Origin of the sequence: Flavobacterium sp. (assembly GCF_027484205.1) — a bacterium.
Taxonomy (GTDB): Bacteria; Bacteroidota; Bacteroidia; order Flavobacteriales; family Flavobacteriaceae; genus Flavobacterium.
Map to the genome: position 1 here is coordinate 115,344 of NZ_JAIXUB010000019.1, position 56,837 is coordinate 172,180.

Sequence of the window (56,837 nt, forward strand, 5' to 3'; positions counted from 1 at the left end):
CTTCAAGTTTTTTGTCAGCACCAGTAATGATTATCCATTCTTCATTATCTAATTTGTAGGATGTCTGTAATGGTTTTTCGAGCTGATTAATTTTTTCTTCTACTTTTTCAATATTAAAAAGTTGTTTTTCGTTTGGACTAAGAATAGTATTGTTCTTTAGTTGAACATTTTTTAAATTTAAATATTCAGTATATTCTTTGTCAACTATAGAGTAATATTGTTCCCATGATTTTCTCAATTCACCACTAGGCGATACAATGGATAAGTATTTTGAAAGTTGCCATCTTTCATAAACACCATCAGCCTTTTTTATGTCTGTTACATACTTATCAAAATATTCAAGTTCTTTAATATCTTGATCTCTTTCCTTAAATAAATTTGAGACAACTAAAGTTACCGTTGCTATGCAAGTTGAGACAATAGTGTATTTAAACAATTCAATCATCTTATCTAATTTTTCAGATGAGATAATATCTTTTTTCATGTAAATGAAAGCTAGTATCATAGCAATAATTGAAATTAACATGAAAAAACCATAAAGAATAAATGATGCGGTACCTGTGTTTGTTAACATGATATATGATTTTAAAATTATATTCCAAAACTACTTTGCACTACTAACTTCCTGCTTATGGATATCACTAAAAAAGCAATAGGTTTTTACCTAATAAGTTGAAATACTACAAATTATATGGTTTAAGTGAAATAAATTGTTATTTTAGCAAGAGAATAGGCGTGTAGGGAAAACACCTAAACAAATAGGGTTTTACCTAATAGAAGTTAGAAGTAATAAATGGCATCTTTGCTACAGTTATTAACCCTTAAAACTATAAATTATGAAGAAATTATTTTTAACTTTTATTGTTGTCTTGAGTGTATTCGGAAATGTTAAAGCTCAAAACTGTTCAGAAAACATTATTTATGTAAAGAAAAGGTTAGTAGGAAACCAATCAGTTTGGGAGGAAACTAATAGAAACTATATTTGTGAAAATCAACCTGAGGATTTTACTGTTGATTTGAATAAAATGGAAAAGTTAGAAATTCCAAATTGGTTGAAAGCTAATTCTTTTTGTATAAATTTTGATAAGTCTTTTGAATTAATTCATAATACACATCAATTAGATATAAATAATGATGTTCATAAAAGATATATTATTGCTGCGGATTATGAGATTATTGTAAAAAAGAATTTTTATGGAATAGTATTTCAAGATTTAAAAATTGGACTAAATGATGTTGATATTACAAGAATTGATCAATCAAAATATTACAGCAATTATAAAAGAGCAATTGATAAAAATATTTTTCATGGAGTAAAACTTAAAAGTACAGATGGATTTATTTTGGGAAGTCATAATTTTTCAGCTCCACTTTTGTTGAGTATCATTGAAAAAATTGAGAAACAAACCAATGAAGAAGCATTGGATGAAAAAATATGTTTTTTTCAATTTACTTTTATTGAAGAGGATACTAAAGCAGTTATGAAAGTTACATATAAAAATCAAACACTTTACTATGATTTTTCAGATGAACCAGGTAGAAAATCTTTGAAAACAATTAAAAATGTTTCAAAGAATGAAATAATAAAAAACAGCTTATAAATTTAATAATGATACAATTCTTAAACCCAATTAAAATTATTGTTTTACTAACTTTTTTAGTTGGGTTACTTTTTTTGAATTACAAAAATAGCACTCATTTTAAATTGCTTTGTATTTTATTTATTTGTTTTATTAATGAGTATGTTGCTCTGATATTAAAATATAAAGACTTATCTATTGATAATTTATTTAATGTAAATATTTTAATTCATAATTCGTTGTGGATTTTTATTATCGGTTCATTTTTTAGTAAAAAGTATTCAAATAGCGTTTTAGTTGTACACTTAATTTTTTGTGTTATAAATATGTTCTTCTTTGAAGGCTATTCTAAATTTGACTACTATAGTTTTGTTTTTGGCGCGTTATTGTATACCGTTCTATTTATTTATCTAAGCTTTATTAAGTTGAAGAATGATGACTTATTTTTTTTTCAATCTAATATTTATATATTGATGTTTGCACCTGTATTGTTTTTTTTAGGATTGAGTTTTATGTTTAGTTTTAAATCAAAAGAACTTACATCAACTGAAGTTTTTTTTGGAATTAAGTTGTATAAATTTATTAATTACTTCGTAAACATTTTTTATTATTTTTTCATAAACTTATACATTTTTAAAGAAAAAAAGAAAGCTTATGTATGATATTGCTATAGGAATTATAATTGGCTTTTTACTTGTATGTATAGTTGTAATTTTTTGTGCGATAACAATAAAACTCTACATAAAAAAAGTAAAAGAACACAACCAAAAAGAAATAGCTTTTCAAAAGTCACTTAACGAAACTATTCTTGAAACTCAAGAACAAGTTTTAAACAATATCTCGCAAGATTTACATGACGATGCAGGACAACAATTAACCTACATTAACTTTCAATTAGAAAACCTAAAACTTGATTCACCAGAGTTGCAATCGTTATTGGAACCAGTTTCGCAATCGGTTAGTAACTTGTCTAGTTCTATTAGAAGTATTAGTCATTCTTTGAACAATCAGTTGTTGTTGCAGCAAGACTTGTTTAAAGCCATCGAAAATGAAGTAGAACGTTTGCAAAAAAATCCTAAAGTGACGATTACTTTTAAGCAAGAAAGTGACTCAAAAAAAGTATTTTCTGCCAATGAAAAGATTGTAATTTATCGTATTTTTCAGGAAGTCATCAATAATGCTTTTAAACATGCTAAAGCCAAAAAGATTTCGATTATACTAAAAACAACACCTCAATTCTCAATGACGATTATTGATAATGGTAAGGGTTTTGACAAGGAAAAACTCAACAATAAAGCCACTCTTGGATTGCAAAATATGATTAATCGTGCCACCATTATTGGCTATAACTTAACGGTGCAATCAGAAGTAGGAGTTGGCACCACCATAATAGTAAACGAAACCCAAAATTGATTATGGAAAAAATTAAACTTTGCCTCATTGATGATCATGCTATTGTCCGACATGGACTTAAAGAATTGTTAGAAAAAATCAGTAATTTCGAAGTCATTCACGAGTTTGATAGTGGTGAAGAGTTTCTGGAAACCTTGCCACTGCAACCACTACCAGATATGTATATTCTAGATTATTCTATGCCTAATATGAATGGACTTGAAGTATTACAAGCATTGGAAGAGAAAGAAGAGGAATATAAAGTCATGTTGTTAACCCAACATTTTGACGAACAAATTATTAATGATGCGTATCATCATGGAGCAAGAGGTTTTTTGCATAAGAATTGTACGGCGCATGACTTGAAGTTTGCTATTGAAAATATAGTAACTATTGGGTATAATAATGTCACTGAGATTTTAAAAAGAATCAGAAATCATCAATCGAGTGATAAAGAAAGTAAAGAACCTATTGTGCTTTCAAAAAGAGAATTAGATTTTTTAACTTTAGTCTGCGATGAAAGAGAACTAACCTATGAGCAAATGGCTGACATCATGAATCTTTCTGTCAAATCAATTGAATCTTACAGAGCGGCTTTATTTGAAAGGTTCAATATCAAATCGAAAGTAGGATTGGTTTTGTTTTCATTTAAATATAAATTAACGGAACCTTTTTTGTAAAATCTCATCATAAAAAGTCAGCCAAAGAATTTTCGATTTATTTTCTCGCAAAGCTACAAAGACGCAAAGAAAATTTAAATAAGACTTTGTGATACTTTGTGTACAAAAAAATCCACCGCAAAGCCACAAAGGCGCGAAGAGAATTCTAAAAAAAACTTTGTGATGCTTTGTGTCAAACTTCGTGAAACTTTGTGTTAAAAAAAAAACGCCACAGATTCACAGATTTATTTTCTCGCAAAGACACAAAGGCGCAAAGGAAATTCTAAAAACAACTTTGTGATACTTTGTGTCAAACTCCGTGTAACTTTGTGAAACTAAAAAAAACGCCACAGATTCACATATTTATTTTCTCGCAAAGGCATAAAGGCGCAAAGAGAATTCTAAAAATAACTTTGTGAAACGAAAAAAACACTGCAAATTATTCTATGCAATCTATCCAGAGCAAAGCGACTTTATGTTCAAAGAAAATCTATGCTTCGTAGCCTGCACTGAGCTAGTCGAAGTGTGGTTAAAAAACCTCGTGATACTTTGTGTACCAAAAAAATCCATCACAAATCCTCAGGTTTTTGTATTTAATCATTGAAAAAAGACGGTATATTGAAAAACAAATTTCAACTACTATGAGTATTTTTTTTATATTTGAAAAAATTAAGATAAAAAAGAACTAAACTTTAATAACATGGAAAACAATCAAATCATTCGCACACTAGATACTAACGGAGATAAAGAAACAAATCTAAAAAATGTAGCTACTACTTTAATGACCAAACTTAAAAATCAATTTGGAAGTACGCATACTGTTTCTGCTGGAGAATTTGGGGTTTTTGATAAAGATTGGACGCATGAAATCAAAATTAGAAAAGGCGATAAAATTGGAGCTGAGGTTACATTAAAATGGGAGGAAACTAAACCAACGGTTCTTACAATAGATGTTGATCAATCTTCAAAAATGGGTTCGATGATTACTTATGGCGTTTTGTTTCCTTTTGCAATTGTTGGAGCTTATTTAGGGTACAATGATATGGCACCTTTAGCATTTTTACCTGGACAGAAAATCGCAGGAGGTTTAGGAGGATTAATCGCACTTATTCCAGGATTATTGGTTGTATATGTTTTAAAATCATTATTATTAAAGAACGAAAAAGAAGAAAACAAGCAATTGGTGAGCGATGTTGTAAATGCTTGCAAAAATGAATAAGTTTTTTAAAATTGGTTGTTTAGTTGTTGTCGTTTTTGTTGTAATAGCTATTATAGGTGTTACAATAGAAAAATGGAATGATGCACCAACGCAATCTATTGCTTTTTTAAATTCTAGCACCGTGACAAGATCGGTAACATTGGAACGAATTGGTAAAGATGGAAAACTTTCTGATATGTACACGGTTGATAGTACTGTTGAACCAAATCAGACTTTAATTGAAAAAGTACCAGAAGGCAATTATAAAATTAGTGTTTGGAATCTTGACAAAAACTTATACAAATCAACGGAGTGTACAATTACTCTTAAAAATCCGAAAGAATCAAACTATCAACTTTATCGGTTTGATCTTGCCATGGATAAGATTTATACAATCGTTAATCTTAATGCCTTGTATGAAGGAAATTCATTTGCCGATTACATGTCGAAAGCTGTAGGAACGAAACATGAAAAACTTAAAATTGAAAAATTTTATGATGGTAGTTCTCTATTCTTTGTTCCTGAGACGTACACTTTTCGAACATTTGTTGATTTGGAAGACAAAATTCCAACTAAAGTTAAATATGGCGAAGTAGTTTATGGATTATTTGAATTTCCAAAAACGCTACCCGAAGATCAAATTCAAGAGACACTTTTCGATAAGATTAGTAAAAAGATAGAATAAGATTTTTACAAATTTATATCAATGAAAACAGATCAATATATTTACGTTGCACAACATTCCGATGGAATAAAAAAAGCGTTGCGAAATATTGCAATACTTCTTGTAATTAGTGTTTTGGCTATGATAGTGGCTCAGTTTTTTTACGAAGGCAGAGTGCATGATGCTGTGGTGTATAAAAGAGGAATGCGATTGAATGTGGAAGTAGGATGGCCAGCAACAATAAATGCTATTGCTAGTTGGGGTTTAGTTATATCTTCGTTAGGATTAGTTTATCTATTTTTCAAGCAAGACTTAAAAAGACCACCATTAGCAGTTTCTAACGATGGGTTATTTATTAATCAACAAATTTTTCGCAATGCTTTTGTGCCATGGAATGAAATTGAAAGTGTAGAATTGCGAGGTCATATTTCTAGCCCAGTTATGCGTGTGTTTTTTAAAGATGCATCTACAGTTTTAAAAGGTCAATCTTTTATCTTAAAGTCAATAGCCAATGCCACATTAAAATCAAATCCAAGTATCGGAATTTCTAAAGATGAGGTTATAGGCGATTTGGTTGTTATGTTTGATTTTATTTCAGAAAAAGGTGTAACGACAAAAGAACAAATGGCAGGACGTTCAAAAAATAACAGTTAATAGATTGCTAATTAATTAAAAATAATTCTATAGTAAGTGTAAAGCTTTTTTTTGATTGGATTTTGCTGTGCAACATCCATCAAAGCTCCGCTTTGAAAATACTATATAAAAGAAAAAACGCTCAAGCAAGCTTAGCGTTTTTATGGTGATTGATTATTTTGTTTTAGTTTAATAATAACTTTCACGAATGGATTTTGCTACGCAACATCCATCAAAGCTCCGCTTTGAAAATACTATATAAAAGAAAAAACGCTCAAGCAAGCTTAGCGTTTTTTCTTTTATATAGTATTTATTCGTGACCTCGACTGGATTCAAACCAGTAACCTTCTGAGCCGTAATCAGATGCGCTATTCAGTTGCGCCACGAGGCCTTTTTTGTGGGTGCAAATATAAGTATATTTGTGTAACTTGCAAATCAAATTTACTTTAAAATTTAAAAATATGCCACTAAAAAAGTACATCCGTGATATTCAGGATTTTCCAAAACCAGGAATTGGATTCAAAGACATTACTCCGTTGCTTAATGACCCAATAGCAAGACAAGAAACTCTAGCGATATTACTTTCAAGTTTAAAAGATAAAAAAATTGATAAAGTAATTGGAGTAGAAAGTAGAGGTTTCTTTTTTGGAATTCTTCTCGCAGAAGCTTTACATGCAGGTTTTATACCTGTTCGTAAACCAAATAAACTGCCATTCGAAACGATTTCTGCTACTTACGATTTAGAGTATGGCACAGACACACTAGAAATTCATATCGATGCAATTGAAAAAGGTGATAAAGTATTGATTCACGATGATGTTTTAGCTACAGGTGGAACTGCAAAAGCTGTTTGCGAACTTGTAGAACGATTAGGCGGAGAAATAGTTCAATGTAATTTTCTAATGGAATTGTCTTTTTTAAATGGAAGAGACAAATTAGGAACTAACGAAATTTTTGCCGCAATGACTTATTAATCATTGGCACGACAAGTAACATAATAACGATAAGCAATAAGAGCCAATTGCCACTTTTTAGCTTTAGCCAAATCCAATTGCTGTTTGGTAAAACTTGGTAGTAATAACTTGTTGATTTTTGCTAAGACTTTGAACATCATTTTTTTGCAAAGATAGTTTTTTTATTTTTTTTAATTTAATTGGTTTATAAAATTCTATATTTCAAAAAAGTAACCGAGATTACGCAGATTACTTATTTCTCTCGCGAAGGCGCAAAGAAAATTCTAAAAAACAATTCTGTGAAACAAAAGAATCCACTTCAATTTCGCAAATTATTCTTTGTAATCTATCAAGAGCAAAGCGACTTTATGTTCGAAGAAAATCTATGCTTCGTAGCCTGCACTGAGCTAGTCGAAGTGTGGTTAAAAAAAACATTTTCAAACTTTGTGTCAAACTTCGCGAAACTTTGTGAAACAAAAAAACGTCACAGATTACTTATTTCTCTCGCAAAGGCGCAAAGGCGCAAAAGATTTAAGTATTGCGAAACTTTGTGAAAAAAAAACGTCACCGATTCTAATTTAAATCCGTAATAATATTTAATTTTTCTTTCCATAAAAAATGCCCCAAATAGTGTCTAACTTTTTGGGGCATTTTCAATTACGAATGATATTTAGTTTTTAAGTTTTTCTTATTTTAGTTGTCGCTTTCGCTTTTTCTAATTCTAATCTTGCTTTTTCAAGTTCTTCTTTGGCTTTAACCATTTCCTCTTTTGCTTTTTGCATTTCTTCTTTTGTTTTTTTTAAATCTCCATCTTCTTTAGAACTTCCAAAAGACGACTTCATTTCTTCCATTTGTTTTTTAAAGTTTTCTAACCCTTCATTACTGCGGAAATCAAATTGTTTTTCGCCTAAGTTATTTCCAAAACCATCAGAAAATTCAAATTTATTGTTCTTTTTGATTTCTTCAATTTCTTCAGTAGAATAATCGTCAGCACCTTCAATAACTACACCATCTTCTATTACTAAAGGTTTTCTTCCATCTTTTTGAATTTGGATGCGAGATTTAGATTTACTTAATCCATCACCATCATTAGGAAAAGTAAAACTATACGATTGAGAATTTTTGTCTCCACCAAAGTTGAAACGTTTCATAAGTTCATCTGCACCAGCAAAACCACCCATCATAGGATTTCCGGCAAAGAAGTCGTTCCCATTTGAAGGTTCACCAAAACCTACGGTATCACCTTGTTTAAAAAACTTGATTGTTGCAATTGGATTAGTGTTGTCCAATTCCATTTTGCCTTTATTTCCTTTTCTATCGGAATATTCTACTTTAATTGCCGTAATCTCCTCTTTACTATTGCGTTTTACACCTGAATATTTGATAGTAATCCCTTTTTCACCCAAAGCTTTAATATCATCTTTCATTTCGCTTTCAGGAGTATTCTTGTTCCAAGTCATTACAATGTCATCACTATTGGCTTGATTATTCCAAGAAAACGGATTTTGTTGTGCAAAAGTTGCGTTGTGAGTAAAAAGAAACGTAACTAAAACAGGAAGCACAAAAGCAAAGTTTCTAAATTGTGTTTTCATAAGATTTGTTATTTGATTTATTGATTGATAAAATTCTGAAACAAATTTATAAAGTTGACAATTTCAACGAATATAGATTTACAATTTTTTAACTTTTTTATGTAAGATTTAGCAAATTACTTAGTAGTAATTACAATTTTCTTGGTTTGTGATCCTGGAGTTTCTTTTCCATTTTCATCATAAACTCTCACTGATTTTACATTTTGTAAATTCATTTGATTCAAAGTTTCTAATGGATTCGATTTTTGTACTCCATTTACTGTAAGCACTAAACCTTCATCATTTAATCGAATTGATGGATAGCGAGGTAATTTTAAAATTTTTTCTGATGGAATGAAAACAATATCATCACCATTATCGTTTGAAAAAATTATTGTTTTTCTCTCAGACATTTCCTTCGAAATATTAATCTTCTCAAGTGTAGTAACGCCATCGAAAACCATTGCACCATCTTTAGCTTTTTCTCCAAATTTTTTAACGGCTTCTTCTTCATCATAATACGTAATGGAACCATCACATTTTAAAGTGTAGCCTTTTAATTCATTTTGAAAATATTCTTTACCGTTTATAATGTAAAATCTGTTTTTTTCTTCATTTATCTCAATTTTATTATAACTGATTTTTTTTCTTCCAACTGGTGGTGTTGGAGGTGGTGGTGGTGGAATTGGATAACCTTTTTGAGAAGTTATTTTTTTTACTTTAATTTCAGTTCCAAATTGTTTAGAAAGTTTTTCATCAACTTCGAATCCAGATAAATCGTTGGTATCAGAAAACCCAATTTTATCTTCATCAATTGTGAAATAGATAGGTTCAATAGGTTCGTATCCATCAGTTTCTGAAATTCCTTTATGACCTTTGTGATCGTCAAATTCAATTTTAATAGCCGTTATTTCACCTTTTGCATTTCGTTTGATTTTTGAAAAGGTATAGTCAATACCGTGTTGTTCTTTTAAAATTCGAGAATCTTCTTTCATTTCTGAGTCAGTGGCATCTTTGTCGGTCATAGTTTTTACAAGAATTGCTTTTACACTATCAATAACAGTGTTATTTAGTTCCTTTTTAGCTTTTACTTGTTTCTCTTGTGCGACAACTTTTATTTGAAATAAAAATACGAAAGCAGTAATTACTGGAAGAATTAACGCATACTTCCAAATGTTTCTTTTGTTGGATTGATTTTTGTTTAACATAACGATTCGTTTTTTGATTAATGATTGATAAAAATGATTGGTGATGGATAAGCAGTTTTGATGAGTAACTACCTTTAAAAGTGCCATTTGATAACACTTTTTGTCTTCTATATTTTGTATTGCTTTGCTATCGGCAATGTATTCTAGATTTTGAATAATAGCTTTTTGATATAACCAAACTAATGGATTGAACCAAAAAACAATGGTAAATAATTTTGACACCATAACATCAATAGAGTGCTTTTCTTTGCTGTGAATTGTCTCATGCAATAAGATACTTTTTAGTTCTTCTTGCGAGTATAGACTTGAATTAAACACAATATAATTAAAGAATGAGAAAGGCGCTATATCTTGATTTATGTTGATATAAGACAAGTCTTCTTGCTTCTGAATGTTTTGTTTTCTCAACAGTTTAGCAAGCGAAATCATATCAATAATGACTTTAATAATTAAGATTGTTGCGACAATACCGTAGACAATAAGCAAGATTTGAAGCCAATCAATACTTTCCGTTGGAATTGGTGTTGCTTTGTCAATAATTACAGGTAAGTCATTTTTTTTTGTTGCAACAGGTAAAGTAATTTTCGGACTTTCAACGTAAACAATTTTAGTAATAAAAAATAAAGGCAATAGGATGGAAGCAAATAATCCCGAAAGTAAAAACCAACGATTGCTTGTAAAGAATGTTTCTTTTCGCAACAAAAAGTAATAAGCAAGAAAGAAAGTAGCTAACAATCCGCTTGATTTTAATAAGTAAGTTACAATTTCTTCCATGATTTTTAATGTCAATTTCAATTTCAAAAAGCAATTTCAATATTAAAATTTCATCACTTTTTATGTAATTAAATGTATTAATCTAACTTCAATTCTCTTTTTTCTTTACTCTATTTTCTCTTTTCTATGATTTCTAAAATCTCACGCAATTCATCAGCAGAAATTTTTTCTTCTTCAGCAAAAAACGAAACCATATTTTTATAAGAATTATTGAAATAGTTTTCAATTGCCGTATTCATAAATTCTTTGCGATAGTCTTCAAGAGCAATAATTGGAAAATATTGATGTGTATTTCCATAAGCATTGTGACTTACATATCCTTTGTCTTCCAAATTTCTAATGATGGTAGATAGTGTATTGTAATGTGGTTGTTCGTCAGTTATTTCCGCCATGACTTCTTTTACAAAAGCTTTTTTTAGCTTCCATAAAATGTGCATGATTTCTTCTTCTTTATTGGTTAACTTTTGCATGATTTTTATTTTATAAGACAAACATATAACTATATTTTTAGTTACACAACTATTTTTATAGTTAATTAACTAAATTTAACGTTTGAATATTTAAAAATGATATAAAAAGGTCTTCGACAGGCTTAGAGTGACAATCGTTTTTTAATTGGACTTACTTTGATAATGCCTTTTTTTCAATATAATATTTATAACTTATTGTCACACTGAGCTTGTCGAAGTGATTTTTTACTCTAGATGCAAATAATAAATTAAATCAATCTATCAAATTCGTTTAATTTATGTGAAACAATAATTACTTACTTTTGTTCCAATAGAAAATAGTAATGCCAATTAAAACCTACAATAAAACCAATTTTCACAAATACACTTTTTGTATTTTCAAAGAAGTCGATTTTGATTCAATTAAAGATTTGAAATTAAATTTCAAAAGTAAATCGGGTAGTTGTTATTATTTTGTAGAAAATGGAGTCTATCGTTTGTCCAATCATTGGAGTAGAGTAGCCAATTGTAAATGGAGATTGGTTTCAAATTCTGTTGTCACACTGAGCGCAGTCGAAGTGCCAAATTCCAATAGAACCAAACTTGGTTATGCTAATTGGGTTGATTTTTATCACGATAATGATGTTGATAAGATTTACTTTCTTGAAGCCAATTATGAATCTAAATCTGTGAATTTTTATCACAAACAAAGTTCAAATTACACTTCCGATAAAGTTTTAAGATCATCTTCAGAAACTACCAAATTAATCAAACAAATAAGAACTTTATTCGAAGAAACTGCTTGGGCAAAATATCTAAATAAAGATAATATTGATGTTTTGCGACAAGAAATTATTGAGGAAATGATATCTACAAATCAGTCTTTTCAAGAAATAAGAAGGAGATTTTTGTAAAAATTACTAATTCTTAATTTTCCCTAATCTGTACTCCTTTATATTACCAATTATTAATGCCAAAATTCCCAATAAAAATCCTTTTCCAAAAATAATTAGTTCTCTATCAAAAGGTAAAAAAACATTTCTATCACCTTCATAATCTCTATGAATAGTGGTTGAATGAATTACAAAAGATTCGAATAACCAACCTAAATTCATAAATAATGCTATAAAAAAGACAAGAAATAACTTACTTCTAAATTTCTTAAATAATAAAAGTAATGGAAGAAATGAATGTGAAAAAAGCATTAAAATGTAGGTCAATTTGTAAATTCCTGTAGCTCGATTTATAAAAGAAGCATACAATTCAGAATCTACCTTAACTACTGAAATTAAAAAAAGATAAATAATTGATAACAAGCAATAAAAAATCATCAAGTAGCTTACTATTTCAAGGGCAGTTTTTGTTTTAATTGATTTTAAAAACTTTTTAAAAATGATTATCAAAAGAACACTAACGAAAATTCCATCAATAAAATGGTCATCTATAAACGAAAGTAATTCTATAAATGGTTCCATTTATTAATTTTTAATTCTCAATTTTTAATTTTTCCCTTTCTACTAGTTTCATTACCCAATAACCAGCAGCAGTTCCAATTAGCCCTAAAATTCCCATGAATAACCAATTCATTTGATATCCATAAGAAGCAACAATACTCATTCCTATTTTAGCACTCAAAATATGTGCAGCACTAAAACTCATAGTAAAAATTGCCATATAACGACCTTCATGACCTTTTGGCGCACGACTCATTGCAAATGAATTGGAAAATGGAAACGCAAACATTTCAGCAACAGTCATAAACAACATCATGATGATTAATATTCCAGCCCAAAAGTTGATTAAAAGTGAAAATAAACTCACAGTCATAAGTAAACAACCTATCGTTACTATTTTTACTTTGTTCAATTTGTTTCTTTCAATATAACTTACAATAGGCATTTCTAAAAAGAAAACTAATATACCATTTAATGTCAGTAATAAACCTGTTTGAAGTTCGTTTAAATCAAATTGTTTTTTATGATACAATGGAATGGTAGTAAACAATTGAAAGAATAAAACGCCAGTGATGACACACATAAATAAGAAAATCCAAAAAGGTCTGTCTTTAAAAACCGATTCTCTATTGGCTTCAAGAAGTGCTTTTGCTTCTTTCGATTCGGCAGGTTTTTTCTTTTCTTTTACTAATAACCAAAAGATGAAAATGGCTAGAATACAGGTTGCGCCATCTGCCCAAAAAAGTCCTTTGTAACCAATATTCATAATGATTAATCCGCCTAAAGCTGGTCCAGCGGCAAAACCAAGATTAATAGCGAGTCTTACTAATGTTAATGCTCGAGTTCTATTTTCGGGTTTAGCATAAGCGCCAAGTGACACAAACATGGCAGGACGAAACATATCGGCAACGACCATAATCAAAAAAACGGCAATGCAAAGCCCAATATAACTTGTGATATATTGTAAACCAAAAAACATTAATCCACTTACGAATAAGCTGAATATCATTATTTTATAAAATCCAATTTTGTCCGAAAGTTTTCCTCCAAGCCATGAACCCAACATAGAACCTAATCCGAAACAAACTAAAATATTTCCAATTTGTATTTCAGAAAAATGTAAATCTTCATACAAATATTTTGATAAAAAAGGCAAAACCATTGTTCCAGCACGATTGATAAAGGTCACTAAAGTAAGTATCCAAACTTCTCTTCTGAAACCTCTAAAATTGTCGATATATTTGCGGAAAGCGTTTTTAAACATGGATCATTGGTTATTTTGCAAAGGTATAAAACTTTGTGGCTTGGCAACTTTGTGGTATAACATCTTTTGAACTATTTTTGTAAAAAATATTCTGATGAAAAAGTTGTTCACTTTCCTTCTAATTTCATGTTTTTTAATTTCGAATGCACAAGATAAAACAGCCCAAACCGCTATAGAGTTTCAAGATAATCTTAATTTGGACTATGCCGATAAAGAGAAAAGTCCTTTGACAGATGAAGATTTAAAAAACTTTAAAGCTTTAGATTTTTTTCCAATTAGCGATAACTATATTGTTGAGGCAACTTTTGTTAGAACAAAGAAAGAGAAAGCTTTTAAAATGAAAACTTCAACAAATCGTTTACCATTGTATAAAAAATATGGAGAACTGTATTTTACAATTGATGGCGTTGCTTGCAAATTAAATGTTTATCAAAATATAGATTTAATTAAAAAACCGGGTTTTAATGATTATTTATTTTTACCCTTTTCAGATTTGACTTCGGGCAAAGAAAGCTACATTGGTGGTCGTTATGTAGATTTAAGAATTCAAGAAGGAAAACTTTGGAAAATTGATTTTAACAAAGCTTACAATCCGTATTGTGCTTATAATCATAAATATTCGTGCCCGATTGTTCCATTGGAGAACGATTTGAATGTCGAGATTTTAGCTGGAGTTAAGAAGTTTCATGACTAATGAAGTATTTCAATTTACATACTCACAAATTCACAAATTCTAATGAAATTTTAGAATTAGTCAATCAATATCCATGGGAATTTGATGCGACTATTCCTAACTATTCCATCGGAATTCATCCTTGGTACATTGATGTGAATCGTTTAGAAAATGATTTAAAAGTTATTGAAGAAAAACTGCAATTGGATGAATGTTTAGCTCTTGGTGAATGCGGATTAGACAAACGAATTGATATTCCATTAGCATTACAAATAGAAGTTTTTGAAAAGCAAATTGCCTTAGCAGAAAAATATCAAAAACCATTAGTTTTACATTTGGTTGCTGCTTTTGATGAATTGATTGCCATCAAAAAGCGATTGAAAATAAAAGTTCCGATTGTAATTCATGGGTTTTCTAAAAATGAACAGGTAGCAAAGCAATTGATAGACAACGGATTTTATCTTTCTTTTGGAAAATATTTGTTAAGAAATCCCGATTTGGAAACTGTTTTTAAATCGGTTTCAAATGATAGATTTTTCCTGGAAACAGATACTATTGAAGAAACCTTAGAAGAAGTTTATATTTTAGCAGCAAAATACAAAAACATAAAAATTGAAGATTTGATTGAAATTTTGAAAGTAAATTTTAATACGGTTTTCAAATAACTTTAAACTTTTAAACCTTAAACAATTTAAACTAAAAAAGAATGGCAAAGTGGCAAGAAAGAGCAGAATTACTATTCAAACCAGAAGGATTAAATAATTTAAAAAACGCCCATGTTTTGGTTGTCGGATTGGGTGGCGTTGGTTCGTTTGCAGCCGAGTTTTTAGCTCGTGCTGGTGTTGGAAGTCTTACTATTGTAGATGGTGATGTGGTCGATATTACCAACGTAAACAGACAATTACCAGCGTTACATTCTACTGAAGGAAAACCAAAAGTACATGTGGTTGGTGATCGATTAATGGATATAAATCCAGAGTTGAATTTGACAAGATTGCAAGAGTTTCTTTCACCAGAAAGAGCTTTTGAAATTGTAGAAGAAAAATATGATTACGTTTTAGATTGTATTGATAGCGTAACGCCAAAGCTAAATTTGATTGTTGGAGCCAAACGCAAACGAGTAAAAATAATATCTTCAATGGGCGCAGGAGGAAAAATGGAAGCTGCTAAAGTAAAAGTTTCAGACATTTCCAATACGGTAAATTGTATGTTTGCTAAAACCATCAGACGACGTTTGAAAGAACACAAAATAGATAAATTAAAAGTAGTTTTTTCTTCAGAAATTCAAGATGAAAGTAGCTTAAAAATGACCGATGGAAGTAACTATAAAAAATCATTTTACGGCACAAACAGTTATATGCCAGGTCTTTTTGGTTTGTATATGGCGGAAACCGTGATTCGATATTTGATAAAAAAAGAGTAATTAGTAATTAGTTTTAAAAAGACTTTGTGTCTTAGTGCCTTCGTGGCGAATATAAAATGATAAAAACAGTAATTTTCGATATGGATGGCGTAATTGTTGACACGGAACCAGTGCATCATTATGCTTATAACGAACATTTTAAGCAATTAAATATAGAAATCACACCAGAAATTTATGCGTCTTTTACGGGGAATTCAACTAAGAATATCTTTGAAAAATTGAAGGCGCATTTTAATTTGGAACAAGATGTTCAAACGCTAGTAGAAACCAAACGCAATCTTTTTAATGAAGCTTTCGATAAAAAGGAAGATTTATATTTATTAGATGGAGTGGAAGATTTGATTAAAGAGTTGTATCAAAATGGTATGCAATTGGTTTTAGCTTCTTCATCTGCAAAAGTTACGATTAATAGAATTTTCAATCGATTTGGTTTGCATCAATACTTTACTCATATCGTTTCTGGAGAGGATTTTCCTAAATCGAAACCACATCCTGCTATATTTGAGCATGCGGCTTTTTTATCTGAAACACCAAGAGAAAATTGTATCGTAATCGAAGATAGCACCAATGGAATTTTAGCTGCCAAAGCTGCTGGAATTTACTGTATTGGTTATGATAGCGTTAATTCAAAAATGCAAGATTATTCAAAAGCAGATGCAGTAATTAGTCATTTTAGTGAGTTGAGTTTTGAGAAGATTAAAATGATAGAAAAATAAATTATGAAGAAGATAATATTTTTGTTTTTAATATTGTATAGTGCCTCTTTTTCTCAAGTAAAGGAAAGAAGTGTTAGTATGCATAATGATGATACTATTATTGATTCAAGTGCAGTCTATTATGAAACTATGATTGGCAAAGTTGATACAAGAGATAGCAATTGTTTTTCAGAAATAGAGAGAGCAAAAAAAGATTTTTCAAATGGAAACATGACTTATTATGATTATAAAGGATATGGTTCTAGAACTAGAAATATTGATTTTTTTCAAAATGAAATTGAAAAACTTAAAATAAAATATGAACTAGTTTTAGTTGGATGTATGTCAGGAACAATTGTAACACATTCGTTTATACCTAGAGATAATTGCTATAGAAGTTGTATGGATAAATTAGTTAACGATAAATTTGGTAAAGATTTTTTCAAAAAGTTAGATAATAAGTCAGATAGTCTTTATGTGATAGAAAATATCAGAAAAGGATATGTTTTTAATTTTTCAGAATGTGATGATAATGTTATAAGATATAAAAAATCTTTGGGGAAAAAATATAATCAACAGTTTAAGGATATAGATAAAGAATTGGATTCATTAATTACTTATCCAAAAGATTTTAAATATAAAAATGAAAAATATTATTCTTGGTCTACATGTAGTTTCGTTATAAATGAAGATGGAAGTATTTCTAAACTTAAATTAGAAACAACATTTCAAAATAAATACAATTATAGATTCCAAAAATACTTCGAAGATAAAATTAAAAATTTTGTATTGAGTTCAAATTGGGTGCCAGCAATTTCTCATGGTATCGTGGTTAAAAGTGAGTGGGATGTGAATTTTCGATATAAATAAATGTCTAATGAAGAATCTTTATTATATTATTAATCTTCCTCTTTTGAAATTTCACAAGAAAAACCTTTTTATAAGGGAATTAATGATTTTGAAAACAAGATAGCATCAATAAGCTTAAAGATGGTGTTATTCATTTTTGTTGGAAGTTCTTACTTCAGACTTTGGAAAAAATGTAAAAAAAAATTGAATAATGATAACATTCTAAATAGAGCTTTTTTGCACATGAATTCCAAAGGATATGTAATTTAGGTTGATAAGTTGAAAAGTGTGATTAATAAATGAGTTTTAAGAATAAATAGTTTTATAAATTTTGAATAATGAACACTGAACACTGAACACTGAATAATGAACACTAATTTTACCCGACAGCTTCTTTATAAACTTTCAAGCATTTTTCACGAGCTTCTTTATGATCAACAATCGGACTAGGATAGTACTGAGTTTCTAGTTCAGGAATCCATTTTTTTATGTATTTTAAGTCTTTATCAAATTTTTTGATTTGCTCTGTTGGATTAAATATTCTAAAATAAGGTGCTGCATCAACGCCACTTCCAGCTGCCCATTGCCAATTGCCTACATTACTTGCTTGCTCATAATCTAAAAGTTTAGTTGCAAAGTAAGTTTCACCCCAACGCCAATCGATTAATAAGTGTTTGCATAGAAAACTAGCTACAATCATACGAACACGATTGTGCATGTGACCAGTTGCATTTAGCTCGCGCATTCCTGCATCTACAAAAGGATAACCCGTTTTTCCTTCGCACCATTTTTTAAATAAAACTTCGTTGTTTTCCCATTTTACTTTGTCGTATTTTGGACGGAAACTTGATTTGTTAGTGTGAGGAAAATGCCATAGAATTTGCATAAAAAATTCCCTCCAAATCAATTCTTTCAAAAAAGTTTCGTTTTTACTTTGCAAAGCTTTAGCTACCATTTTTCTGATTGAAACTGCTCCAAAACGGAGGTAAATTCCTAAATATGAAGTTTTATTTAATGCAGGAAAATTTCGGGTTGCTTCGTAATTATCGATTAAGTTATTTGAAATATCAAAAGAAGAAACTTTAATGGATGAAGTTTCAAAACCTATGTCAGATAAACTCAAAAACGGATAGGAGTGAAGTGTAGTTTTATTTAAGTAATCTTCTGAATTATAATTGATTAATTGGATTTTTTTGAAGTTTTCTTTCCACTTATTCGTATAAGGTGTGTAAACTACATAAGGAGTTCCATCATCTTTTACGACTTCACTTTTTTCAAAAATGACTTGGTCTTTACTCGTTTTAAAATCAATATTATTTTCTTTAAAAAGATGATACAAATCTAAATCGCGTTTTCGAGCGTAAGGTTCATAATCATTATTGGTATAAACCGATTTGATATTGTTTTCCGAAATCAATTTCTTATAAACTTCATGAGGTGTTCCATGAAATACAGCTAATGATTTACCAATATTTTTCAGTTGATTTTGGATATTTTCTAACTGTTGATGAATAAATGTTACCCGAGCATCATCTTTAGGAAGTTGTGAAAGTATGGATTCATCAAAAATAAAAATGGGAAGTACTTCTTCACCGCTATTTAAAGCATGAAAAAGTCCAACATTATCATCTAATCGTAAATCTCTTCGAAACCAGAATATGTTCATTATTTTGGTGATTTAAAATTGTTTAAAAGTTCAATTTAGTTTAAAGTTGTTTAAAAGTAAACCATATTAAACTTTTAAACCAAATTAAACCTTAAATTAGTAAAGTTGACATTCCGCCATCTACATGGAAGATTTGTCCAGAAATCCAACTGCTTTTTTCACTTAAAAGAAAACTTGCCATTTGAGCCATATCTTCTGAGGTTCCAACTCTTTTTAGAGGATGTCTTTCAGCTGATTTTTCTCTTTTAACATCGTTATTTAAAAATTTATCAGCCAATGGTGTGTCAGTTAATGATGGAGCAATTACGTTCACTCTAATTTTTGGAGCATATTCTGCCGCTAATGCTTTGGCAAAACCTTCAATAGCGCCTTTTGCAGCAGCAACACTCGTGTGAAAAGGCATTCCCATACTTGCGGCAACTGAGCTAAAAAGCACAATACTAGATTGATTGGAAGCAGTCAAATTTGGTAAAACAGATTGGATTACTTTTACCAAACTTATAAAATTTATTTGTAAATCACTTTCAAAAGCATCAGGTTTTAAACCTTTAAAAGGTCTCAGGTTGATACTTCCAGGACAATATACTAATCCGTCAATAGTTTCAGGCAATTTTGAGGTATCTAAAGTGTCAGTTGTGGCATCAAATGGAATATGAGTCACGTGCATTTCGGCTATTTCATCATTGGTTCTTGAAGCTACAAAAACCTTATTTTCATATTGTAATTCTTTTGCAATGGCTAATCCAATTCCGTATGAACCACCAATTAATAGTATGTTTTTCATTTTATGCTACATTTAGTAAACATCTCATGATGCTTATTTATTTTAAATTTCTTTATCATTTAAATTCACCGAACATTTCGATTAATTTTTTTCTTCTGTATTCAAATATTTCGTTAAGCTTTGGTTTCACTAAAAACGGATGTACTAATTGACCTAAAATTCCCATTGGAACTTTATAATCTACTATATCCTCCATTTCAACACCTCCAGGAATTTCTTTGATAAAATGTTTGTGATGCCACAAAGCATAAGGACCAAAACGTTGTTCGTCAACAAAATACTGTTTATCAATAACATGAGTGATTTCGGTTACCCATTTTGCAGGAATTCCTAAAACTGGTGTTACAATGTACTGGATTATCTGTCCGGGAAACATTGGTCTGTCAGCACCAGAAAGTATTTTAAACCCCATGTAATCGGGAGTTATTTTTTGTAAATTTTTTGGATCAGACAAAAGCGCCCACGCTTCATCTATTGATATTGGCAAATTTTGTTTGGTATGTAGTCTATAAATTTTCATCTAAATTATACGTTTAATTCGTGGTAAAGATAATAAATGTTTAACCATTTAAAATATTTGTTAAACAAAAAATAGTATCATTTAAGTTTAAATTAACATTTGAAGCCAATACAATTTGTAATTTTGGAATTCTAAAACAAATGACATGAAAAAAATATTTATTTTATTGGCAATTGCAATTGCGAATTTTGCTGTAGAAGCACAGGTGAAAACACCACAACCAAGTCCTAAATCAGTTTTAAATCAAGTAGTTGGTTTAACAGATGTTACTTTAGATTATTCACGACCAAGTGCAAAAGGAAGAGTAGTTTTTGGTGATTTAGTTCCTTTTGGTAAGTTATGGAGAACAGGAGCAAATGCTAATTCAACTGTTTCTTTTAGTGAAGATGTGGTGATTAACGGAACTACAGTAAAAAAAGGAAAGTATGCTATTTTTACGTTACCAAAAGCGGATATTTGGGAAGTTATTTTTTACACTACTACTGATAATTGGGGTTTACCAGAAAATTATGATGTGAATAAAGTAGCTGTAAGTTTGAATGTTGATCCAGTGATGCTAAACAATCATGTTGAAACATTTACTATGGCTATAAATAATATTACAAATGATAGTGCAACTTTAGATATTTCATGGGAGAAAACAATGGTTTCTGTGAAATTTGAAGTACCAACACAAAAAGCAGCTATGGCAAGTATTGCTAAAGTTTTAGCAGGACCAACTGCGGGTGATTATTTTTCTTCAGCTCAATATTATTTCCAATCAAATGGTGATTTGAACAAAGCTTTAGAATATGTAAATAAAGCAGTTACTATGGTAAAACCAGGTGAAGATGCACCTTATTGGCATTTACGTTTAAAATCATTAATTCAAGGAAAACTTGGTGATAAAAAAGGTGCAATTGAAACAGCAAAATTATCTTTAGCTGGTGCTGAAAAAGACGGTAATCAAGACTATGTTAAAATGAATAATGATAGTATAAAAGAATGGAGTAAAAAATAATTTGCTCATTATATAAATGAAAACGTCCCAAATTATTGGGACGTTTTTTTATGCGGTAATTTCGATTTTATCTTTTTCTTTGAAGAAGAATTGTCCTAAAATGGATAACATAATAGTCAATACGGCACCAATAAAATTGAGCCATAAGAAACTAACTGCATCCAAATAATAAATGTAAAAAATAGTTAATTGGCTGATTAAAGCACTCCAAAAAATAGCTCTTGCTTTAACATATTTGATGTAGAATCCAACGAGGAAAATTCCTAAAACAGTACCATAAAAAATAGAACCAACGATGTTTACTAACTGAATTAAATTTTCAAATAAAGTTCCTACACATGCAAAAAGAATTGCAATAATTCCCCAAAGTAAAGTGAAATATTTAGTTGCGTTTACATAATGTTTTTCAGATTTTTCTTCTTTAAGATTACGTTTATAAATATCAATTGCTGTCGTTGAAGCTAAAGCGGTTAATCCAGAAGCTGATGATGACATTGCCGCAGAAAGTATTACGGCAAGTAGTAAACCAATCAATCCTTTTGGTAAATAATTTAAAATAAAATACAAAAACACATAATCTTTATCATTCGTTTCAGCTTTTGGATCGGCTTTGATGATTAACTCTTTGGCTTGGTCGCGTAAGTCTTTTTCTTTACCCGAAATAGCAACAAGTTTATTTCTCAATATTGGATTATCATAATTCTGATTCAAATGATCCATATACAATAAATTGTACTCCTTTTTTTCTTCGGTTAAATCATTTAATTGTTTTTCTAAAGCATGATATTGTTCGGCATATTTTGATTTTTCAATCGCAATTTTATTTACAGGATTAAAATTTAAAGGAACATCATTAAATTGGAAAAAAACAAAAACCATCACACCTGTTAGTAAAATAAAGAATTGCATTGGGACTTTCAAAAATCCGTTCATAATCAAACCTTTCTGACTTTCTCTATCTGATTTACCAGATAAATAACGTCCTACTTGTGATTGATCCGTTCCAAAATAGGCAAGACTAAGGAAAAAACCACCAGCAATTCCACTCCAAAAAGTATAACGTTCTTCTGGATCAAAGGAAAAGTCAACAATATTCATTTTGTCATTTGCTCCTGCAATGTGTAAGGCATTACTAAAGGTCATTTCGTTTGGCAACATGTGAAGTATTAAGTAAAACGTAATGAACATTCCACTCATAATCACAAACATTTGTTGTTTTTGTGTTACGTTTACCGCTTTTGTTCCTCCTGTATACGTATAAATAATTACAAGAATTCCAATGATAATATTGAGCAAAGTCAAATTCCATCCTAATAGTGTAGAAAGAATAATCGCTGGCGCATAAATCGTAAATCCTGTGCCTAATCCACGTTGAATCAAGAAGATAATTGAAGCAAAAGAACGTGTTTTTAAATCGAAACGCTGTTCTAAATATTCATATGCTGTGTAAACCTTTAAACGGTTGTAAATAGGAATAAAAGTATAGCAAATAACAACCATTGCTATGGGTAAACCAAAATAGAATTGAACGAAACCCATTCCATCATGATAGGCTTGTCCTGGTGTTGATAAAAAAGTAATGGCACTAGCTTGAGTTGCCATAACTGATAATCCTACTGTCCACCAATTAGTTTGCTTATTTCCTAAAATGTAATCTTCTACATTTTTACTTCCTTTAGTTTTGTATACACCATAAATCACTATAAATAAAAGTGTAACAGAAAGTATTATCCAATCGAGTTGCTGCATATTAATAGAAGATTTGCATTAAAATAAAAAAAATGATGATATAAATGGCATTCATTACTAAAAGCCAAGTATAATTGTTGTTCCATTTATTTTGCTTTTTAAATTCCATATTATTTTCCAATTGAGATCATGTTTGCTAATAATCTAAAAGCACCAGGAACACCTTCTGGTAATTCTCTAAAGAAACTAATTCCGGTATAGATGTAATTTCCTTTTCCATATTTTGCTACTAAAATGGCACCATCTTTTGCCTTTTCACCTTTATCATTAGAGGATATTATTGGTGTAAAATTAGCATCCCATTCACTAGGATAATACAAACCTTGTTCTTGTTTCCAACCTTTAAAATCGTCTGATGTTAGCTTATTTGGAGTATTTAAAATAGGATGATTTGGATTTAAAAAGCGTACTTCTGCATTTTCTTCAGTTACTCTATCGCGAGATAATTTTAGAGAAAAAGGTGCGATTTCTTTTGTAACTAAATCGTCCAAAGTATTGTATTGGACTATCATCGTTTTGCCATTTTTAACAAAATCAAAAAGAATGTTTTGTTTAAAGCCAAGTGCTGTAACAACATTATAAGCACGAATTCCTGTCATTACCACATCAAAATTTTGAAGTTTTTCATTTGAAATTTCTTCTGGTTTTAGAACGGAAACTTCATAACCCATTTGCATCAAGCTTTTTGGAACTTCATCGCCTGCGCCCATGATGTAAGCAATTTTTTCAGCTTTAGTTTTGATGTTTAATTTAATAGCTTTTGCTTCAGCAGGTTTCAAAACCATTTGTTTGTAGATGTGCGGATAATTGATGTCTATTTTTTCTTTATCAAAAGTTTGTCCATCAATGGTAATGATACTTTTTAAAGTTACATCTGATGCTTCTTTTGAAGGTGTTACATTGAAAACAGCCAATTGTTCTTCGCCTTTCTTAGTCAATGTAAACGGAATCGAAGCAGGAGTAACTGTCCAATTTTGAGGTACTTCTAATTTCACCGAACCTGAAATATTTTCTTTACCAGATTTGATTTTTACAACAACAGCTTTTTCTTTATTGTTCGGGAAAATATATACTTTTTCTTGAATTGAAGACGTAGCAACAGGAACAATATCAAGTGGTTGATAAACTTCACCTTTAACATCGTCATTGTATTTGTACACAATATTTTTCTCAAAAGGAATGACAATACCATTGATTTCGATATTGAAAACATCAAAAACTCTTGAAATAATATCAGGTTTACCAATATTTCTTTGGTCGCTAACAACATACATTCCATCAGTTCCTTTTTCATTTAAATAATAAGGACTTGTAAAAGGGTCAATATCTTGAATTTCAACTTCAATATTATCATTAATAACTTTATTAAAAGGAAGTTGTGTTTTGATTATATTATTTGGACCATTCAGCCAAAACATTTTCACCGTACTTCTATTAATAACTTCTTGTTTCACTTTAGTTCGACTTCCAGTAGCAACTTCTTGAACATCGGCAACAGATTCCATAAATAGACCTGCACAAGCTGCAATTATCTTTTTAATTTCTTCCGATTTTATACTTTTCCAATGGTTGTCTTCTAGTTTTTGGATTAAATCATAAGCTTTTACCAATTCGGTTATACTTGCTTCAGGATTTTTAAAATCGAAATTCTTCTGTACGTTTTCTAAAATTGATCCAATAACATTTCCACCTTTTACTCGATTCCAAGTGGTGTCAATACCTTCAAATAAATTGGTTTTATCGTTTAAAGTTTCGCCTTTTAGAAATTCTAAATATTCTTCTTCTTCACCACGAGTTCCAGTATTTCCAAAACCTTGTGATTGATGACAGCTTCTACTTAACGCAGCAATTTCTTGATTGGATTTACCAAATTGTTTGTAGTAAACACCTGTTTGCAGTTTGCTTAAATTGGATTTATCTGCTTTTTCAAATTTTTCTTTATTTCCATAAAACCACCATGAAGTATTGAAAAAAATACGTTTTGGTTGCCAAGTGGTAACATATTGCAACTGATTTGGAAAAAAAGAGGCATCATTAGTTTTATCAAAAGCTTCTAAACTCAACATTGCAGAAGCAGTATGATGACCGTGAGTAGTTCCGGGTGAACGATGATCAAAACGATTGATAATTACATCGGGTTGGAATTTTCTAATTGCCCAAATTACATCACTCAAAACTTGTTCCTTATCCCAAATTTGTAACGTTTCATCTGGATTTTTAGAAAAACCAAAATCATTGGCACGCGAAAATAATTGTTCACCACCATCAATTTTACGAGCTTCAATAAGTTCTTGCGTTCTAATTACACCGAGCAATTCACGAAGTTCAGGACCAATTAGATTTTGACCTCCATCGCCACGAGTTAAGGAAAGATAGCCTGTTCGAGCATTTTTTTCGTTAGATAAATATGATATTAATCGGGTATTTTCATCATCAGGATGTGCTGCAACATAAAGTACAGAACCTAAAAAGTTTAGTTTTTCAATTTGATGATATATTTCTACAGCATTGGGCTTTTGTGGTCGTTGTCCAAAAACGATGAAAGAAGAGAGTAGGAATAGAAAAGCGTAATATTTCTGCATTGGATACTAATTTTTGCAATAGCATCAAATGTAGTGAATATTATAAATTAGGAAGGATAATTTTGAATTTCTTTAACAGATAAATGTTAATCCGTGAACTCTGTATCGTTTGTTTTGTTTACAATAATCGATATTCCTTTTTGCAGTAGTAAATTGTTTGGATAGGTAATTCGTTCACCGTCAATAGTTTTTAAATTAACGTGAAAAGCACTGATATCTTCAATTTCTGCTTGAATTGGGAAGTCTTTATCGTGAATTTTGATAGTGTCACCAATTCTAAAAGGAAAGAAGAAGAATAAAATGACACCTGATGTAATGTTACTTAAAATAGACCATTGTGCAAACATGGCTACACCAACAACTGTTGTTATTGAGGAAACAGTAAATAGAATTTGGTCTTTTTTTACACCCCAAATCACAATCAACGAAATGAATGCTATAATGTTGATTAATAAATCAATATATTTTATTACAAGGTTTGCTCGTTGTTCTATTATTTGACTTTTTTTAGCATATTTACGAACAAGTTTAGCAATTATAAATCGTAAAATGAATACTAAAAGCAACACGATAATAGTTGCAATAACTTCTATGGTAAAGTTGTTCAAAATATCCATATAGATTACTTATAGATGTCCAGAATTTTTGTGTTGGTTGATGTAGTTCAATTGATGTTCAGCGACATAATTTCTGAAAAGTACTACCAAAGATTCATAATATTTTTCAAGGTTTTTTACATTTACTTTTGGGTTTTTGTCTATAGGAATTGTGACAGGCATTTCATTTAAATATTTTGATAATTCTGGATAGTTTTCATGAATAATCATAGTGATTTTCAAGATTTTTGCATTGATTTCTTCTTCGGTTTCCATAAAATTTCTTGACTTTTGAGAAGTGTAAATTTACGTACTTTAATCTAAATAAGATGTTAAATAAGTATATACTTTTTCTGTAGGTAAACCAACCACATTAGTATATGAACCTTCAATTTTATGTATACCAATTAGGCCAATCCATTCTTGAATTCCGTAAGCTCCAGCTTTATCAAATGGTTTATAATTATCTAAATAGTAACGTATTGAATCATCAGACAATTCGCGGAAAGATACTTTGGTAACATCAAATATAGTTTCTGTTTTAGTGTTGGTTTTAAAACAAACCGATGTGATGACTTCGTGTGTTTGATTGGATAATGATTTTAAAATTTGAAAAGCATCATCATAATCCTTTGGTTTTCCCAATGCTTTGCCATTTAACCAAACCAAAGTATCACTTGTAATTAGGATTTCATTAGATGCTAATTCGCCTTCAAATGCTTGTGCTTTTAGTTCAGCCAGATAGTTCGTAATTTCTTCAGCTTTTAAATTGTCAGGATAAATTTCTTCAATTTCTTTGAGACGGATTTCAAATTTTAAATCAAAGTCTTTAAAAAATTGTTGACGTCTTGGCGAGCCAGAAGCTAAAATTATTTTATAATCTTTAAGCATTGTTTTTGATGTTTAAAGTTACAACTGCAATGGATAAAATTCCGAAGAAAATAATCCATTTTAAAAACATACTGATTTTTTTGTAATCGTTGTTATCTTTAGCATTCCAAATTTGTACTAAACACATGATCATTGGTGCAACAACTAAAGACAGAATGTATGCTAGACCATAAAATAAGTTGTTTTCAAATAGATACGTTTTAGAATAATACAACAAGTATAAGCTTGGAAGCAGTAACAGTATAAAAGAAAAGATTTTAGTTTTAGGAATACCAATTATAATTGGCAAAGTTCTCATTCCTTGATTATTATCTCCTTCAATGTCTTGAATATCTTTAATTATTTCGCGAACTAGATTGATGATGAAAGCAAATTTGGCATAATCTAAAAGAATGCTAAAAGCCAAAGTCATTTGTTGTCTATTCATATCAAATGTATTTGGAAAAATATCAAACATTCCAATGATAATTACACTAAATGCGAGTAACAATGCAACTACAATATTACCTACTAAAGCTATTTGTTTTAAAGTACTTGCATAAAAATAGAGTAGTGTTGCAATCAATACAAAAACCACAGCAAAATTAGGATGTTCTACTGAATTTGCTAAAATAAATCCGCATGCAACTCCAGTAATAGTTAATGAAGCGTATATGATATATGCTTTAGACTCAGAAATTGATTTACCAATAATTACTTTATTAGGTTTGTTTTCGGCATCAGTTTCTTGATCAAAAATATCGTTGATAACATAACCACCAGCGGCAATTAAAACGGTTGCCAATATTAGCAAACTATACTGCCAATACCAAAGTGATAACGGAATATTTACAAGTTCTAAATAACCAAAACGAATGACAAGTTGCATGAAAGCAATTAAAAGTAGGTTTTGGTAACGTATTAGTTTTAGGTATTTCATGTTTCAGTGTTCAGTGTTCAGTGTTCAGTGTTCAGTGTTCAGTGTTCAGTGTTCAGTGTTCAGTGTTCAGTGTTCAGTGTTAAATAATGTTTATGAATTTACGATTTATCTTCTTTTACTCCAAACTTTTTAGGGTTTAGAATCATGTAATTTATCAATTTCCCTACTTCTTTTGAAACATTAAATAATTCTGTATATGTTTCATTTGTTATGTATTCACAAGCAATGGAATATTCTAACCAAACTTGAGTTTCAGAGTTTTCAGCATCTGAATCGGTTAACTTACTATGAAAATGTTTTGGATAATCACGTTTTCTGTATGCTTCAGCAATATTTGCAGAAACGCTTCTTGATGATCTTCTTATTTGGTCTGTTAAAGAATAAGTTTCTTCTTTTGGGAAGGATTTTGAAACTCTAAATATTTTCATTGCTAAGGCAAATGATTTTTGATAAGCCAATAAATCTTGAAATGTCATAAATAACTAATAAACTGAATATTAAATTAACACAATCTAAGTAACTGCAAACTGATTACTGAACACTGAATACTTTTTAATCATGTTTTCCATCATAATACAAATGCCATTTTCCTTGTACTTTCATGACTTGTTCAATTACCTCTCTCACAGCACCTTTTCCACCATTTTTGTGTGAAATATATTTTGAAATAGCTTTAATTTCTGCAACGGAATCTTGAGGACATGTTGGCAATCCTACTAATTGCATCACATGATAATCTGGAATATCATCACCCATATACAACACATTTTCGGGTTTGATATTGTATAATTCAGTATATTCTTTGAAGGTTTCTACTTTGTTTGGTGAAGCCAAATGAATATCGGTAATTCCTAAATTTCTCAAGCGAATTCGAACACCTTCGTTATTTCCTCCAGAGATTATGCAGACATTATAACCGCTTTCAATTGCTGCTTTCATTGCAAAGCCATCACGAATATTCATGATGCGTAACATTTCTCCATTTTGAGAAACGTGAACCGAACTATCAGTTAAAACACCATCAACATCAAAAATAAAGGTGTCAATAGTATTCATTATTTCTTTATAACTTTTTGACATTATCGATAATAGATTTGGTTAGAATTTTATAGATTTCTTTCTGATTCTCATCAGTCAGTATTGCTAAATGTTTGTTTATTGTTGAAGTGTCATTTCTTTTTGCAGGACCAGTTTGCGCTTCATTAGGTTCCATAATTTGCACTTTTTGAGCAGTTTCTAAAATCAATGGTTTTAGAATTTCAAACGGAACATTATGTTCAGTACAAATATCACTTCCAATTTTGTATAAGTGGTTCACAAAATTACTCACAAAGACCGCCGAAACATGTAACGATTTTCGTTGTTCCGAGTTCACTTCAAATACGTTATCCGAAATTGTATTTGCAACTTGTTTCAAAAGCTTTAAATCCGATTCATTTTCTGCTTCTAAACATAAAGGAACTTCTTTGAAATTGATTTCTTTTTTCTTAGATAATGTTTGCAATGGATAGAAAACTGCTTTTCTGTTATGTTTAGAAAGTTCTTCCATAGCGACACTTCCCGAAGTATGAGCAACTAATTTATTGGAAAAAAGTAATGATTTTGAAACCGAAGAAATGGCATCATCAGACACTGAAATTATATATAAATCTACTTCCTTTAAAGTAGTAATTTCTGAGGTAATTTTATCTTTTGAAACCAAATGCGAAATACTCTCTTGGTTTCGTGCAAAAACTTGAACCAGTTCTAATTGTTCTGATTTTAAAATTGTTTTAATAAGATGTTGAGCTACATTTCCTGAGCCAATAATGCTAATTGAAATCATTTAGCAAAAGTAGTAAAAAAAGCTACTATTTTATCTATTTAGTTAGTAGGAATAGCTGAAAGTTGGTTTTCTGACCAGAAATTACTTCCTACACCAGCCATGGTAAAAGTCGTAGGTGTTGTACCAAATTTTTGCACATTTGCCCATAAATAATAGGGTTTGTTTACTAAAGTGTTATTATAAATAATGGTTTGTCCGTTGGCTAATCCAAAATCACATGGACCAATTAATGTTCCTGAGACCAATCCACCGGAGATGATATCAGAGCTATCTAGAAAAACATTACTTTCAGATAGAGTTGTTCTAACAAAGACACTTTGTCCAGTGGTTAAAGATGTAGTTCCAGCTAATAAATATGTACCAAATACAATCCATTTTCCTGGAGGTAAAACAATAGTCACGTTGCAATAGGTCATTGGTGATTGAATACCAACAGGAGTTCCGTTTCCAATATTGGCACCACCGCCTGTGAAAGTTCCAATTACTGCAGGAGTTATAGCGGTATTGTTAACCCAAGTTCCAACTCCATTTGCATCTGATGAAAGTACTTTTCCGACTCCTTGTGAGCCATCAGTGATTTTTATTTTACCTATTATATCGACTTTTTGTGATGGCGTTGTGGTTCCAATTCCCATATTTCCAGAATTGGTTATAACTGCTTGGTCTATATTCCCAATTCTAAAACCGATATATCCAGTACCAGTATTTTGTTTGTTGATTAGTGTAAAATTTCCATCACTAGAATGTAACAATCCATAACCAGTTACATTAGCCTGATTTTGATGAGAAAAATTTGCCCAAATAGTTCCGAAACCTACATCACCAACAAATGAATTGTTAATACGTGCATTTCCACCTTGAACATCTAATTTTTGAGTAGGATTTGTAATACCAATTCCAATATTTCCTCCATTTAGGACTGTAAGTTTTGGTGTATTATTTGTTGTTAAATGAATAGATCCCAGATTTCCTGCATAAGTTCCAAATTCAATATCTTCTGGATTTCCAGCAAAACTTCCAAAATAACCTCTGTTACTTCCATTTTCTGCTAAAGTGATAAATAACGAGTTTCCACCATCAAAAATTACTGGATTTGAACTTGTAGAAACCAAATGTAAATTAGTTTGTGGATTGTTGGTTCCTATGCCAACAAAATCGGTAAGTGTTGTTGGAAACAATTTTCCTGTTGCTGAACGAGACCATTTTTCATCAAATGATGTAAATAGTTTTGTCCAAATTGTTCCATTCCAATAATAATAACCCGAACCATTTCCGCCAATTACGGAAGAATTTGTATTGTAAACCAATAAACTATTTGCTGGAGATGTTACAGGTGTTGTTCCATTGGAAACGTCAATCAAGTTTACCCTCGGAATTAACAAACCAGATGAAGAAGATGAAATATCCAAACTTGAAGATACATCAGGAATTGTTGTTCCAATTCCTATTTGTGAAAATATATTTGTGCATGTGAAAGTAAAAAACAGAAGGTATTTGATTTTTCTCATGATAACTATTTTTTTGTAAAATTAGTTACTGATTATTGAGTTGTCAATCAACCTTTTGTATCATTTTTTTGATATTATGAGTTCTAGTTCATTAAGATTTTCCGTATAATTTATTTACAGCTTCGGTCTTGTTTTGAACTTGAAGTTTTGTATAAATATGGTTCAAATGCCTTTTTACGGTACTTAAGGAAATGTTTAATTTATCTGCTATTTCTTTGTAAAGAAAACCTTTGCTCAATAATTCTAATACTTCTTGTTCGCGCTTTGTTATGAGTTGATTTACTGGATTTGAAATATTTTGGTTGAATGAGGACAATACTTTTCTAGCAATTTTAGGAGACATCGGACTTCCTCCTTCATAAAGTTCTAATATTGATTCTACAATTTTATTTGGAGAAGTATTTTTTAAAATATATCCGCTGGCACCAGCTTTTAAGGCTTCAAAAACTTGATCGTTATCTTCATAAATTGTAAACATTATGAATTGAATATCTTGAAAAACCTGTTTAATCTCATGAACACAATCAATCCCAGATTTGTTAGGAAGATTAATGTCAGTGATTACTACATTTGGTTGTAAACTTGGAATTAATTCGATAGCATCTTCTGCATTATCAAAGCAATTTAGTAATTTAAAACGATTATCATTTTCAATAATTGCTTTTAAGCCTTTTTGAATATCTATTATGTCCTCAATTATGCAAATTGTAATCATTGTTATATTAATGTTATGCAAAGTAAGATAGATTTGACAGTAAAATCAATAGTACTTATGGTTGATTTAATAGATTAGTTTTTCAATTGGAAATTTTAGTTTAATATGAGTTCCTTCCAGTGATTTAATTTCAATTATACCATTTAAATTGTTTACTCGTTTTTTCATGTTTGCCATGCCATTACCATTTTTTGAAGTAACAGTTTCCTTGATTCCAATTCCGTCATCAATTATGTCAATTGAAAGATAATTATTAATTTTAATTGAGATGGTAACATTCTTTGCCTTCGAATGTTTAACTACATTGTGTAATGCTTCTTTTATTACCAAGAATATATTTCTTCTATAATCGCCTTTAATGACCAGTGGTTCAATAGTTTCCGGAATACTCATTTTTAATGCAATAGCATTGGAATCTAAATAATCTACAGAATATACTTTAATATAAGTTATTAAGTCGTCAATGCTATTATTTTCCTCTTTCATAGCCCAAATAATTTCACTCATATTTTCAACTAAATCTGATGATGTTTTATTTATTTTAGATAAGTTTTCTTTTAAGTCATAATCATCAATAGCCATTTGACTTAAATAAGTAATTTTTGTCAAACCACTTCCTAAATCATCATGCATATCAGCTGCAATTCTATTTCGTTCATTTTCTAAAACGATTTGTTTTTCTAAAACAATTTTTTGCATTTCGATCATTTCATTGGCATCATTTAACAATGCTAAATTCATTGATTCCCATTGTTTTTTATTTCTATAACTCATTGCTATTGAAAAGAAAACAATATCAATAAAACTTCCTATCATTAACCATTCTGGTGGATAAATAGCTGCATTTTCGTCAACATTTATATTTGAAACAAAACTTATTAAGCCAAAAATAAAGTAGCAAGTACAACCTATCAAAATGTATCTTTGAAAAGTTATATGTCTAAGTTGGTAACATTGCCATAGCATTACAGACGTTAAAACAAAAATCAAAGCTCGGATGCTAATAAAGGCTAAGGTGTAGGTTTGAAAATGAAATGTTATTTTTAATAAATAAAATACAATGGAATATCCTATAAGAAGAGTCATTATGAAAATCCAGGAGCGATATAGAAAAGAGTTTTTTGATTTATAAACTTCTATAGATTGCAATATAAAGTTGAAATACATTGCTAAATAAATTATCTGTATTGGTTCGTTCAAGTAATTATAAAAATAATCTTCAACTTTGAATCCAAAAAATTCCCTTATCAATCCTGTTCTATGAAAAACAAAAATTCCAGTAAAGAAAAGATAAAGTAAATAATGAATTATCAATTTATCTTTACTAAATACATACAGAACAGTATGATAAATGAATGCCATTGTTATTGCTCCAAATATCAAAATAGACAATATAGAATCTGTTGTTACACCATGCATTTTTATAGAATGTGTAGTTATGAAAAATAAAAATAACTATTTTACTTGTTGAAAATACATGAAAGTGTTTTTTCTTTTAATCAAGTCTTAACAAACTCTTAAATCCAAACAGAAATAGAAAGAAAATTGAGTTTTTTGATTTACTTTTGTGACACTTTTAAAAAAATCATTCCAAATTTATCATGGAAAAAATTAAATCTATACTTTTCTCAACACGTTTAATGGCAATTTTATTTATCGTTTATGCAGCGGCAATGGCAGCAGGAACATTTATAGAAAGTGCTTATAATACTGATACTGCTCGAATTATAATTTACAATGCTTGGTGGTTTGAAGCCATTCATGTCTTTTTCTTAATCAATTTTTTTGGTAATATTTCGAGATATCAATTGCTTAAAAAAGAAAAATGGGCAACATTATTATTGCATTTATCTTTTATATTTATCATCATTGGTGCAGCAATTACAAGATACATTAGTTATGAAGGAATGATGCCAATTCGCGAAGGAGAAGTTTCTAATCAAATGTATTCTGATAAAAATTATCTTACTTATTTTGTTGATGGACAGCATGATGGAGAAATGAAGCGTCGTGTTTTTGAAGAATCATTATTACTTTCGCCAGTAATTGATAATGATTTTCATTTTAAAGACAAGTTTGCAGATATTCCTTTTGAAGTAGAATATAAAAAATTTCTTCTTGATGCTAAAGAAACAATTAAGCAAACTCCAAATGGGAAGTTGCATTTAAAAATGGTTGAATCTGGTGGAGGACAACGTCATGAACACTATCTAAAAGAAGGCGAAGTACAAAATATTCACAATGTTTTATTTGCTTTAAATTCCTATACTAAAGGAGCTATCAACATCACTATAAAAGACGGAACAACTACTATTGAAGCACCATTTGACGGAAATTTTATGCGAATGGCTGATCAATTTCAAGGAACGGTTGCTAAAGATTTAGTACAACCTTTAATGTTTCGTTCGCTTTATAATTTAGGCGGAGCACAATTTGTTTTTCCTGACCAACCTATAAAAGGTGAAAAAGATTTTAAATCTAGTGGAAATTTTAAAGCAAAAGGAGGCGATGATGCTCTAGTTGTTAAAGTAAAAGCTGATGGCCAAGAAAAAGAAATAACTTTAGTTGGTTCTAAAGGAAAACAAGGAACGCCGCAAAGTTTTAAACTTGGAAAATTAGAATTTACATTTTTCTTTGGAAGTAAAGTTTATGAATTACCATTTAAACTTCAGCTAAACGACTTTATTGCGGAACGTTATCCTGGAACAGAAAAAAGATATTCTTCATTTGAAAGTAAAGTAACTGTAATTGATGGTAAAGAAAAATTTGATGCCCGAATTTTTATGAACAATATACTTGATCACAAAGGTTTTAGATTTTTTCAAGCTAATTTTGATCCTGATGAAAAAGGAACTGTTTTATCAGTTAATCATGATTTTTGGGGAACATTAATAACCTACATTGGTTACTTCATTTTATTTTTTGCTATGATGGCAATTTTATTTACAAAACATTCTCGTTTTGCCGATTTGAAAAGGAAATTAGAAGTTATTAAAGACAAAAAATCTAAATTGATTACAGTTTTAATTTTGTTTTTATCAATTTCAGGATTTGCACAACATTCAGGAAATCATCAAGCGCCACCACAGGTTAAAATGAATTTTGTGGATTCTATTCTAAAATATAAAGTTTCTGAAAAACACGCTGCTCAATTTGGACGTTTAGTCATTCAAGACGAAGGAGGAAGAATGAAACCTATCAATACTTTTTCATCAGAATTATTGCGAAAAGTAAGTAAAAGTGATACTTACGAAGATATGAACTCCGATCAAGTATTTTTATCGATGACGCAATTCCCTCAAGCTTGGTTTGAAGTTCCAATAATTTATATCAAAAAAGGTAATGATAGCATTAGAAAAATCATAGGTATTGGTAAAGATGAGCAATATGCTTCTTTAAAATCATTTATTGATGAAAGAGGAAACTATAAATTATCAAAATATCTTGAAGCTTCTTACAAATCTCAAATTCCTAATAATTTTGAAAAAGATTTTATGGAAACTGACAAAAAAGTAAGTTTATTAAACGCTGCTTTGAGTGGTCAAATTTTGAAAATATTTCCAGTTCCAAATGATAAAGGGAATAAATGGGCTTCCTATTTAGAGATTAATCATGTTACAAGAACTACATTAGATACTATAAAAAATGCACTTCCTATTTATCTTGATGAGTTGATGAAAGCTTCTCAAAATGATAATTATACTATGGCTAACACTTTTTTAGTGGGTATGGAAAATTATCAAAAGAAAGAAGGAAAATCTGTGCGACCAAGTGATGACAAAATTGATTCTGAAATCATGTACAACAAATATGATATTTTTAAGAATCTATATTATTTATACATGCTTTGCGGAGTTTTGATGTTATTATTTACCATTGTAAATATCTTTTTCGAAAAAAAATCAATTCGTATTATTATCAATGGGTTTCATTTTTTCATTAATCTTTTATTTGTTTTACATACTTTAGGATTAATCGCTCGTTGGTATATTTCAGGTCATGCACCATGGAGTGATGCTTATGAGAGTATGATTTATGTAGCATGGGCAACAATGTTATTTACACTTTTATTTGGTTTTCCATATCCAATTTGGCTTTTACTAATTTCTAAGAGTCTAATTAAAAAATCAAGTTTAACTATTGCAGCTGGAACTTTTGTAACTTCCATGATTTTGATGATTGCTCATTGGAATTGGATGGATCCAGCCATTGCTAATTTACAACCGGTATTAAATTCGTATTGGTTAATGATTCACGTTGCAGTAATTGTTATGAGTTATGGACCTTTTACATTGGCAATGATTTTAGGTGTTGTTGCTCTTATATTAATGTTGTTTACCAATGAAAAGAACAAGACTAAAATGAGTTTGAATATCAAGGAAATTACTTATATCAATGAGATGGCATTAACCATTGGTTTGGTATTATTAACTATCGGAAATTTCCTTGGAGGACAATGGGCTAACGAATCTTGGGGAAGATATTGGGGTTGGGATCCAAAAGAAACATGGGCTTTAATCAGTATTATGATTTATGCTTTTGTAATTCATGCTCGTTTTGTTCCTGCGTTACGTGGTTTATGGATTTATAATTTAATGAGTATTGTGGCTTTCTACTCAATTATGATGACTTATTTTGGAGTGAATTTCTATCTAACAGGATTGCATTCTTATGCAAGTGGAGATAAAGTTGTTACACCAAATGAGTTTTATTATTCGTTAATTGGACTCACAATTTTAGCAATATTTGCTTATTTAAAATACAAGAAATTCTTAAAGAATTAGACATAAAAAAAGGTTCAACTTAATTGTTGAACCTTTCTTTTTTAATTTGGGTTTAAATAAATTATACTTTTCCTAAAGTATATAACTGTTCCATAGTAGGCGTTTGACTTCCGCCTGCAGGTTCAAGTGTAATTCCAAATGCTTCAGCGTCTGAAGTTCCGCTAACAGCAAATAATTTTTCGTTGTTTCCTTTGAAATCCTCTAATAATCCTATACTTGTTGGCGTTAATGTAGGACTCAATTTTAAAGACCATATTTGATATACCTTGCCTTTTGGTGGTTCAGGTAAACCTGTAGCATCTACATATACTGTTGAAGTTTCTTTGTTCCAATAAATTTTTGCAAAAGATGTTGGAGCAACCGTTTGACCAGCTAAATTTACAACCGTATTTTTTTCGTCTCTAATTACATTTAAAGCAGTTGCCGTCTCTTTATTTTTCAATTCTAATTCTACAACTGATTTTTGAAGATTTGATTTCTCTGTTTCAATTGTATTCAATTGTTGCGAAGTCGAATTTAATTGTGTGTATTGATATCCAACACCAATAAGTAATGCAATTGATGCTACCCAACCAAGATATTGTCCCCAATTAGATTTTGGTTTCATATCTACAACCTTACCATGTTTCAATTCTAATTTTGCTTTAATTTTTTCGAAGTTTTCAGCAGAAATATTAGGAGAAAAACTACTTGATAAATTCAATATCGCTTTTTCAATAGAAACAATTTCATTCTTAATAGCCGGATTGGTTTTAGCCAATTCGCTAATTTCCTTAGTTTCATTTTCGTTTAGTAAACCATAAACGTAAAGTTCTAAGTTTCCTGATTCTATTTGTTCTTGTGTGTTCATTATACTTGTAAATAAGTTCTTAAATCATTGATACAATTTCTATTCTGTGTTTTAACAGTGCCAAGCGGAATTTCAAGTTCATCTGAAGCTTCTTGTTGTGTGTATCCTTGAAAGAATAATAATTCTATTAATTGAATACATTTTGGTTTTAATTTCTTTACAAATTCCTGAATTCCAATAGTATCGATCCTATTGATAAGCTTATTGCTGTCGTCTAACAGATGTACGAAATTATCAGATGAAAGGTTTTTTTGACTGTTGTTGTAACCTTTAGAACGAAGTTTATCAATTGCAGTATTTCTTGCAATATTTAACATCCAAGTGTACAAACGACCTTTAGCATCACTATAGGTTTCAATGTTTTTCCAAATTTTTACAAATACTTCTTGAAGCACATCTTCGGCATCTTCAGTTTCTTTAATCAAATTTGAAATAACGGCAAATAGACTTTTTGAATACATATCATACATAATCGTAAAGCCACGCTGGTCCTTCTTCAGGAGTAACGGAATTAATTCTTCTTGTGACATAATGCTTTTGTTTTTTTGTTTAGAATGATATATACGAAACCTAAAAAGGTTTGGATTTATAAAACTACCTTTTTTTTTATTGTTTTAAAAATTTTTTCAACTATCCTCGATGAAAAGCATCTTTTTTTAAAATTTTAATGAAAATAAAACCAAATGAAACTTATTGCCGTATATCCTTTCAACAAAAAACATTAAAACAAATTATTATGAGAAAAAAGTTAAAAATTATCGCACTCAGTTTGTTTGGAACTACACTTTTACTATTAGTTGTTTTAGTAGTTCACATTGCAACAGCAAAGCCAATTGCTTATGATAATGCAACGATGCAAATTAGTAGAATTGACTTTCAAGAACCGTTAGATTCTTTAAAAATGAAAGAAATTCATAGAAATCTAAAATCAATACCAGGTTTTATAAATGACAGCTATAATTTAAAAAATAATGTGGTTGTTTTTTTTCACGATAATAAAATTGCAGATTCAAAAAAAATCTATGATGAATTAATGAAAAAAGGAAGTTATAAAGCAACACGTTACATTTTACCATCAAATATAAAAGCTAAACAAGTTTGTCCTGTTATTCAAGAAGGAAGTTTTAGCTATCATTTTTCAAAAGGAGTACAACGAATTTTCAATTAATCTTAAATATAATAACTATGAAAAACATCTCAAAATTAGCACTAAGTGCACTGTTAATCGGTTCAATGGTTTTTGTTACATCTTGTAGCGATGACGATGATTCACCAAAAATGAAATCATTATATCAAAAACTAGGAGGAACAACAAAAGTAGCTGATCCAAATAATCCTGGACAAATGATTGAAATGGGACGATTGAGTTATCGTTCAGTGGTAGATACTACAATTACATTAATTGTTGGCGATATTGTAGCTGCTGCGCCAGGAAATTTTGGTGCACATTTTGCTCCAATTGTAGGTGAAGTTACTTCAGGAAATACAACAAATGTTGCAGTTTTAAGTAAAAATTTAACCGATTTTTTCTCAGCAAATACGGGAGGAAGCGCAACAAATACTTATTCAGGTTTAAACATGGTAGATGCTCATAATCCTGCTACTAACCCAAGAATGGGAGTGAAGTCTACTAATGCTGATTATGACAAATTTATTGGATATGTAGGAACAGCAGCAGGAAAAAACGGAGTAACTGATCCAGTTATTATTAATGAAGTTGTAGCCGTTTTAGAATCAATTAGAACACCAATTGTTCAAGCGCCTTAATCGCATTTAAAAGAAAGCATTTACAGTTACTTTGTTTTTGTTTTTTTTGTTTTGAAGCCCAATGACTTTGTTGTTGGGCTTTTATTATAACAAAAAATTAAGCATTGTTTTTGTAAACTAAATCATTAATTAACTATTTTTATAAAAATTTTAAAGATGAGAAAATTACTTTTTTTAATCGGGATTCTTTCCCTTACAAGTTGTCAAAATCAAGCTCAAAATAAAGTAGCACCAATTAGAGAAACAAAAGAATTAGTTATGGAAAAACAGACTATCTATCAATTCAAAGTTAAAGATTTAGAAGGTAACGAATTCGATTTTGCTACACTAAAAGGAAAGAAAATTCTAGTGGTTAATACAGCTTCTAAATGTGGTTTAACACCTCAATATAAAGATTTAGAAGCAATTTACAATCAATATAAGAATAATAATTTCGTAATTGTAGGTTTTCCTGCGAACAATTTTGGACAGCAAGAACCAGGTTCAAATAAAGAAATTGGAGAATTTTGTTCAAGAAATTATGGTGTAACTTTCCCAATGATGAGTAAAATTTCTGTTAAAGGAAAAGACATGAATGAAGTATATCAGTTTTTAACTCAAAAAGCTAAGAATGGTTTGCAAGACAGTGAAGTAGAATGGAACTTTCAAAAATATTTAATCAACGAAAAAGGTGAGTTAGAAAAAGTTGTTGCGCCAAATGTTTTACCAACCGATGACGAAATCGTAAATTGGATTAAAAGTTAGATTTTAAAAAGATATAAATAAAAGAAAATCAGAAAGCACATAAAATTGTTTTCTGATTTTTTTTATTTCATAAATTTATCACTCTGAGCTTGTTGGAGTACTATCCTCTAATTTCTAAAGCATTTTTTGCATAAAAACACTGTGCAACCAACGATTAAATTTGAATCCCGAATCTTTAATTGTGCCAACGATTTCAAACCCAAATTTCTTATGAAAATCAATACTACTTTGGTTTTCAGCATCGATAACTCCAATCATGGTGTGAAGATTTTGAGCTTTCGCCAAATTAATTAATTCTTCCAAAAGAAGTTTTCCAATACCTTTTCCAATGTGATTTGGATGTGCATAAACCGAATGTTCCACTGTAAATTTATATGCTTCTCTAAATCGGAATTCACTATAATAACCAAAACCTACAACAACGCCATTTTCTGTCGAAACAATTATTGGAAATCCTTTTTCTAATTTATCATTAAAAATAGCCACTTGATTTACCAAACTTCTTGGTTTATAATCATATAATGCTGTAGAATTTAGAATATTATAATTAATTATTTCTAAAATAGCTTGCGTGTCTTCAATTTGATAAGGTCTGATTTTAATTTCCATGTTTCAAAAATAGTATTTTTTTTACTACAAAGAAATAGCTTAATTAACTTAACTTTCTCATTGGTTTAATTTTTCTTCAATAAATAACTTTGTACTTTTGTATTTGGAATTTTAGAAACATACTTCCATTTTAAAAATGAAATACCCAAAAATACCTTTAGCACAATCTATCCTCGAAATTTTTAGAGCTAAAGGCATCCAACATATTGTAATTTCTCCAGGTTCTCGAAATGCTCCACTTACCATTGGTTTTGTAAATAATCCTAATTTTACTTGTTATAGCGTTGCTGACGAACGTTGTGCGGCATTTTTCGCACTCGGAATTGCTCAACAAATCAAGAAACCTGTTGCTGTAGTTTGTACCTCTGGTTCCGCTTTGTTGAATTATTATCCGGCTTTTGCCGAAGCATTTTACAGCGAAATTCCTTTAATTGTTGTTTCTGCAGATAGACCAAAAAGTAAAATAGATATTGGTGACGGACAAACCATTCGTCAAGAAAACGTTTTTGCTAATCACTCACTTTTTAATGCAAATTTGGACGAATTTCCATCAGATGAAAATGATTTTTTAATCAATGAAGCTATAAATACGGCTTTCGCCAAAAAAGGTCCTGTTCACATTAATGCACCTTTTGAAGAACCTTTGTATGAAACCGTTGAAGAACTTGTTATACATCCAAAAGTTATTTCAAACACTCACATTAATAAAGATATATATGCTATTTCAAATTATGCAAACCTTTGGAATCAATCACAAAAAAAGTTAGTTTTAATTGGTGGATTAAATCCAAATGAAATAGAACAAAAATATTTGAATCATTTAGGTAATGATGTATCAGTTGTTGTAATGACTGAAGTTACGTCTAATGTGCATCATCCTAATTTTATTACCAATATTGATACCATAATCACACCATTTTCCGAACAAGATTTTATCGAATTTCAACCCGATATCTTATTGACTTTTGGTGGAATGATTGTATCCAAAAGAATTAAAGCTTTTTTGAGAAAATTCCAGCCAAAACAACATTGGCATATAGACGAGTTGAGAGCTTATGATACGTATGGTTGTTTGACGAAACATTTTGAAATTACACCAAATATATTCTTCGAAAACTTCTTTTCAAAAACGGTCGAAATTGAAAGTAACTATCAAAAAGAGCTTTTAAAAATAAGAGCGTTACGTTTAGAAAAACATGTTGATTATTTGAGTAAAATTCCATTTACCGATTTAAAAGCATTTGATATTATTTTGCCCAAATTAAAATCTAAAAGTCAATTGCAAATCAGTAATAGTTCGCCAATACGCTATGCACAATTAATTTCGATGAATCCTACTATTGAAGTTTTTTGTAATCGAGGAACAAGTGGCATTGATGGAAGCACTTCAACTGCAATTGGTGCAGCTACTGCTTCAGGAAAACCAACGGTTTTAATTGCTGGAGATATCGGATTTTTGTATGACAGCAACGCACTTTGGAACAATTATATTCCCAAAAACTTTAAAATTATTTTGATGAATAATGGTGGTGGCGGAATTTTCAGAATTCTTCCAGGTCATGATGAATCACCTGTGTTCAATACCTTTTTTGAAACCTCACATTGTTTAACAGCGGAACATTTGGCAAAAATGTATGGATTTGAGTATTTAACAGCAAGTAATGAAACTACTTTAGAACATAGTTTAGAGGCGATGTTTGCTCAAAATGAAAAACCAGTTTTATTAGAAGTTTTTACACCAACATTAGAAAATGATAAGGTTTTGTTGCAATATTTTAGAGAGTTGGTTTAACTATGTTTCTTCCAATATCGTTTTCCATAATCACAGAAAATTTCTTCACCAGATTTTATTTTTCTAGTAGCAATCAGGCAAACATTTCCGTTTTCATCTAATGTTATTTTTGTATTGTTCTTAAAACTGTCCCGAAGCTTCGGGATTGAAAAACCATTGGCATCATTAGCATATTTTGCAAAACAATCGGTGTTTTTACAATCTAATATTGTACCATTTAGAAGATTCATAAAATACTGGTCATCATTGTTTTTAACCCTATTTGCAGCTTCACAATCGGATAAAATTTCTCCTTTAAAAACAGAAACTATTTCATCTTTATAAATAGCTATTGCAGTAAACAATCCTTTTCCAGAATTAGGAAGCTGTGAAGTTTGAATGTACAAATAATCTACTTCTTTGGCATCAATAGTGTTGCAATCCATTTTTTAATCAAAGATAACATAAATCAAATCCCAAATAACAAATTTCAAATCCCAAATAAATTCCAAAATTAAAAAAGTTCAATACCAAAACCTTAAACTTTAAATCCGAAACCCGAAACCCGAAACTAATTTCCTTTTTGTACCTTTGCACAAATTAATAGCATATTATGAAGATTGGTCAGTTCAATACATTAAAAATTGATAGAGATACACAAGTGGGTTTATTTCTTACTAATGGAAAAGAAGACGTTTTATTACCCAATAAATATGTTCCAAAAGTATTTGAAATTGGTGAAGAAATAACCGTTTTTGTTTATTTAGATCACGAAGAACGTCCAGTTGCAACGACATTAGTTCCTTATATTTTTTTAGATGAATTTGCGCTTTTGCGAGTAAATTATATCAATCAAATTGGCGCATTCATGGATTGGGGAATGGAAAAAGATATTTTGGTTCCGTTTAAAGAGCAAGCACGTCCGATGGAAAAAGGAAAACGTTACTTAGTTTACCTTTATATGGACGAAAAAACCAATAGGTTAGTTGCTTCAAGTAAGACGAATCAGTTTCTTGATAATGAAAACATTACTGTTGAAAAAGGTGAAGAAGTTGACTTAATTATTTCGCACATAACCGACATCGGAATTAATGTTATTATCAACCAAAAACATAAAGGTTTGGTTTATAAAGATGAGGTTTATGACGATTCGATTCGTACTGGTGATAAAATGAAAGGATACATCAAAACTATTCGTCCTGACGGAAAAATTGATGTTTCGTTGCACAAACAAGGTTTTGAAAACATTGAACCAAATTCTGAAATTATCCTTAACGAATTGAGAGCAAGTCGTGGTTTTTTGCGATTAAATGATAATTCGAATCCAGAAGATATCAAGACAGTTTTGAAAATGAGTAAAAAAACCTTCAAAAAAGCCATTGGACATTTATACAAAGAAAAACTAATCGAAATTAAAGACGACGGAATTTATTTGATTTCTTAGACTATGAAGTTTTAAAATAACATACTTGCCTTAATAGCTTATTTTCAATAGTTTAGAAAATAAATGGATTTTGTTAACTTTGTTATTCAAAAATCCCAAACTAATAGTCACAATAACAATATTTTTTGTACGTTATTACTTTGTTTTTAAATTAAGGCAAATGAATACAGATACATTAGATTTTAGCGATTTTGACGAACAAAGTCAAAAAGAACTTCAAGGAATGAAATTTTTGAGTATAGATGATATGAAGGAGGAATCCTTGAAAAATAATCCTTTACACGATTTAAAAACATTAAAACCTATCAGGGAAATATTTAATGAAATAGCTTTAGAAACTCCCAATGGAAAAAATAGTGCTCTCTACAAATCGATTTTTACGTCTAAAAATATCGATTTTCAAAAGATAATTGGTTTTTTAGAAGAGAAATCAAGTTTTATTTATAATCAAGAAAAGCTTACGACTAGAGCTACATTTATTGGAAACAAAAAACTACAGTTAAAAGCAAAATTGTACAAAGAAAGTGGAGTTGTCGATATTCATAATAGCTTAGAATTAAAATTTGATTATTTAAGAAAAAATATTGAATATTTAGTTCATTATTATTTTGTTGATAAAGAGAAAGTTGAAGAAAAAAACAACAAAGACCACATTGCATTTACTGTTAGTTCATCAAGTTTTAATGATTTTGAATCATTCTTGAAGTTTGCAAAAAATGAACCTAGTAAAGAATTTTTGGAAAAAGTAACAAATTCTTTTTTGAATGCTTTTGAAAAAATAATTCCAATTGAAGATAAATCAATTTCTAAAAGTATTGATTTAAAACAACTTAATCTTGCAAAGATAGATTTACTTGTTTGGTTATACAGAAATACACCTGATTTTATTAAAGAAAAATATAATTTAAAAAACACGCCTAGTTTAGATCGAATTAGTATTGAAAACAAATTAAAGATTTCTAGTGTTCAAGACAAGGATAGTTTCGATAGCATCAACAGATTAGAAGTTAACTCTAAAGATTTTCCAACAGCATATTGGAGTTCTGATTATGATGGGAAGCTTCCAGTTGACAGTTCTAGTTATGAAAAGTATCGTTCCAACTTAGAAAAAACAGTATATTTTCAATTAAACGTAAATCAAGCTGTGCCTACAAATACAGAAATTGAATTTAAACTTTTAGATAATGATAAGATTAGTTATCCTTTAGGTTTTGTGCATCCTTTTTTTACGTTTTATAATTTAGTTACTACAGATGATGATAAGTTTGATGATAAAGAAATAAAAATTTTAGGTATTGTTAGAGAATTTGAAGGAAAGAAAAGAATTACTTTAGAGTTATTTTTAAATCCAAGTTGGGCAAATGATATTATTGACGATAAAAGCGGACCATCTTTAAATGGTAGTTTAGAGTTGTACTGGTCATGGCAGTATAACAATATAGATTGGACTTCTAAAAAAGTTCAATTATATGTTTATCCTTCTGATATTTCCCTTAGACTTAAAGCTGCATATTTTAATGGTGAAAATAATTTACCAGAAATGTATTCGCATACAGGTGATATTATTACATTTGCTTTAGATAGACTTCCTGATGGAACAATTAAAAAGTTTGTTTCGATAAAGATTAGAAACACTATTACATACAAGTCTTTTGAAGATGTAAACCAATTTTATAAAGAGATTTACACAGAAAGAATTAATTTAGTGAAAAATAAAATTGAAGCATCAACATATGAAATAGTGGAATTAAATCATTACTTTAAAATTAAGAACGATGCTACACAAATTTTCATTGAAGAAGAAAATATTATAGTACCAGTTGAAAAAGGAACGAAAACTGCTGCATATAATAGTTTTTATACAGGAGTAAAAGTGATAAAAGAGGCAACAAAATATTATGGATATTTTTCAATATTTAAAGATACCATAAATATGTTTCCTGAGTTAAGTGGTAATGATGAGTTTAATGTTCCATCTCTTAGCACGTTTGTTGGATTAATACCAGGATTAGATGTAATAGCCTTTGGTCTTGCACTAACAGAGTGGACAATGAAAGACCAAATAGCAGAGCAAGACAAACTCATTAATGAATCATTATTTCTTAAATGGCAAAATATTAAAAAGCAAGGGCTAGAAGCGGCTTTAAATTTTATTGATTTTAATGGTTGGGCAATTAGCAAAAAATTTCAAGCTGTCTTTGTTTGTCAAGAAACTTTAGATAAATTGTTCAAAGGAAATTTTAAAACAATTGATGAGTTGAGAGATTTTAATAACATGCAAAATAAAGAGAACAAATGCGTTTTAATAAGTTATCGAATAAATAATGAAGATCTTGGCACTTTTGATGATGTTATAGATTGTATATTTTTAAAAAGTTAATTATGAAGAAAACAATTATTTTAATTAGCACTGTATTTTTTTTTATTAGTTGTACAGAAAGAAATTATTTAAAAGAGGTAATTTCAAATGAAAAAGTAAGTATTACTTTAAAAGAAACATTTGAAGAAACCTATTATAATTTAAATGTTCCAATTGAATTTGAATTAAATTTAAACAATGAAAAAATAATCAGTGCAGTCCCTTATTATGAAAACGATGGTAGAAAAAGATTTGAAGGAGATTTTCACTATATCGATACAAAATATAAAACAAAAATGTTTTCACTTGATAAATATAGTCCTTATAATTATCCAACTAATATTTATATTATAGATGAAAAAAGAAAGATCACAAAAGATGAAGTTATAGCACTAATAAAGAAATATAATCCTTCTAAAACAATAAAGTCATTACAGACAAAAAACGATACTATTTATTTAATATCTTATTCAAAATATAGAAAAGACAATCCTGAGTTTTTACAGGAAATGAGAAAGCTGCCTGATAGTCTTATTTTAAGTTTGTACATAAAAGGAAAAGGATCAAAAGTCGTTGGTGAGAGAATCAATTGGTAATAATATTCAAAATTCAGACAATAAATATGTTTTTATAAGTTATATTATAATCAATGAAACTCTTGGTACTTTTGATGATATTATTGATTGTATATTTTTTAATTGATTAAATAATGAAAAAATTTTTTGTATTACTGTGTTTTATTTTTATCTCATCAGGATGTGCTGAGAAAAAGTACTTTGAAGAAGTGGTTTCAAACGAGAGAGTTTTCATCGTTAAGGAAATTATTTCTACAAAAGAGCATATAATAGTAAATATTCCATTGGAATTTAAATTTTACTTAAATAGTTACAACGAAGTTGACGTTGTTTTCTATTTTGAGATTGATGACGATAGAATATCAAAAGGTGAAGATTATTTAATCATAAATAAAAAAAATAATAAATTAATTTGGGGTTTGAAAAGTAGACATGATTCCAATTACCCAGATAGGATTAACATAAATTATTTTTATAAATTAAGCGACAAAAATGTTGAGGAGTTAATAAAAAAATATAATCCAAAGAGAAGTTTAGCTGACTTAAAAACTAATAAAGATACTATTCATTTAGTTTCTTACGCTAAGTTTAGAAAGGATAATCCAAAGTTTTTAAAAGAAATGCGAAAGAAAACAGATAGTTTACAATTAAGTATTGGTTTTAAAGGAGGAAAGCAGATGGTCGTGGGAGAAAAAATTAAGTGGTAATAAAACTTCTTAGCAGTTTTAAAGCTATAACTTTTTTGTGGTTTTTTATTTATTCAATTAAATACCTAGCTTTACAAAGTGTTCCATTTTAAAAAAATCTAATCGTTATTCAGCGCACATGATTGCAATGAACTGACTAAGTAAACATCTTCTGATTTTTCACTTTTTTATCTTTAAAGAAAAATGTAGCATATTAAATAAATTTCATATATTTGTATATACAAATGTTGTGATTTTGGAAAGAAAAGATTTTATAAAAACACTAATAGGAGGAATGACTATGGCATCATTACAGCCGTTCTACAATTGGACAAAAGACTTGAACGAAGAAGACGAAAAACTTCCAGTGTTATTTATTGGACATGGTTCGCCAATGAATGGAATTGAAGACAATGAGTTTTCTAATACATGGAAGAAATTTGGAAAAGAAATACCAAAACCAAAAGCTGTTTTAGTAATTTCTGCACATTGGTTAACAAATGGAACACACATTACGGCTATGAATAATCCCAAAACAATTCACGATTTTGGAGGTTTTCCACAAGCGTTATTTGAAGTTGAATATCCAGCAAAAGGAAATCCAGAATTGGCAAAATTCACATCTGATTTAATCACTTCTACTAATGTAGGTTTAGATCACGATTGGGGTTTAGATCACGGAACATGGACTGTTGTTCGACATATGTATCCTAATGCTGACATTCCAGTTTTGCAATTGAGTATTGATTATGGAAAACCTGCTCAATATCATTTTGAGCTAGCAAAACAATTAGCTTCTTTAAGAAAAAAAGGTGTTTTAATAATAGGAAGTGGAAATATGGTTCATAATTTAGGTATGGTTGCTTGGGACAAACTTAATGAACCTGAATATGGTTATGATTGGGCTATTGAAATGAATACTATTTTTAAAGAAAAAATCGGTAATGGTGATTTCAAATCGTTGATAGAATATGAAAAATTAAATAAAGCAGCAAAACTTGCTATTCCTTCACCAGATCATTATTTTCCATTGATTTATTCTATCGCATTGCAAGATACTAAAGACCAAATAAGTTTTTTTAATGACAAGCCTGTTGGCGGTTCACTAACAATGACTTCAGTAAAAATTGGATATAAAAAAAGGTAAGTTGAACGCTTACCTTTCTTACTTTATATAATTTCAATCTTCGGATTAATCTTCATTAGTTCCTCTAAAAATAAATCACTTTTAATAGGTGAAATAAACAGATCATCATATCTATTATAAGTAATTATGAAACCTTTAGTATCAAGTGCAGGCTTTAAAGTCACAGGAACATACAATCCAGAATGTCTTTTTATTTTTTGAATTTGTTCAATATTTATTCGTCCTCTAATTGGTCCTGAACGATACAATAAAAAATGATTTTTTATAACATATCGAGTGTCTAAAAGTACCCAAAGTAGAAAACCAATGACTAAAGAAACTATTACAATTGGAATTAATGCAACTCCATTTTCTTTAATTCCTAAATACAATACAACTATCATAAACAGCACAATAGCCCATAGAAAGATATAAGTAAAGGTACTTTTTGATGACAAAAATCGTTTCATTATAATCCTAATTTAGATTTTGTTGTTTTAATCAAACCGTCTTTGTGTAATAAAACAGAAATCGTTTTTAATCTTAAATAAGAACCACTCATGTAAATATGACCATCTTTACCAGACTTATTTCCCCAAGAGTTTTTTACTTTATAATAAATTTTACCTGTTTGATCTTTTACTTTTCCAACAATGTGCATCAAGTGGTCGTCTGTAGTTGTCAAATTTTCAAATTCCGCTTGACGGTATTCTGGTGAGATTACTTTTTCTGGTTTGATTTCAGTTAAAATAGTTTTTGCATCAGCATCATTATCAGGAATTACGGCAACACCGTTTTTGCCCGAAAACGTATTTTCAGAAACATCACAATCTAAGGCAATAGTAAAACCATTATCCAATGCATTATCAATATTTTGTACAAACTCTTCTAAAGGTAAATTATAAAACATTCCATTAGAAAAATTATCAGGAATATCCAATAAAAATGGCTTGTACATTGGTTCATTATTAAAAGATGAAATCGTAACGTAATCAGCTGTTTTCAATTTAGTCATTTCTAAGAAACTCTTCGGAGTATATTTTTTTCCTTCATAAGTAAACTCAGAAACATTCTTTCCTAAATAAACATCAAGAACTGAATTTACGGCTTCTTTCCATTGTGGAGATAATTTTTTACCAGGATTAGCTACATAAGTTTTTAGCATAGCTTCTAAAACAGCAGTCATTTCAGCATGATCGTGTGTGTCGTTAGTACCATTTAAACCGGTGTAAGCACTATTTGGAACTAAACCAAAATCTTCGGCACTATTAATCACATCGTGAGCTAAACCGCCTTCTCCAAATTGCGCTTTTCCCTGACGCATCACATAATTCCATGCTTTCTTTGGATAGGTATTTCTTACATTATACATTTCTGATAAATCTATTTTTTTTCCAGTCAATCTAATGATTTCTGCTTCTAGAAATGAGGTTGTTGAAAAACTCCAACAAGTTCCTGTATTGTCTTGTGATATTACCGGATTTGCTTCAATATCCTTAACCGTTTGAAATTCATAAGTTTGGGCAAAACTTCCTAAACTTAATGTTACTAATCCGATACTTAGAATAAATTTTTTCATAATAAAATATAGTGGTTTAAAGTATTTTTTGGTTTATTTTTACGCTAAAATACTATAATTTAGTATTTCCAATCAATTTTTAACAAAAATAGTTTTCAATGAGTACAATCAATTGGTTAACCGCTAAAGAATTTGAAGATATTACTTATAAAAAATGCAATGGTGTAGCTAGAATTGCTTTTAACAGACCTGATGTTCGCAATGCCTTTCGTCCTAAAACTACAGCCGAATTATTACAAGCTTTTCACGATGCTCAAGAAGATACTTCCATTGGAGTAGTTTTGCTTTCTGCTGAAGGTCCAAGTTCTAAAGATGGAATTTGGAGTTTTTGTAGTGGTGGCGATCAAAAAGCAAGAGGTCATCAAGGTTATGTTGGTGAAGATGGCTATCACAGATTGAATATTTTAGATGTTCAAAGATTAATTCGTTTTATGCCAAAAGCCGTAATTTGTGTAGTTCCAGGTTGGGCAGTTGGTGGCGGACACAGTTTGCATGTAGTATGCGATTTGACTTTAGCCAGTAAAGAACATGCTATTTTTAAACAAACCGATGCCGATGTGACTAGTTTTGATGGCGGATATGGTTCGGCTTATTTAGCAAAAATGGTTGGACAAAAAAAAGCACGTGAAATTTTCTTTTTAGGAAGAAATTATTCCGCAAAAGAAGCTTTTGAAATGGGAATGGTAAATGCGGTCATTCCTCACGATGAATTGGAAGATACTGCTTACGAATGGGCACAAGAAATTTTGGCAAAATCGCCAACATCCATAAAAATGTTAAAATTCGCAATGAATTTAACGGATGACGGAATGGTTGGACAACAAGTTTTTGCTGGAGAAGCTACAAGATTAGCCTACATGACAGACGAAGCCAAAGAAGGAAGAGATGCTTTCTTAGAAAAAAGAAAACCTAATTTTGATAAAAAATGGTTGCCTTAGTTTAGTCTTCAGTTGTCAGTTTTGTCACACTGAGCTCAGTCGAAGTGCTTTTTTATGCAAAAAGTACTTTTTGTATTCATTTTATAACTTTTTTTACATGGAAAACTTCTCTAACGAAACCATTGATACCAAACAACTTCCTCGATTTGAAGAAGTACAACTTACTTCTTTGCATTCTAAATATTGGAACGTTTTGTTAATTAATAATCTAATTCTCTTTTCAATTTTAGCTATTGCAATAATTTTTTTATGGATTAATGTAGATGATTCTGAAAAATTTAATCCATTTTGGGTATTTGGGATTTTCTTGTTAATTGTGAATCTTTCTTTCATTTTATATCGGATTTCTTTCAAGAAAAAAGCTTACGCCTTTAGAAATCATGATGTAATTTATAGAAGTGGCATCATCGCAACAAATACAATGGTTGTTCCATATAATAGAGTACAACATGTTGCTTTACATGAAGGTTTTATTTCTAGATTTTTTGGATTAGCAACAGTTGAAATATTCACTGCTGGTGGAAGTTCGAGCGATGTTGAAATTCCGGGAATTGCTAAAGAAGAAGCTGAAAATATCAAACAATTATTGATGGGTAAAATTCAAAAACAATTGTAATGGAAACCAATTTTAATCAGCCACAACGTCAATCAAAAATTGGTGTTTTGGTACTTTTTTTTGATTCTTTATACAAATTTGGAAAAGCTTTTTTACCAATCATTTTCATTTTTTTAATTAAAGCAGATTTTAGTGATAAAGTTTTAGTTTTTGCAGGAATTTTGGGTTTAATTGTCCTTACCGCAATTGTAGCTTATTTAAAATACCTCAATTTTACCTTTTACATAGATGAAGATAACGACGAATTTATTGTAAATGAAGGAGTTATTAACAAAACCAAAACTACAATTCAACTTAATAAAATTCAGCAGGTTAATATTCATCAAACACTGATTCACAGAATTATAGGGATTTATGCTTTAAATGTTGATACTGCAGGAAGCGATAAAAAAGAAGGCAATATCAAAGCAATTTCTCATTCGCTGGCATTAGCTTTAAAATCTAAATTGCTTGATAATGAAGTTAAAAGAGAAGTTAATTCTGAGGAACATGTTCTTCAAACAATTGAAAACAATACACCTACATCGTTTCTTAAAATAAATCTAATCAGTTTATTAAAAATTGGAATTACATCTAATTATGTAAAAAGTATTGGATTGATTCTAACGTTCTTTTTTACCATTTTAGAAAATCTAAGAAATATTGGTAGAGAAGATGTAATTGATGAAGACAAAATTGAAAAAGTAATTAATAGTTATCCAGTGATTTATGGAACACTTGTTGCTATTTTGATACTGTTTACAGTTGTTTTTCTCTTAAATATTGGTCGAACATTAATCAAGTACTTCAATTATTCTATTGCAAAGCAAAAAGGATCGTTGCTACTTTCTTATGGATTGATTAATACTGAAAGTACTATTTTAAAACCTGAGAAAGTTCAAATTGTCAACATTTCTAGAAATTTTTTTCAAAGGAAACTTAATGTTCTTGAAATCAAAATCAAACAAGCCGTAAGTGATGAAAAAAAGCAAAGTAAGTCTCAAATTGAAATTCCAGGTTGCAATACTGCTGAAAGTGACGAAATTCTAAAATTAATTTTCAAAGAATTGCCTCAAAAAGGCGCAATGATGCAACCTAACTTTCGTAAATTAGTTTTCGCAATTTTTTTAACAATTGTACTTCCTTTATCAGGATTTTTTATCTTTGGTAATTATATCAATGCCGAAGTTTTTAATTATTCTCATTTTGCACTAGTTTATACCATTTTCTTATTAGTAATTCATTATTTCGGATTCAGAAATTATCGATTATATGTCAATGAAAATCATATTATAAAACAAAGTGGCGCTTGGGATATTGATAATGAAATTATTGAAATAGGAAAAATTCAAGCATTGACAACATCGCAACTATTTTGGCATAAAAACCTGAATATTGGTTCGTTAACAATGCATACAGCAGGTGGAAATATTACTTTTTATCTAGGAAAATTTGATAAAATTAAAGAATACGTAAACCTTTGGTTATACGAAATTGAAACATCAGATAGTAATTGGATGTAGGTTTAGTGAAGAGTAATTAGTGATTAGTGAATAGTATTTTTCAAAAATCTTTTCAATGAAAGAACTTATAAACTTTTCTAAACTTTTAAACTTTTAAACATTTTTAAAATGAAACATTGGATTGACGCAGCAAGAATAAGAACATTACCACTTTCGGTTTCTGGAATTTTGGTCGGAAGTTTTTACGCCTTGTCACAAGCCTACTTTAATTGGAAAATTATCATTTTTGCACTTTCAACAACAGTTTGTTTACAAGTACTTTCCAATTTTGCCAATGATTATGGTGATGGAATAAAAGGAACAGATAACGACGATAGAGTTGGACCAAAACGTGCCATTCAAAGTGGAGCAATTACGCCACAAGCAATGAAAGTAGCTATATTTTTCATGTCGCTATTAACATTACTTTCAGCTTTGTCATTAATTTATTTTTCATTCAAAGGAAAATATTTAGTCTATTCGCTATTGTTTTTTGTTTTAGGAATTTTAGCTATTGCTTCGGCCATTCGATATACTGTTGGTAAAAATGCCTATGGCTACAGAGGTTATGGCGATATTTTCGTGTTTATTTTCTTCGGATTAGTAAGCACATTCGGAATCTATTTTATGTTTTCTAAGCAAATAGATTGGTTGTTATTACTTCCGGCAACTGCAATTGGTTTTTTAAGTGTTGGCGTTTTAAATCTCAACAATATGCGCGACGAAGCTTCCGATAGAAAAGTTGGTAAAAACACTATAGTTGTAAAAATGGGAGGAAAGTGGGCGAAAAATTATCATTATTTCCTAATTATTTCTGCAATGGTTTTGGTAGTTTTATTTGCCGTTTTAAATAATTTCAACTTCGATCAATATTTGTTTTTGGTGGCGTATTTTCCATTAACCAAACATCTAATTACAGTATACAAAAACCAAGAGCCAAGACTTTTAGATCCTGAATTAAAAAAATTAGCACTAAGCACATTTTTACTTTCAGTACTACTTTCATTAGCTTTAATCTTTTTCGTTTCTGATTTAATTGTTTATTATATTTTGAATTAGAATATATTATTTATAAAGAGTTATAAATTAATCCCACACACCATGAAAATAACATTCTACGGTCACGCCTGCATTGGCATTGAAGTTAGCGGAAAACACATTTTAGTTGACCCTTTTATTTCTGCTAATCCTAAAGCGGCTCACATCAACATCAACGATTTGAAAGCCGATTACATACTTTTAACCCACGCACATCAAGATCACATTCTCGATGCCGAGGTCATTGCAAAACGAACTGATGCAACCATTGTTTCTAATTATGAAGTTGCCGTTCATTATGGTGAAAAGGGAATTAAACATCATCCTATGAATCATGGAGGAAGTTGGAAATTCGATTTTGGAAAAGTAAAATTGGTAAACGCCATTCATTCAAGTTCCTTTCCCGATGGTTCTTACGGCGGAAATCCTTGCGGTTTTGTCATCGAAGGCGAACACAAAAATATCTATATTTCTGGCGATACTGCGCTTACCATGGACATGAAACTCATTCCAATGCGAACCAAACTCGACCTTGCCATTCTCTCGCTAGGAGACAATTTTACAATGGATGTTGACGACGCAATTATTGCCTCTGATTTTGTGGATTGTGATAAAATTCTTGGCGTTCATTTCGATACTTTTGGTTATATCGAAATCGACCACGACCAAGCCAAAAAGAAATTCTTCAACGCAGGAAAAGACTTAATGCTTCTAGAAATAGGACAAAGTATTATATTATAATTTTTTGTAGCAAATGGCATGAGAATTGTTATTAACCATTTTCCTGCTTTTCGTTGCAATCTTTTATTGCTTATGTCATCCTGAGTACTGTCAAAGGTCTTTTTCCAAAGCAATAAAAAGGATTTGCACTTCAATCAGGGCTAAATAGCAAACTAATTACATAAAATCAAAATGTTTAAAAAATCATTTCTTTTAATTTCGTTGCTTTCAATTACAAACCTGTTTTCTCAATCCAATGATGGTTACTGGGACAATATTCGCACCACAAACGAAACCATTACACTAAAAGCAGGCGAAAAAAAATCTATAAAAACAGCCAATTTTCCTGAAGGAACAACAGAAGTCGTTTACCGAATTACCTTGCTCGACGACAATCAAAAATTATCAAGTAGTTTAGTTTCTGTTTTAAAGGCAATTCCTGATCCTACAGGAATAAGTCAAGGAACTGCTGGAGCTGTTTTTTTGCTTTCAACTATTTCTGGAGATGACGAATGTAAATATGCTGTATTTCAACAAAATAAAGATTCAGAAAATTATCTAAAGACGGGAAAAGTCATTAACGCTTGTGTGGTTCAAAATACGCCAATAAATAAAGAAGCAAAACTACTTTCAACTGATTCCAAATGTGCTATTCAAAATTCAGAAAATTTATATTTCGCATTCGAAAGTGACAATTGGGTTATGAATCAAAAAATAGTTCTTGAAGTAGTGCCTTGGGTAAATAAAAAGGCAAGTCGTGGATGGAATGTTGAAACTAAAAAAGATTTAGAAAACGAAATTAAAAAGTTTGATTTTTTCGCAAACCTTTCTAAAAAAGATTTGTTTGTAGGTGAATTTATAAATTTAGTAAGTGAAAAGTATAAATACAAAGAATTCAAAGACTTATTATCAGCAGAAAAAACGTATGCACTACAAACTATAACTCTCAAAGCAGTTCAAAACACAAATCAAATGAACGATTTTTTAGAATTCAAAAGGAAAACAGCTTGGGATTTTTATAAAAAAAATCAGCATCAAAAAGCAATTGATTATATTCTAAATGAGATTGTTGCAAACAAATGGGCACAAGCAAAAGATTATAGTGCTTTAGGCGATATCTATATCGAAACAAAACAATTCGTTAAAGCAAAAGAATCTTATCTTAAAGCAACACAATTAGATGCTAACCAACTTTGGTATCAATTAAAATATGCAAATGCCTTAGTTTTTAATAAAGAAATGGCTGAAGCAAAAGAAATTCACAAAAAATACAAGTCAAATAATATTGATGTAAAAACATCATGGGCACAACAAACAAAATTTGATATTGAATTTTATAAATCTAAAGGTTTGGATGTTGACGATTTCAAGAAAATATTGCGAATTGTGGAGTAATTTCAATTTCAAAAGTCAACTTCAAAATTCAATTTCAATGTAGATTTAAAAATTTAATTTTGCATTATACAACCTGAAACCTGAAACCTGAAACCTGAAACCTGAAACCTGAAACCTGAAACCTGAAACCTGAAACCTGAAACCTGAAACCTGAAACCTGA

At 29.9% G+C, this 56,837-nt stretch carries 58 protein-coding genes and 1 tRNA gene (1 of these 59 only partly in view); 30 read left to right on the forward strand and 29 right to left on the reverse strand.

Annotation, left to right across the window (positions count from 1 at the left end; all coding sequences use genetic code 11):
* On the reverse strand, positions 1–574 hold the 5' portion of the coding sequence (locus Q0049_RS09440; protein WP_298119099.1) for an SPOR domain-containing protein. 188 nt of this gene lie to the left of the window's left edge; 574 of the gene's 762 nt are visible here — the first part of the coding sequence; it begins with the start codon at positions 572–574; its stop codon lies off the left edge, out of view.
* 262 nt (positions 575–836) lie between these two features.
* On the opposite strand from Q0049_RS09440, the gene Q0049_RS09445 reads away from it, so the two are divergent.
* The 6 genes from Q0049_RS09445 (at position 837) to Q0049_RS09470 (ending at position 6,147) form a co-directional block, all read left to right on the forward strand.
* Positions 837–1,601 (forward strand): hypothetical protein, encoded by a 765-nt coding sequence (locus Q0049_RS09445; RefSeq protein ID WP_298119101.1) that lies wholly within the window; start codon positions 837–839, stop codon positions 1,599–1,601.
* A gap of 633 nt (positions 1,602–2,234) precedes the next feature.
* Complete coding sequence (locus Q0049_RS09450) at positions 2,235–2,993, forward strand: ATP-binding protein (protein WP_298119103.1); 759 nt, start codon at positions 2,235–2,237, stop codon at positions 2,991–2,993.
* A 2-nt stretch (positions 2,994–2,995) separates the two neighbouring features.
* Positions 2,996–3,652: a response regulator transcription factor gene (locus tag Q0049_RS09455; protein WP_298119105.1), complete on the forward strand. Its 657-nt coding sequence runs from the start codon at positions 2,996–2,998 to the stop codon at positions 3,650–3,652.
* 679 nt (positions 3,653–4,331) lie between these two features.
* On the forward strand, positions 4,332–4,850 hold the full coding sequence (locus Q0049_RS09460) for a hypothetical protein (protein ID WP_298119107.1): 519 nt from the start codon (positions 4,332–4,334) through the stop codon (positions 4,848–4,850).
* On the forward strand, positions 4,843–5,514 hold the full coding sequence (locus Q0049_RS09465) for a hypothetical protein (protein WP_298119109.1): 672 nt from the start codon (positions 4,843–4,845) through the stop codon (positions 5,512–5,514). Before Q0049_RS09460 ends, Q0049_RS09465 begins: the two co-directional genes overlap by 8 nt.
* Before the next feature lie 21 nt (positions 5,515–5,535).
* On the forward strand, positions 5,536–6,147 hold the full coding sequence (locus tag Q0049_RS09470) for a hypothetical protein (protein WP_298119111.1): 612 nt from the start codon (positions 5,536–5,538) through the stop codon (positions 6,145–6,147).
* 296 nt (positions 6,148–6,443) lie between these two features.
* On the opposite strand, the gene Q0049_RS09475 is transcribed toward Q0049_RS09470, so the two are convergent.
* Positions 6,444–6,517, reverse strand: a tRNA-Arg gene (locus Q0049_RS09475).
* 70 nt (positions 6,518–6,587) lie between these two features.
* Between Q0049_RS09475 and Q0049_RS09480 the strand changes: the two genes are divergently transcribed.
* A complete protein-coding gene (locus Q0049_RS09480; RefSeq protein ID WP_298119113.1) occupies positions 6,588–7,100 on the forward strand; it encodes an adenine phosphoribosyltransferase in 513 nt (170 codons plus the stop codon).
* On the opposite strand, the gene Q0049_RS09485 is transcribed toward Q0049_RS09480, so the two are convergent.
* The 4 genes from Q0049_RS09485 to Q0049_RS09500 form a co-directional block, all read right to left on the reverse strand.
* On the reverse strand, positions 7,097–7,237 hold the full coding sequence (locus Q0049_RS09485) for an SsrA-binding protein (protein WP_298119203.1): 141 nt from the start codon (positions 7,235–7,237) through the stop codon (positions 7,097–7,099). The genes Q0049_RS09480 and Q0049_RS09485 overlap by 4 nt on opposite strands.
* Positions 7,238–7,756: 519 nt before the next feature.
* Positions 7,757–8,671 (reverse strand): hypothetical protein, encoded by a 915-nt coding sequence (locus Q0049_RS09490; protein ID WP_298119115.1) that lies wholly within the window; start codon positions 8,669–8,671, stop codon positions 7,757–7,759.
* A gap of 116 nt (positions 8,672–8,787) precedes the next feature.
* Positions 8,788–10,632, reverse strand: a complete 1,845-nt coding sequence (locus tag Q0049_RS09495; protein WP_298119117.1) for a M56 family metallopeptidase — start codon at positions 10,630–10,632, stop codon at positions 8,788–8,790.
* Positions 10,633–10,742: 110 nt separating this feature from the next.
* A complete protein-coding gene (locus Q0049_RS09500; protein WP_298119118.1) occupies positions 10,743–11,102 on the reverse strand; it encodes a BlaI/MecI/CopY family transcriptional regulator in 360 nt (119 codons plus the stop codon).
* A 323-nt stretch (positions 11,103–11,425) separates the two neighbouring features.
* On the opposite strand from Q0049_RS09500, the gene Q0049_RS09505 reads away from it, so the two are divergent.
* Positions 11,426–11,995: a hypothetical protein gene (locus Q0049_RS09505; protein ID WP_298119119.1), complete on the forward strand. Its 570-nt coding sequence runs from the start codon at positions 11,426–11,428 to the stop codon at positions 11,993–11,995.
* 6 nt (positions 11,996–12,001) lie between these two features.
* Here the strand turns inward: Q0049_RS09505 and Q0049_RS09510 are convergent, their stop codons facing one another.
* Both Q0049_RS09510 and Q0049_RS09515 read right to left on the reverse strand, forming a co-directional pair.
* Positions 12,002–12,556, reverse strand: a complete 555-nt coding sequence (locus Q0049_RS09510) for a hypothetical protein (RefSeq protein WP_298119121.1) — start codon at positions 12,554–12,556, stop codon at positions 12,002–12,004.
* 10 nt (positions 12,557–12,566) lie between these two features.
* A complete protein-coding gene (locus tag Q0049_RS09515; RefSeq protein WP_298119123.1) occupies positions 12,567–13,799 on the reverse strand; it encodes an MFS transporter in 1,233 nt (410 codons plus the stop codon).
* 94 nt (positions 13,800–13,893) lie between these two features.
* Here Q0049_RS09515 and Q0049_RS09520 point away from each other — a divergent pair, with 94 nt between their 5' ends.
* The 5 genes from Q0049_RS09520 to Q0049_RS09540 are packed head-to-tail and all read left to right on the forward strand — an operon-like array spanning position 13,894 to position 17,460.
* Positions 13,894–14,493 carry a DUF1684 domain-containing protein gene (locus tag Q0049_RS09520; RefSeq protein WP_298119125.1) on the forward strand — a complete coding sequence of 200 codons (600 nt, stop codon included), beginning with the start codon at positions 13,894–13,896 and terminating at the stop codon, positions 14,491–14,493.
* A complete protein-coding gene (locus Q0049_RS09525; protein ID WP_298119127.1) occupies positions 14,493–15,137 on the forward strand; it encodes a TatD family hydrolase in 645 nt (214 codons plus the stop codon). The genes Q0049_RS09520 and Q0049_RS09525 overlap by 1 nt, the downstream gene beginning before the upstream one ends.
* Positions 15,138–15,178: 41 nt before the next feature.
* Positions 15,179–15,895: a tRNA threonylcarbamoyladenosine dehydratase gene (locus tag Q0049_RS09530; protein WP_298119130.1), complete on the forward strand. Its 717-nt coding sequence runs from the start codon at positions 15,179–15,181 to the stop codon at positions 15,893–15,895.
* Between the two features lie 56 nt (positions 15,896–15,951).
* Positions 15,952–16,611: an HAD family phosphatase gene (locus Q0049_RS09535; RefSeq protein ID WP_298119132.1), complete on the forward strand. Its 660-nt coding sequence runs from the start codon at positions 15,952–15,954 to the stop codon at positions 16,609–16,611.
* 3 nt (positions 16,612–16,614) lie between these two features.
* Positions 16,615–17,460, forward strand: a complete 846-nt coding sequence (locus Q0049_RS09540; protein WP_298119134.1) for a hypothetical protein — start codon at positions 16,615–16,617, stop codon at positions 17,458–17,460.
* Positions 17,461–17,818: 358 nt separating this feature from the next.
* Here Q0049_RS09540 and Q0049_RS09545 read toward each other — a convergent pair whose 3' ends face one another.
* From Q0049_RS09545 to Q0049_RS09555, 3 genes are all read right to left on the reverse strand, one after another.
* Positions 17,819–19,105, reverse strand: coding sequence for a deoxyribodipyrimidine photo-lyase (locus Q0049_RS09545; RefSeq protein ID WP_298119136.1), 1,287 nt, complete (start codon positions 19,103–19,105; stop codon positions 17,819–17,821).
* 91 nt (positions 19,106–19,196) lie between these two features.
* On the reverse strand, positions 19,197–19,889 hold the full coding sequence (locus Q0049_RS09550; RefSeq protein ID WP_298119138.1) for an SDR family NAD(P)-dependent oxidoreductase: 693 nt from the start codon (positions 19,887–19,889) through the stop codon (positions 19,197–19,199).
* 55 nt (positions 19,890–19,944) lie between these two features.
* Positions 19,945–20,409: an SRPBCC family protein gene (locus tag Q0049_RS09555; protein WP_298119140.1), complete on the reverse strand. Its 465-nt coding sequence runs from the start codon at positions 20,407–20,409 to the stop codon at positions 19,945–19,947.
* A gap of 145 nt (positions 20,410–20,554) precedes the next feature.
* On the opposite strand from Q0049_RS09555, the gene Q0049_RS09560 reads away from it, so the two are divergent.
* Positions 20,555–21,409 (forward strand): DUF2911 domain-containing protein, encoded by an 855-nt coding sequence (locus tag Q0049_RS09560; RefSeq protein ID WP_298119142.1) that lies wholly within the window; start codon positions 20,555–20,557, stop codon positions 21,407–21,409.
* A gap of 48 nt (positions 21,410–21,457) precedes the next feature.
* On the opposite strand, the gene Q0049_RS09565 is transcribed toward Q0049_RS09560, so the two are convergent.
* From Q0049_RS09565 to Q0049_RS09620, 12 genes are all read right to left on the reverse strand, one after another.
* Positions 21,458–23,158, reverse strand: coding sequence for a sodium:solute symporter (locus Q0049_RS09565; RefSeq protein WP_298119144.1), 1,701 nt, complete (start codon positions 23,156–23,158; stop codon positions 21,458–21,460).
* A 110-nt stretch (positions 23,159–23,268) separates the two neighbouring features.
* Complete coding sequence (locus Q0049_RS09570) at positions 23,269–25,740, reverse strand: PIG-L family deacetylase (RefSeq protein WP_298119146.1); 2,472 nt, start codon at positions 25,738–25,740, stop codon at positions 23,269–23,271.
* A gap of 86 nt (positions 25,741–25,826) precedes the next feature.
* Positions 25,827–26,357: a mechanosensitive ion channel family protein gene (locus tag Q0049_RS09575; RefSeq protein ID WP_298119147.1), complete on the reverse strand. Its 531-nt coding sequence runs from the start codon at positions 26,355–26,357 to the stop codon at positions 25,827–25,829.
* A gap of 9 nt (positions 26,358–26,366) precedes the next feature.
* Positions 26,367–26,612: a hypothetical protein gene (locus Q0049_RS09580; RefSeq protein ID WP_298119149.1), complete on the reverse strand. Its 246-nt coding sequence runs from the start codon at positions 26,610–26,612 to the stop codon at positions 26,367–26,369.
* A 39-nt stretch (positions 26,613–26,651) separates the two neighbouring features.
* Complete coding sequence (locus Q0049_RS09585; RefSeq protein WP_298119151.1) at positions 26,652–27,227, reverse strand: Maf-like protein; 576 nt, start codon at positions 27,225–27,227, stop codon at positions 26,652–26,654.
* Positions 27,220–28,146 carry a geranylgeranylglycerol-phosphate geranylgeranyltransferase gene (locus tag Q0049_RS09590; RefSeq protein ID WP_298119152.1) on the reverse strand — a complete coding sequence of 309 codons (927 nt, stop codon included), beginning with the start codon at positions 28,144–28,146 and terminating at the stop codon, positions 27,220–27,222. Before Q0049_RS09590 ends, Q0049_RS09585 begins: the two co-directional genes overlap by 8 nt.
* 98 nt (positions 28,147–28,244) lie before the next feature.
* Positions 28,245–28,622, reverse strand: a complete 378-nt coding sequence (locus tag Q0049_RS09595; protein WP_298119154.1) for a four helix bundle protein — start codon at positions 28,620–28,622, stop codon at positions 28,245–28,247.
* 76 nt (positions 28,623–28,698) lie between these two features.
* The gene (locus tag Q0049_RS09600) at positions 28,699–29,226 is read right to left on the reverse strand and encodes an HAD family hydrolase (RefSeq protein ID WP_298119156.1); all 528 of its coding nucleotides are present in this window, start codon (positions 29,224–29,226) and stop codon (positions 28,699–28,701) included.
* Positions 29,210–29,971 carry a Rossmann-like and DUF2520 domain-containing protein gene (locus Q0049_RS09605; protein WP_298119158.1) on the reverse strand — a complete coding sequence of 254 codons (762 nt, stop codon included), beginning with the start codon at positions 29,969–29,971 and terminating at the stop codon, positions 29,210–29,212. Before Q0049_RS09605 ends, Q0049_RS09600 begins: the two co-directional genes overlap by 17 nt.
* Before the next feature lie 38 nt (positions 29,972–30,009).
* On the reverse strand, positions 30,010–31,479 hold the full coding sequence (locus Q0049_RS09610; protein ID WP_298119159.1) for a hypothetical protein: 1,470 nt from the start codon (positions 31,477–31,479) through the stop codon (positions 30,010–30,012).
* A 91-nt stretch (positions 31,480–31,570) separates the two neighbouring features.
* Complete coding sequence (locus tag Q0049_RS09615) at positions 31,571–32,194, reverse strand: response regulator transcription factor (protein ID WP_298119160.1); 624 nt, start codon at positions 32,192–32,194, stop codon at positions 31,571–31,573.
* A gap of 66 nt (positions 32,195–32,260) precedes the next feature.
* The gene (locus Q0049_RS09620; protein WP_298119162.1) at positions 32,261–33,613 is read right to left on the reverse strand and encodes a 7TM diverse intracellular signaling domain-containing protein; all 1,353 of its coding nucleotides are present in this window, start codon (positions 33,611–33,613) and stop codon (positions 32,261–32,263) included.
* Positions 33,614–33,795: 182 nt separating this feature from the next.
* Between Q0049_RS09620 and ccsA the strand changes: the two genes are divergently transcribed.
* Positions 33,796–36,978 (forward strand): cytochrome c biogenesis protein, encoded by a 3,183-nt coding sequence (gene ccsA, locus Q0049_RS09625; protein ID WP_298119164.1) that lies wholly within the window; start codon positions 33,796–33,798, stop codon positions 36,976–36,978.
* A gap of 61 nt (positions 36,979–37,039) precedes the next feature.
* On the opposite strand, the gene Q0049_RS09630 is transcribed toward ccsA, so the two are convergent.
* On the reverse strand, positions 37,040–37,828 hold the full coding sequence (locus Q0049_RS09630; protein WP_298119166.1) for an anti-sigma factor: 789 nt from the start codon (positions 37,826–37,828) through the stop codon (positions 37,040–37,042).
* Positions 37,828–38,358: a sigma-70 family RNA polymerase sigma factor gene (locus tag Q0049_RS09635; RefSeq protein WP_298119167.1), complete on the reverse strand. Its 531-nt coding sequence runs from the start codon at positions 38,356–38,358 to the stop codon at positions 37,828–37,830. Before Q0049_RS09635 ends, Q0049_RS09630 begins: the two co-directional genes overlap by 1 nt.
* Positions 38,359–38,564: 206 nt before the next feature.
* Here Q0049_RS09635 and Q0049_RS09640 point away from each other — a divergent pair, with 206 nt between their 5' ends.
* The 3 genes from Q0049_RS09640 to Q0049_RS09650 all read left to right on the forward strand — a co-directional run bounded on the left by Q0049_RS09640 (position 38,565) and on the right by Q0049_RS09650 (position 40,339).
* On the forward strand, positions 38,565–38,996 hold the full coding sequence (locus Q0049_RS09640; RefSeq protein WP_298119168.1) for a hypothetical protein: 432 nt from the start codon (positions 38,565–38,567) through the stop codon (positions 38,994–38,996).
* 17 nt (positions 38,997–39,013) lie between these two features.
* Positions 39,014–39,595: a hypothetical protein gene (locus tag Q0049_RS09645; RefSeq protein WP_298119169.1), complete on the forward strand. Its 582-nt coding sequence runs from the start codon at positions 39,014–39,016 to the stop codon at positions 39,593–39,595.
* A gap of 156 nt (positions 39,596–39,751) precedes the next feature.
* The gene (locus Q0049_RS09650) at positions 39,752–40,339 is read left to right on the forward strand and encodes a glutathione peroxidase (RefSeq protein WP_298119170.1); all 588 of its coding nucleotides are present in this window, start codon (positions 39,752–39,754) and stop codon (positions 40,337–40,339) included.
* 114 nt (positions 40,340–40,453) lie between these two features.
* Here the strand turns inward: Q0049_RS09650 and Q0049_RS09655 are convergent, their stop codons facing one another.
* Positions 40,454–40,948 (reverse strand): GNAT family N-acetyltransferase, encoded by a 495-nt coding sequence (locus tag Q0049_RS09655; protein ID WP_298119172.1) that lies wholly within the window; start codon positions 40,946–40,948, stop codon positions 40,454–40,456.
* Between the two features lie 136 nt (positions 40,949–41,084).
* Here Q0049_RS09655 and menD point away from each other — a divergent pair, with 136 nt between their 5' ends.
* Complete coding sequence (menD, locus tag Q0049_RS09660) at positions 41,085–42,740, forward strand: 2-succinyl-5-enolpyruvyl-6-hydroxy-3-cyclohexene-1-carboxylic-acid synthase (RefSeq protein ID WP_298119174.1); 1,656 nt, start codon at positions 41,085–41,087, stop codon at positions 42,738–42,740.
* Here the strand turns inward: menD and Q0049_RS09665 are convergent.
* Positions 42,737–43,165: an SET domain-containing protein-lysine N-methyltransferase gene (locus tag Q0049_RS09665; RefSeq protein WP_298119176.1), complete on the reverse strand. Its 429-nt coding sequence runs from the start codon at positions 43,163–43,165 to the stop codon at positions 42,737–42,739. The genes menD and Q0049_RS09665 overlap by 4 nt on opposite strands.
* 164 nt (positions 43,166–43,329) lie before the next feature.
* Here Q0049_RS09665 and Q0049_RS09670 point away from each other — a divergent pair, with 164 nt between their 5' ends.
* The 5 genes from Q0049_RS09670 (at position 43,330) to ygiD (ending at position 48,930) form a co-directional block, all read left to right on the forward strand.
* A complete protein-coding gene (locus Q0049_RS09670; protein WP_298119205.1) occupies positions 43,330–44,163 on the forward strand; it encodes a S1-like domain-containing RNA-binding protein in 834 nt (277 codons plus the stop codon).
* Between the two features lie 160 nt (positions 44,164–44,323).
* On the forward strand, positions 44,324–46,543 hold the full coding sequence (locus Q0049_RS09675; RefSeq protein WP_298119177.1) for a hypothetical protein: 2,220 nt from the start codon (positions 44,324–44,326) through the stop codon (positions 46,541–46,543).
* Between the two features lie 2 nt (positions 46,544–46,545).
* Positions 46,546–47,118, forward strand: a complete 573-nt coding sequence (locus Q0049_RS09680) for a hypothetical protein (protein WP_298119179.1) — start codon at positions 46,546–46,548, stop codon at positions 47,116–47,118.
* A gap of 113 nt (positions 47,119–47,231) precedes the next feature.
* Positions 47,232–47,804, forward strand: a complete 573-nt coding sequence (locus Q0049_RS09685; protein WP_298119181.1) for a hypothetical protein — start codon at positions 47,232–47,234, stop codon at positions 47,802–47,804.
* Between the two features lie 280 nt (positions 47,805–48,084).
* Positions 48,085–48,930 carry a 4,5-DOPA dioxygenase extradiol gene (gene ygiD / locus Q0049_RS09690; protein WP_298119207.1) on the forward strand — a complete coding sequence of 282 codons (846 nt, stop codon included), beginning with the start codon at positions 48,085–48,087 and terminating at the stop codon, positions 48,928–48,930.
* 23 nt (positions 48,931–48,953) lie between these two features.
* Here the strand turns inward: ygiD and Q0049_RS09695 are convergent, their stop codons facing one another.
* Positions 48,954–49,379, reverse strand: a complete 426-nt coding sequence (locus Q0049_RS09695) for a PH domain-containing protein (protein WP_298119183.1) — start codon at positions 49,377–49,379, stop codon at positions 48,954–48,956.
* Positions 49,379–50,488, reverse strand: a complete 1,110-nt coding sequence (locus tag Q0049_RS09700; RefSeq protein ID WP_298119185.1) for a C1 family peptidase — start codon at positions 50,486–50,488, stop codon at positions 49,379–49,381. The genes Q0049_RS09695 and Q0049_RS09700 overlap by 1 nt, the downstream gene beginning before the upstream one ends.
* A 98-nt stretch (positions 50,489–50,586) precedes the next feature.
* Between Q0049_RS09700 and Q0049_RS09705 the strand changes: the two genes are divergently transcribed.
* The 6 genes from Q0049_RS09705 to Q0049_RS09730 all read left to right on the forward strand — a co-directional run bounded on the left by Q0049_RS09705 (position 50,587) and on the right by Q0049_RS09730 (position 56,676).
* Complete coding sequence (locus Q0049_RS09705; protein ID WP_298119187.1) at positions 50,587–51,426, forward strand: 1,4-dihydroxy-2-naphthoyl-CoA synthase; 840 nt, start codon at positions 50,587–50,589, stop codon at positions 51,424–51,426.
* A 97-nt stretch (positions 51,427–51,523) separates the two neighbouring features.
* Positions 51,524–52,042: a PH domain-containing protein gene (locus tag Q0049_RS09710; protein ID WP_298119188.1), complete on the forward strand. Its 519-nt coding sequence runs from the start codon at positions 51,524–51,526 to the stop codon at positions 52,040–52,042.
* Positions 52,042–53,544: a PH domain-containing protein gene (locus Q0049_RS09715; protein WP_298119190.1), complete on the forward strand. Its 1,503-nt coding sequence runs from the start codon at positions 52,042–52,044 to the stop codon at positions 53,542–53,544. The genes Q0049_RS09710 and Q0049_RS09715 overlap by 1 nt, the downstream gene beginning before the upstream one ends.
* A gap of 108 nt (positions 53,545–53,652) precedes the next feature.
* Entirely contained in the window at positions 53,653–54,582 is a 930-nt protein-coding gene (menA, locus tag Q0049_RS09720) for a 1,4-dihydroxy-2-naphthoate octaprenyltransferase (RefSeq protein WP_298119192.1), read from the forward strand.
* Between the two features lie 42 nt (positions 54,583–54,624).
* Positions 54,625–55,302: a metal-dependent hydrolase gene (locus Q0049_RS09725; RefSeq protein WP_298119194.1), complete on the forward strand. Its 678-nt coding sequence runs from the start codon at positions 54,625–54,627 to the stop codon at positions 55,300–55,302.
* Between the two features lie 171 nt (positions 55,303–55,473).
* A complete protein-coding gene (locus tag Q0049_RS09730) occupies positions 55,474–56,676 on the forward strand; it encodes a hypothetical protein (protein ID WP_298119196.1) in 1,203 nt (400 codons plus the stop codon).
* Positions 56,677–56,837 lie beyond the last annotated feature (161 nt).

What these genes read in the sequence shown, in the direction of transcription:
- Q0049_RS09445 (WP_298119101.1), top strand. Translation starts at nt 837, where the DNA reads ATGAAGAAATTATTTTTAACTTTTATTGTTGTCTTGAGTGTATTCGGA.
- Q0049_RS09450 (WP_298119103.1), top strand. Translation starts at nt 2,235, where the DNA reads ATGTATGATATTGCTATAGGAATTATAATTGGCTTTTTACTTGTATGT.
- Q0049_RS09455 (WP_298119105.1), top strand. Translation starts at nt 2,996, where the DNA reads ATGGAAAAAATTAAACTTTGCCTCATTGATGATCATGCTATTGTCCGA.
- Q0049_RS09460 (WP_298119107.1), top strand. Translation starts at nt 4,332, where the DNA reads ATGGAAAACAATCAAATCATTCGCACACTAGATACTAACGGAGATAAA.
- Q0049_RS09465 (WP_298119109.1), top strand. Translation starts at nt 4,843, where the DNA reads ATGAATAAGTTTTTTAAAATTGGTTGTTTAGTTGTTGTCGTTTTTGTT.
- Q0049_RS09470 (WP_298119111.1), top strand. Translation starts at nt 5,536, where the DNA reads ATGAAAACAGATCAATATATTTACGTTGCACAACATTCCGATGGAATA.
- Q0049_RS09480 (WP_298119113.1), top strand. Translation starts at nt 6,588, where the DNA reads ATGCCACTAAAAAAGTACATCCGTGATATTCAGGATTTTCCAAAACCA.
- Q0049_RS09485 (WP_298119203.1), bottom strand. Translation starts at nt 7,237, where the DNA reads ATGTTCAAAGTCTTAGCAAAAATCAACAAGTTATTACTACCAAGTTTT.
- Q0049_RS09490 (WP_298119115.1), bottom strand. Translation starts at nt 8,671, where the DNA reads ATGAAAACACAATTTAGAAACTTTGCTTTTGTGCTTCCTGTTTTAGTT.
- Q0049_RS09495 (WP_298119117.1), bottom strand. Translation starts at nt 10,632, where the DNA reads ATGGAAGAAATTGTAACTTACTTATTAAAATCAAGCGGATTGTTAGCT.
- Q0049_RS09500 (WP_298119118.1), bottom strand. Translation starts at nt 11,102, where the DNA reads ATGCAAAAGTTAACCAATAAAGAAGAAGAAATCATGCACATTTTATGG.
- Q0049_RS09505 (WP_298119119.1), top strand. Translation starts at nt 11,426, where the DNA reads ATGCCAATTAAAACCTACAATAAAACCAATTTTCACAAATACACTTTT.
- Q0049_RS09510 (WP_298119121.1), bottom strand. Translation starts at nt 12,556, where the DNA reads ATGGAACCATTTATAGAATTACTTTCGTTTATAGATGACCATTTTATT.
- Q0049_RS09515 (WP_298119123.1), bottom strand. Translation starts at nt 13,799, where the DNA reads ATGTTTAAAAACGCTTTCCGCAAATATATCGACAATTTTAGAGGTTTC.
- Q0049_RS09520 (WP_298119125.1), top strand. Translation starts at nt 13,894, where the DNA reads ATGAAAAAGTTGTTCACTTTCCTTCTAATTTCATGTTTTTTAATTTCG.
- Q0049_RS09525 (WP_298119127.1), top strand. Translation starts at nt 14,493, where the DNA reads ATGAAGTATTTCAATTTACATACTCACAAATTCACAAATTCTAATGAA.
- Q0049_RS09530 (WP_298119130.1), top strand. Translation starts at nt 15,179, where the DNA reads ATGGCAAAGTGGCAAGAAAGAGCAGAATTACTATTCAAACCAGAAGGA.
- Q0049_RS09535 (WP_298119132.1), top strand. Translation starts at nt 15,952, where the DNA reads ATGATAAAAACAGTAATTTTCGATATGGATGGCGTAATTGTTGACACG.
- Q0049_RS09540 (WP_298119134.1), top strand. Translation starts at nt 16,615, where the DNA reads ATGAAGAAGATAATATTTTTGTTTTTAATATTGTATAGTGCCTCTTTT.
- Q0049_RS09545 (WP_298119136.1), bottom strand. Translation starts at nt 19,105, where the DNA reads ATGAACATATTCTGGTTTCGAAGAGATTTACGATTAGATGATAATGTT.
- Q0049_RS09550 (WP_298119138.1), bottom strand. Translation starts at nt 19,889, where the DNA reads ATGAAAAACATACTATTAATTGGTGGTTCATACGGAATTGGATTAGCC.
- Q0049_RS09555 (WP_298119140.1), bottom strand. Translation starts at nt 20,409, where the DNA reads ATGAAAATTTATAGACTACATACCAAACAAAATTTGCCAATATCAATA.
- Q0049_RS09560 (WP_298119142.1), top strand. Translation starts at nt 20,555, where the DNA reads ATGAAAAAAATATTTATTTTATTGGCAATTGCAATTGCGAATTTTGCT.
- Q0049_RS09565 (WP_298119144.1), bottom strand. Translation starts at nt 23,158, where the DNA reads ATGCAGCAACTCGATTGGATAATACTTTCTGTTACACTTTTATTTATA.
- Q0049_RS09570 (WP_298119146.1), bottom strand. Translation starts at nt 25,740, where the DNA reads ATGCAGAAATATTACGCTTTTCTATTCCTACTCTCTTCTTTCATCGTT.
- Q0049_RS09575 (WP_298119147.1), bottom strand. Translation starts at nt 26,357, where the DNA reads ATGGATATTTTGAACAACTTTACCATAGAAGTTATTGCAACTATTATC.
- Q0049_RS09580 (WP_298119149.1), bottom strand. Translation starts at nt 26,612, where the DNA reads ATGGAAACCGAAGAAGAAATCAATGCAAAAATCTTGAAAATCACTATG.
- Q0049_RS09585 (WP_298119151.1), bottom strand. Translation starts at nt 27,227, where the DNA reads ATGCTTAAAGATTATAAAATAATTTTAGCTTCTGGCTCGCCAAGACGT.
- Q0049_RS09590 (WP_298119152.1), bottom strand. Translation starts at nt 28,146, where the DNA reads ATGAAATACCTAAAACTAATACGTTACCAAAACCTACTTTTAATTGCT.
- Q0049_RS09595 (WP_298119154.1), bottom strand. Translation starts at nt 28,622, where the DNA reads ATGACATTTCAAGATTTATTGGCTTATCAAAAATCATTTGCCTTAGCA.
- Q0049_RS09600 (WP_298119156.1), bottom strand. Translation starts at nt 29,226, where the DNA reads ATGTCAAAAAGTTATAAAGAAATAATGAATACTATTGACACCTTTATT.
- Q0049_RS09605 (WP_298119158.1), bottom strand. Translation starts at nt 29,971, where the DNA reads ATGATTTCAATTAGCATTATTGGCTCAGGAAATGTAGCTCAACATCTT.
- Q0049_RS09610 (WP_298119159.1), bottom strand. Translation starts at nt 31,479, where the DNA reads ATGAGAAAAATCAAATACCTTCTGTTTTTTACTTTCACATGCACAAAT.
- Q0049_RS09615 (WP_298119160.1), bottom strand. Translation starts at nt 32,194, where the DNA reads ATGATTACAATTTGCATAATTGAGGACATAATAGATATTCAAAAAGGC.
- Q0049_RS09620 (WP_298119162.1), bottom strand. Translation starts at nt 33,613, where the DNA reads ATGCATGGTGTAACAACAGATTCTATATTGTCTATTTTGATATTTGGA.
- ccsA (WP_298119164.1), top strand. Translation starts at nt 33,796, where the DNA reads ATGGAAAAAATTAAATCTATACTTTTCTCAACACGTTTAATGGCAATT.
- Q0049_RS09630 (WP_298119166.1), bottom strand. Translation starts at nt 37,828, where the DNA reads ATGAACACACAAGAACAAATAGAATCAGGAAACTTAGAACTTTACGTT.
- Q0049_RS09635 (WP_298119167.1), bottom strand. Translation starts at nt 38,358, where the DNA reads ATGTCACAAGAAGAATTAATTCCGTTACTCCTGAAGAAGGACCAGCGT.
- Q0049_RS09640 (WP_298119168.1), top strand. Translation starts at nt 38,565, where the DNA reads ATGAGAAAAAAGTTAAAAATTATCGCACTCAGTTTGTTTGGAACTACA.
- Q0049_RS09645 (WP_298119169.1), top strand. Translation starts at nt 39,014, where the DNA reads ATGAAAAACATCTCAAAATTAGCACTAAGTGCACTGTTAATCGGTTCA.
- Q0049_RS09650 (WP_298119170.1), top strand. Translation starts at nt 39,752, where the DNA reads ATGAGAAAATTACTTTTTTTAATCGGGATTCTTTCCCTTACAAGTTGT.
- Q0049_RS09655 (WP_298119172.1), bottom strand. Translation starts at nt 40,948, where the DNA reads ATGGAAATTAAAATCAGACCTTATCAAATTGAAGACACGCAAGCTATT.
- menD (WP_298119174.1), top strand. Translation starts at nt 41,085, where the DNA reads ATGAAATACCCAAAAATACCTTTAGCACAATCTATCCTCGAAATTTTT.
- Q0049_RS09665 (WP_298119176.1), bottom strand. Translation starts at nt 43,165, where the DNA reads ATGGATTGCAACACTATTGATGCCAAAGAAGTAGATTATTTGTACATT.
- Q0049_RS09675 (WP_298119177.1), top strand. Translation starts at nt 44,324, where the DNA reads ATGAATACAGATACATTAGATTTTAGCGATTTTGACGAACAAAGTCAA.
- Q0049_RS09680 (WP_298119179.1), top strand. Translation starts at nt 46,546, where the DNA reads ATGAAGAAAACAATTATTTTAATTAGCACTGTATTTTTTTTTATTAGT.
- Q0049_RS09685 (WP_298119181.1), top strand. Translation starts at nt 47,232, where the DNA reads ATGAAAAAATTTTTTGTATTACTGTGTTTTATTTTTATCTCATCAGGA.
- ygiD (WP_298119207.1), top strand. Translation starts at nt 48,085, where the DNA reads ATGGCATCATTACAGCCGTTCTACAATTGGACAAAAGACTTGAACGAA.
- Q0049_RS09695 (WP_298119183.1), bottom strand. Translation starts at nt 49,379, where the DNA reads ATGAAACGATTTTTGTCATCAAAAAGTACCTTTACTTATATCTTTCTA.
- Q0049_RS09700 (WP_298119185.1), bottom strand. Translation starts at nt 50,488, where the DNA reads ATGAAAAAATTTATTCTAAGTATCGGATTAGTAACATTAAGTTTAGGA.
- Q0049_RS09705 (WP_298119187.1), top strand. Translation starts at nt 50,587, where the DNA reads ATGAGTACAATCAATTGGTTAACCGCTAAAGAATTTGAAGATATTACT.
- Q0049_RS09710 (WP_298119188.1), top strand. Translation starts at nt 51,524, where the DNA reads ATGGAAAACTTCTCTAACGAAACCATTGATACCAAACAACTTCCTCGA.
- Q0049_RS09715 (WP_298119190.1), top strand. Translation starts at nt 52,042, where the DNA reads ATGGAAACCAATTTTAATCAGCCACAACGTCAATCAAAAATTGGTGTT.
- menA (WP_298119192.1), top strand. Translation starts at nt 53,653, where the DNA reads ATGAAACATTGGATTGACGCAGCAAGAATAAGAACATTACCACTTTCG.
- Q0049_RS09725 (WP_298119194.1), top strand. Translation starts at nt 54,625, where the DNA reads ATGAAAATAACATTCTACGGTCACGCCTGCATTGGCATTGAAGTTAGC.
- Q0049_RS09730 (WP_298119196.1), top strand. Translation starts at nt 55,474, where the DNA reads ATGTTTAAAAAATCATTTCTTTTAATTTCGTTGCTTTCAATTACAAAC.